Annotated in this window: 55 protein-coding genes (2 of these 55 cut by a window edge); 25 read left to right on the forward strand and 30 right to left on the reverse strand. The window is 65.5% G+C overall.

The window, feature by feature from the left end:
- Both ACNKW1_RS05260 and ACNKW1_RS05265 read right to left on the reverse strand, forming a co-directional pair.
- A protein-coding gene (locus tag ACNKW1_RS05260; RefSeq protein ID WP_418363544.1) for a hypothetical protein crosses the window boundary here: on the reverse strand, nt 1-528 show its 5' portion. It extends 51 nt beyond the left edge of the window; the window shows 528 of its 579 coding nt (coding positions 1-528); it begins with the start codon at nt 526-528; the stop codon falls past the left edge of the window.
- A 74-nt stretch (nt 529-602) separates the two neighbouring features.
- Nucleotides 603-1,064, reverse strand: coding sequence for an NUDIX hydrolase (locus ACNKW1_RS05265; protein ID WP_418363545.1), 462 nt, complete (start codon nt 1,062-1,064; stop codon nt 603-605).
- A gap of 217 nt (nt 1,065-1,281) precedes the next feature.
- Between ACNKW1_RS05265 and ACNKW1_RS05270 the strand changes: the two genes are divergently transcribed.
- The 3 genes from ACNKW1_RS05270 (at nt 1,282) to ACNKW1_RS05280 (ending at nt 2,956) form a co-directional block, all read left to right on the forward strand.
- Nucleotides 1,282-2,202: a branched-chain amino acid transaminase gene (locus ACNKW1_RS05270; RefSeq protein ID WP_418363546.1), complete on the forward strand. Its 921-nt coding sequence runs from the start codon at nt 1,282-1,284 to the stop codon at nt 2,200-2,202.
- 24 nt (nt 2,203-2,226) lie between these two features.
- On the forward strand, nt 2,227-2,427 hold the full coding sequence (locus ACNKW1_RS05275; protein WP_418363547.1) for a zinc-finger domain-containing protein: 201 nt from the start codon (nt 2,227-2,229) through the stop codon (nt 2,425-2,427).
- A gap of 91 nt (nt 2,428-2,518) precedes the next feature.
- Nucleotides 2,519-2,956: a YybH family protein gene (locus tag ACNKW1_RS05280; RefSeq protein ID WP_418363548.1), complete on the forward strand. Its 438-nt coding sequence runs from the start codon at nt 2,519-2,521 to the stop codon at nt 2,954-2,956.
- 62 nt (nt 2,957-3,018) lie between these two features.
- Here the strand turns inward: ACNKW1_RS05280 and rfbC are convergent, their stop codons facing one another.
- Together rfbC and rfbA are read right to left on the reverse strand one after the other, a co-directional pair.
- Nucleotides 3,019-3,567, reverse strand: a complete 549-nt coding sequence (gene rfbC, locus ACNKW1_RS05285) for a dTDP-4-dehydrorhamnose 3,5-epimerase (RefSeq protein ID WP_418363549.1) — start codon at nt 3,565-3,567, stop codon at nt 3,019-3,021.
- Nucleotides 3,567-4,451: a glucose-1-phosphate thymidylyltransferase RfbA gene (gene rfbA / locus ACNKW1_RS05290; protein WP_418363550.1), complete on the reverse strand. Its 885-nt coding sequence runs from the start codon at nt 4,449-4,451 to the stop codon at nt 3,567-3,569. Before rfbA ends, rfbC begins: the two co-directional genes overlap by 1 nt.
- 215 nt (nt 4,452-4,666) lie before the next feature.
- On the opposite strand from rfbA, the gene ACNKW1_RS05295 reads away from it, so the two are divergent.
- Nucleotides 4,667-6,064: a phosphomannomutase/phosphoglucomutase gene (locus ACNKW1_RS05295; protein ID WP_418363551.1), complete on the forward strand. Its 1,398-nt coding sequence runs from the start codon at nt 4,667-4,669 to the stop codon at nt 6,062-6,064.
- Nucleotides 6,065-6,251: 187 nt separating this feature from the next.
- Here the strand turns inward: ACNKW1_RS05295 and ACNKW1_RS05300 are convergent, their stop codons facing one another.
- The gene (locus ACNKW1_RS05300; RefSeq protein WP_418363552.1) at nt 6,252-8,477 is read right to left on the reverse strand and encodes a 3'-5' exonuclease; all 2,226 of its coding nucleotides are present in this window, start codon (nt 8,475-8,477) and stop codon (nt 6,252-6,254) included.
- 338 nt (nt 8,478-8,815) lie between these two features.
- Here ACNKW1_RS05300 and ACNKW1_RS05305 point away from each other — a divergent pair, with 338 nt between their 5' ends.
- The 5 genes from ACNKW1_RS05305 to ACNKW1_RS05325 all read left to right on the forward strand — a co-directional run bounded on the left by ACNKW1_RS05305 (nt 8,816) and on the right by ACNKW1_RS05325 (nt 13,991).
- Nucleotides 8,816-9,142, forward strand: coding sequence for a hypothetical protein (locus ACNKW1_RS05305; RefSeq protein ID WP_418363778.1), 327 nt, complete (start codon nt 8,816-8,818; stop codon nt 9,140-9,142).
- Between the two features lie 222 nt (nt 9,143-9,364).
- A complete protein-coding gene (locus ACNKW1_RS05310) occupies nt 9,365-11,161 on the forward strand; it encodes an asparagine synthetase B family protein (RefSeq protein WP_418363553.1) in 1,797 nt (598 codons plus the stop codon).
- Between the two features lie 121 nt (nt 11,162-11,282).
- On the forward strand, nt 11,283-11,603 hold the full coding sequence (locus tag ACNKW1_RS05315) for a metal-sulfur cluster assembly factor (protein WP_418363554.1): 321 nt from the start codon (nt 11,283-11,285) through the stop codon (nt 11,601-11,603).
- Entirely contained in the window at nt 11,600-12,709 is a 1,110-nt protein-coding gene (locus ACNKW1_RS05320; protein ID WP_418363555.1) for a hypothetical protein, read from the forward strand. Before ACNKW1_RS05315 ends, ACNKW1_RS05320 begins: the two co-directional genes overlap by 4 nt.
- A 40-nt stretch (nt 12,710-12,749) precedes the next feature.
- On the forward strand, nt 12,750-13,991 hold the full coding sequence (locus ACNKW1_RS05325) for a pyridoxal-dependent decarboxylase, exosortase A system-associated (RefSeq protein WP_418363556.1): 1,242 nt from the start codon (nt 12,750-12,752) through the stop codon (nt 13,989-13,991).
- Here ACNKW1_RS05325 and ACNKW1_RS05330 read toward each other — a convergent pair.
- Nucleotides 13,917-14,156: a hypothetical protein gene (locus ACNKW1_RS05330; RefSeq protein WP_418363557.1), complete on the reverse strand. Its 240-nt coding sequence runs from the start codon at nt 14,154-14,156 to the stop codon at nt 13,917-13,919. The genes ACNKW1_RS05325 and ACNKW1_RS05330 overlap by 75 nt on opposite strands.
- A 223-nt stretch (nt 14,157-14,379) precedes the next feature.
- On the opposite strand from ACNKW1_RS05330, the gene ACNKW1_RS05335 reads away from it, so the two are divergent.
- On the forward strand, nt 14,380-15,495 hold the full coding sequence (locus tag ACNKW1_RS05335; RefSeq protein ID WP_418363558.1) for a VanZ family protein: 1,116 nt from the start codon (nt 14,380-14,382) through the stop codon (nt 15,493-15,495).
- 27 nt (nt 15,496-15,522) lie between these two features.
- Here ACNKW1_RS05335 and ACNKW1_RS05340 read toward each other — a convergent pair whose 3' ends face one another.
- Genes ACNKW1_RS05340 through ACNKW1_RS05360 form a run of 5 tightly spaced genes read right to left on the reverse strand, consistent with a single transcriptional unit; the run spans nt 15,523 to nt 20,488 of the window.
- A complete protein-coding gene (locus tag ACNKW1_RS05340) occupies nt 15,523-16,005 on the reverse strand; it encodes a hydrogenase maturation protease (protein ID WP_418363559.1) in 483 nt (160 codons plus the stop codon).
- On the reverse strand, nt 16,002-17,474 hold the full coding sequence (locus ACNKW1_RS05345) for a Ni/Fe hydrogenase subunit alpha (RefSeq protein ID WP_418363560.1): 1,473 nt from the start codon (nt 17,472-17,474) through the stop codon (nt 16,002-16,004). The genes ACNKW1_RS05340 and ACNKW1_RS05345 overlap by 4 nt, the downstream gene beginning before the upstream one ends.
- A gap of 25 nt (nt 17,475-17,499) precedes the next feature.
- The gene (locus ACNKW1_RS05350) at nt 17,500-18,054 is read right to left on the reverse strand and encodes an NADP oxidoreductase (protein ID WP_418363561.1); all 555 of its coding nucleotides are present in this window, start codon (nt 18,052-18,054) and stop codon (nt 17,500-17,502) included.
- Nucleotides 18,051-18,764 carry a 2Fe-2S iron-sulfur cluster-binding protein gene (locus tag ACNKW1_RS05355; RefSeq protein WP_418363562.1) on the reverse strand — a complete coding sequence of 238 codons (714 nt, stop codon included), beginning with the start codon at nt 18,762-18,764 and terminating at the stop codon, nt 18,051-18,053. Before ACNKW1_RS05355 ends, ACNKW1_RS05350 begins: the two co-directional genes overlap by 4 nt.
- Entirely contained in the window at nt 18,761-20,488 is a 1,728-nt protein-coding gene (locus ACNKW1_RS05360; RefSeq protein WP_418363563.1) for an NAD(P)H-dependent oxidoreductase subunit E, read from the reverse strand. The genes ACNKW1_RS05355 and ACNKW1_RS05360 overlap by 4 nt, the downstream gene beginning before the upstream one ends.
- Here ACNKW1_RS05360 and ACNKW1_RS05365 point away from each other — a divergent pair.
- The 9 genes from ACNKW1_RS05365 to ACNKW1_RS05405 all read left to right on the forward strand — a co-directional run bounded on the left by ACNKW1_RS05365 (nt 20,375) and on the right by ACNKW1_RS05405 (nt 27,496).
- Nucleotides 20,375-21,313 (forward strand): DUF4351 domain-containing protein, encoded by a 939-nt coding sequence (locus tag ACNKW1_RS05365; RefSeq protein WP_418363564.1) that lies wholly within the window; start codon nt 20,375-20,377, stop codon nt 21,311-21,313. The two genes, ACNKW1_RS05360 and ACNKW1_RS05365, sit on opposite strands and share 114 nt — an antisense overlap.
- A 121-nt stretch (nt 21,314-21,434) precedes the next feature.
- On the forward strand, nt 21,435-21,713 hold the full coding sequence (locus ACNKW1_RS05370; RefSeq protein ID WP_418363565.1) for a type II toxin-antitoxin system RelE/ParE family toxin: 279 nt from the start codon (nt 21,435-21,437) through the stop codon (nt 21,711-21,713).
- Nucleotides 21,647-22,006, forward strand: a complete 360-nt coding sequence (locus tag ACNKW1_RS05375; protein ID WP_418363779.1) for a HigA family addiction module antitoxin — start codon at nt 21,647-21,649, stop codon at nt 22,004-22,006. The genes ACNKW1_RS05370 and ACNKW1_RS05375 overlap by 67 nt, the downstream gene beginning before the upstream one ends.
- A gap of 149 nt (nt 22,007-22,155) precedes the next feature.
- Nucleotides 22,156-23,550, forward strand: a complete 1,395-nt coding sequence (locus ACNKW1_RS05380) for a UDP-glucose dehydrogenase family protein (RefSeq protein WP_418363566.1) — start codon at nt 22,156-22,158, stop codon at nt 23,548-23,550.
- 99 nt (nt 23,551-23,649) lie between these two features.
- Entirely contained in the window at nt 23,650-23,877 is a 228-nt protein-coding gene (locus ACNKW1_RS05385) for a DUF433 domain-containing protein (RefSeq protein WP_418363567.1), read from the forward strand.
- Nucleotides 23,878-24,133: 256 nt separating this feature from the next.
- Nucleotides 24,134-24,370 (forward strand): type II toxin-antitoxin system CcdA family antitoxin, encoded by a 237-nt coding sequence (locus tag ACNKW1_RS05390; protein WP_418363568.1) that lies wholly within the window; start codon nt 24,134-24,136, stop codon nt 24,368-24,370.
- Complete coding sequence (locus tag ACNKW1_RS05395) at nt 24,370-24,669, forward strand: CcdB family protein (RefSeq protein WP_418363569.1); 300 nt, start codon at nt 24,370-24,372, stop codon at nt 24,667-24,669. The genes ACNKW1_RS05390 and ACNKW1_RS05395 overlap by 1 nt, the downstream gene beginning before the upstream one ends.
- Nucleotides 24,670-24,702: 33 nt before the next feature.
- Nucleotides 24,703-26,355 carry an MBOAT family O-acyltransferase gene (locus tag ACNKW1_RS05400; protein WP_418363570.1) on the forward strand — a complete coding sequence of 551 codons (1,653 nt, stop codon included), beginning with the start codon at nt 24,703-24,705 and terminating at the stop codon, nt 26,353-26,355.
- 7 nt (nt 26,356-26,362) lie between these two features.
- The gene (locus ACNKW1_RS05405; RefSeq protein ID WP_418363571.1) at nt 26,363-27,496 is read left to right on the forward strand and encodes a hypothetical protein; all 1,134 of its coding nucleotides are present in this window, start codon (nt 26,363-26,365) and stop codon (nt 27,494-27,496) included.
- Nucleotides 27,497-27,537: 41 nt separating this feature from the next.
- Here the strand turns inward: ACNKW1_RS05405 and ACNKW1_RS05410 are convergent, their stop codons facing one another.
- From ACNKW1_RS05410 to ACNKW1_RS05425, 4 genes are read right to left on the reverse strand one after another with little or no spacing between them, the layout of a single operon-like run.
- Complete coding sequence (locus ACNKW1_RS05410; RefSeq protein ID WP_418363572.1) at nt 27,538-28,173, reverse strand: tetratricopeptide repeat protein; 636 nt, start codon at nt 28,171-28,173, stop codon at nt 27,538-27,540.
- A gap of 28 nt (nt 28,174-28,201) precedes the next feature.
- The gene (locus ACNKW1_RS05415) at nt 28,202-29,056 is read right to left on the reverse strand and encodes a hydrolase 1, exosortase A system-associated (RefSeq protein ID WP_418363573.1); all 855 of its coding nucleotides are present in this window, start codon (nt 29,054-29,056) and stop codon (nt 28,202-28,204) included.
- The gene (locus ACNKW1_RS05420; protein WP_418363574.1) at nt 29,053-29,883 is read right to left on the reverse strand and encodes a hydrolase 2, exosortase A system-associated; all 831 of its coding nucleotides are present in this window, start codon (nt 29,881-29,883) and stop codon (nt 29,053-29,055) included. Before ACNKW1_RS05420 ends, ACNKW1_RS05415 begins: the two co-directional genes overlap by 4 nt.
- The gene (locus tag ACNKW1_RS05425) at nt 29,883-30,131 is read right to left on the reverse strand and encodes an acyl carrier protein (protein WP_418363575.1); all 249 of its coding nucleotides are present in this window, start codon (nt 30,129-30,131) and stop codon (nt 29,883-29,885) included. Before ACNKW1_RS05425 ends, ACNKW1_RS05420 begins: the two co-directional genes overlap by 1 nt.
- 155 nt (nt 30,132-30,286) lie before the next feature.
- Between ACNKW1_RS05425 and ACNKW1_RS05430 the strand changes: the two genes are divergently transcribed.
- The 6 genes from ACNKW1_RS05430 to ACNKW1_RS05455 all read left to right on the forward strand — a co-directional run bounded on the left by ACNKW1_RS05430 (nt 30,287) and on the right by ACNKW1_RS05455 (nt 38,509).
- Entirely contained in the window at nt 30,287-31,516 is a 1,230-nt protein-coding gene (locus ACNKW1_RS05430) for a glycosyltransferase (protein ID WP_418363576.1), read from the forward strand.
- Nucleotides 31,513-32,715: a DegT/DnrJ/EryC1/StrS family aminotransferase gene (locus ACNKW1_RS05435; protein WP_418363577.1), complete on the forward strand. Its 1,203-nt coding sequence runs from the start codon at nt 31,513-31,515 to the stop codon at nt 32,713-32,715. The genes ACNKW1_RS05430 and ACNKW1_RS05435 overlap by 4 nt, the downstream gene beginning before the upstream one ends.
- 1 nt (nt 32,716) lies before the next feature.
- A complete protein-coding gene (locus tag ACNKW1_RS05440; protein WP_418363578.1) occupies nt 32,717-33,754 on the forward strand; it encodes a GNAT family N-acetyltransferase in 1,038 nt (345 codons plus the stop codon).
- A gap of 19 nt (nt 33,755-33,773) precedes the next feature.
- Nucleotides 33,774-36,011: a heparinase II/III domain-containing protein gene (locus tag ACNKW1_RS05445; protein ID WP_418363579.1), complete on the forward strand. Its 2,238-nt coding sequence runs from the start codon at nt 33,774-33,776 to the stop codon at nt 36,009-36,011.
- Between the two features lie 80 nt (nt 36,012-36,091).
- Complete coding sequence (locus ACNKW1_RS05450) at nt 36,092-36,982, forward strand: glycosyltransferase family 2 protein (RefSeq protein WP_418363580.1); 891 nt, start codon at nt 36,092-36,094, stop codon at nt 36,980-36,982.
- Between the two features lie 39 nt (nt 36,983-37,021).
- The gene (locus tag ACNKW1_RS05455; protein ID WP_418363581.1) at nt 37,022-38,509 is read left to right on the forward strand and encodes a lipopolysaccharide biosynthesis protein; all 1,488 of its coding nucleotides are present in this window, start codon (nt 37,022-37,024) and stop codon (nt 38,507-38,509) included.
- 28 nt (nt 38,510-38,537) lie between these two features.
- Here ACNKW1_RS05455 and ACNKW1_RS05460 read toward each other — a convergent pair whose 3' ends face one another.
- From ACNKW1_RS05460 to ACNKW1_RS05530, 15 genes are all read right to left on the reverse strand, one after another.
- Entirely contained in the window at nt 38,538-39,488 is a 951-nt protein-coding gene (locus tag ACNKW1_RS05460; RefSeq protein ID WP_418363582.1) for a polysaccharide deacetylase family protein, read from the reverse strand.
- Nucleotides 39,489-39,494: 6 nt separating this feature from the next.
- On the reverse strand, nt 39,495-40,841 hold the full coding sequence (locus ACNKW1_RS05465; protein WP_418363583.1) for a putative O-glycosylation ligase, exosortase A system-associated: 1,347 nt from the start codon (nt 40,839-40,841) through the stop codon (nt 39,495-39,497).
- Nucleotides 40,842-40,854: 13 nt separating this feature from the next.
- Nucleotides 40,855-42,213: a phenylacetate--CoA ligase family protein gene (locus ACNKW1_RS05470; protein ID WP_418363584.1), complete on the reverse strand. Its 1,359-nt coding sequence runs from the start codon at nt 42,211-42,213 to the stop codon at nt 40,855-40,857.
- 10 nt (nt 42,214-42,223) lie between these two features.
- The gene (locus ACNKW1_RS05475; RefSeq protein WP_418363585.1) at nt 42,224-43,336 is read right to left on the reverse strand and encodes a glycosyltransferase family 4 protein; all 1,113 of its coding nucleotides are present in this window, start codon (nt 43,334-43,336) and stop codon (nt 42,224-42,226) included.
- Nucleotides 43,337-43,368: 32 nt separating this feature from the next.
- Nucleotides 43,369-44,277: an acyltransferase family protein gene (locus ACNKW1_RS05480; RefSeq protein WP_418363586.1), complete on the reverse strand. Its 909-nt coding sequence runs from the start codon at nt 44,275-44,277 to the stop codon at nt 43,369-43,371.
- A gap of 70 nt (nt 44,278-44,347) precedes the next feature.
- The gene (locus ACNKW1_RS05485; protein ID WP_418363587.1) at nt 44,348-45,553 is read right to left on the reverse strand and encodes a TIGR04063 family PEP-CTERM/XrtA system glycosyltransferase; all 1,206 of its coding nucleotides are present in this window, start codon (nt 45,551-45,553) and stop codon (nt 44,348-44,350) included.
- Between the two features lie 16 nt (nt 45,554-45,569).
- Entirely contained in the window at nt 45,570-47,513 is a 1,944-nt protein-coding gene (locus tag ACNKW1_RS05490; protein ID WP_418363588.1) for an XrtA/PEP-CTERM system amidotransferase, read from the reverse strand.
- Between the two features lie 15 nt (nt 47,514-47,528).
- Nucleotides 47,529-48,704, reverse strand: coding sequence for a TIGR03088 family PEP-CTERM/XrtA system glycosyltransferase (locus ACNKW1_RS05495; protein WP_418363589.1), 1,176 nt, complete (start codon nt 48,702-48,704; stop codon nt 47,529-47,531).
- On the reverse strand, nt 48,701-50,221 hold the full coding sequence (gene xrtA, locus ACNKW1_RS05500) for an exosortase A (protein WP_418363590.1): 1,521 nt from the start codon (nt 50,219-50,221) through the stop codon (nt 48,701-48,703). Before xrtA ends, ACNKW1_RS05495 begins: the two co-directional genes overlap by 4 nt.
- A 6-nt stretch (nt 50,222-50,227) precedes the next feature.
- Nucleotides 50,228-51,469: a TIGR03087 family PEP-CTERM/XrtA system glycosyltransferase gene (locus ACNKW1_RS05505; protein WP_418363591.1), complete on the reverse strand. Its 1,242-nt coding sequence runs from the start codon at nt 51,467-51,469 to the stop codon at nt 50,228-50,230.
- 4 nt (nt 51,470-51,473) lie between these two features.
- The gene (locus tag ACNKW1_RS05510; protein ID WP_418363592.1) at nt 51,474-52,523 is read right to left on the reverse strand and encodes a FemAB family XrtA/PEP-CTERM system-associated protein; all 1,050 of its coding nucleotides are present in this window, start codon (nt 52,521-52,523) and stop codon (nt 51,474-51,476) included.
- Between the two features lie 24 nt (nt 52,524-52,547).
- Nucleotides 52,548-53,387, reverse strand: coding sequence for an XrtA system polysaccharide deacetylase (locus ACNKW1_RS05515; RefSeq protein ID WP_418363593.1), 840 nt, complete (start codon nt 53,385-53,387; stop codon nt 52,548-52,550).
- Nucleotide 53,388: 1 nt separating this feature from the next.
- Nucleotides 53,389-54,558, reverse strand: coding sequence for a non-hydrolyzing UDP-N-acetylglucosamine 2-epimerase (wecB, locus tag ACNKW1_RS05520; protein WP_418363594.1), 1,170 nt, complete (start codon nt 54,556-54,558; stop codon nt 53,389-53,391).
- Complete coding sequence (locus tag ACNKW1_RS05525; RefSeq protein WP_418363595.1) at nt 54,555-55,658, reverse strand: XrtA/PEP-CTERM system-associated ATPase; 1,104 nt, start codon at nt 55,656-55,658, stop codon at nt 54,555-54,557. The genes wecB and ACNKW1_RS05525 overlap by 4 nt, the downstream gene beginning before the upstream one ends.
- Before the next feature lie 11 nt (nt 55,659-55,669).
- A protein-coding gene (locus tag ACNKW1_RS05530) for a TIGR03016 family PEP-CTERM system-associated outer membrane protein (RefSeq protein ID WP_418363596.1) crosses the window boundary here: on the reverse strand, nt 55,670-56,058 show its final stretch. Its footprint extends 1,132 nt past the window's final position; only the last 389 of its 1,521 coding nucleotides appear in the window; the start codon falls outside the window, past its right edge — the gene reads right to left on this strand; its stop codon occupies nt 55,670-55,672.

The raw sequence follows: 56,058 nt of genomic DNA on the forward strand, positions 1-56,058 counted from the left end.
CACCGCCGGCTCGCCATTGTCGCCGAACCAGCTGTCGACGACATACGCGTTGGCGGGCGGCGCGCCATCCGCACCGCCCGGATTCGGACCGGCCTTCTCCACCGACCGCTCCTCGATCACTGCGCTGAAATGCTGGAAGATGAAGCGCGTACGCCGCGCCGGCTCCGCCACGCGGTGGAAGCGCAGCCAGCCTCTCGCCTCCAGCAGCCTCAGCAGGCGCGTGGTGGAGGTCGCATGGTCGATGCAGTCCATGCGCCCCTCCACGCCGCCATCCAGGTAGTTCCCCGCCCGGTCCGCGGCGACCGGGCTCTGCGTCGCAGCAATCCGGTACAGCATGCCGATCTCCCCGGCGAGGCGGGCGCGCTCTTCCTCAGCGTTCGCGGCCTGTCCCAGCCGCGCACCCAGGCGCAGCAGCCGGGCGCGGTGAATCCGTACCTCGGTTTCGCGACTGCAGCCGTAGTTGTAGCAGATGCTCACCTGTGCGTGCTCCCCGGCCCGCGCGCTGACTGCCCCTCCCATCCCTTCCATCGCTTCCGTCCCCTCCGGCCAGGCCGCGGCCGCGCATGCCGGCACAAGGACGAACAGCAATGCCGCGACGCGCATCAGGCCGACGCGCAGTGATGCACCAGTGACACCGGATGGCGCTGCCCGGCACGCCAGTCCTCGATGCACTGCAGGATCAGCGGACTGCGATGCCGGTCCGCGGTCGCGCGCACCTCGTCCAGCGTCATCCACACTGCACGCACAATCCCCTCGTCGAGCGCGCGGCCGTCCTCCACCCCCTCGACCCGCCCACCGTAGGCGAAACGCAGGTAGGTGATATCGCCCTGCGGCCGGGTCCACTGGTAGACCCCGACCAGATACTCCGGGACGAAGCGGTGCGCGGTTTCCTCCAGCGCCTCGCGTACTGCAGCATCGAGCAGCGACTCCCCCTCCTCGAGGTGACCGGCGGGCTGATTGAAGCGCAGGCCCTCTGGGGTTTCCTCCTCGACGAGCAGGAAACGGCCATCACGCTCGATCACCGCCGCGACGGTGACGTTGGGTTTCCAGGGTCGTTCCTTCACGTTCGGCTCCAGCCACGACAAGCGCCGCATTCTACCGCGGGGCGCGCACGACGCATGCGCGAGCAGGCGCCGCAGAACGCGCCAGGCAACGAGCGGGCGCACGCGGCACGCGTCGCAGGCGGCGCTTTACGCTAGAATTTGCGGGTTCTGCGACGGCCTCACCCTCCGGCGCGACCGACACCATCCAGCGAACCTATTTCAGGCGGAGATCTTCATCATGTCCATGGCTGACCGCGACGGCTTCATCTGGCAGGACGGCAAGCTCGTCCCGTGGCGCGAGGCGACCACGCACGTCCTCACCCACTCGCTGCACTACGGCCTCGCCGTATTCGAGGGCGTCCGGGCCTACAACACCGTCAGCGGCACCGCGATCTTCCGCCTGGCCGAGCACACCCAGCGCCTGATCAACTCCGGCAAGATCTACATGATGGACATCCCCTACTCCAAGGATGAACTCATGGAGGCACAGAAGGAGGTCGTGCGCGCGAACAAGCTCGAGTCGTGCTATCTGCGCCCGATCGCCTTCTACGGCTCGGAAAAGATGGGCATCTCCACCGTCGGCGCCACCGTGCATGTGGCGATCGCCGCCTGGCCCTGGGGCGCCTACCTGGGCGAGGAAGGCCTGCAGAAGGGCATCCGCGTAAAGACCTCGTCCTACACCCGGCACCACGTCAATTCGACGATGCCGCGCGCCAAGCTGGCTGCAACCTATCCGAACTCGATCCTCGCCAACCTCGAAGTCACCCGCATGGGCTACGACGAGGCGCTGCTGCTCGACAACCAGGGCTTCGTCGCCGAAGGCGCGGGCGAGAACCTCTTCATCATCAAGGACGGCCGCATCTACGAGCCCGAGATCGCCTCGGCGCTGACCGGCATCACGCGCGACTCGATCCATGCCATCGCACGCGAACTCGGCTATGAGGTCGGCACCAAGCGCCTCACGCGTGACGACATCTACCTCGCCGACGAAGCCTTCTTCACCGGCACCGCCGCCGAGGTCACGCCGATCCGCGAACTCGACGACCGCAAGATCGGCGAAGGCAAGCGCGGTCCGATCACCGAGAAGATCCAGTCGCGCTTCTTCGACGTCGTCAATGGCCGTGCGCCCGAGTACGCGCACTGGCTCGCCCACGTCTGATCTCCACGCACCGAGGATTGCGACATGGCTGAAACCGCCAACAAGCCCCACGCCATCATGGTCACGGCCAAGGACCTGCCGCTGCACTGCCCGCCCCCGGGCGCGCCGCTGTGGGCCCGCCACCCGCGCGTGTTCCTGGACGTCCTGAAGACCGGTGAGGTCGTCTGCCCATACTGCAGCGCCCAGTACGTCTTCAACGGCGAGCGCCCCAAGGGCCACCACTGAACCCGGCGGCTCGGCCGCGGTCTGTCCTGCACACGGGGGCTTCGGCCCCCGTGCCTTTTCATCGCCCCCAGAACATCGTCGACAAAACTCCATGCCTGCAGAGAGCACAGCCCACTTCACCACGCCACTCGAAGCCGAGGCCGCGTTCTACCGCGCGCTGGCCGAAGGCAACCTCGACGCGCTGATGGCAGTGTGGTCGGAAGAGGAAGAGGTCGTCTGCGTCCACCCCGGTGGCCCGCGCATCGTCGGCCTGGCCGCCGTGCACGAAACCTGGCGGCGCATCCTTGCCGGCGGCACGCGCATCGAGATCGAGGTGAGCCATGCCGTGGGCAGCGCGAGCGCGACCATGGCCATGCATTGCGTCATCGAGCGCCTGACCGTACCGGGGCAGGGCAGCCGCAACGCCTCACTCGCGGCCACGAACGTTTTCGTGCGCGGCGCCCATGGCTGGCGCATGGTGCTGCACCACGCCTCGCCGGTGCAGGAACAGTCCGACTTCGGCGACCTTTCGCCCAGAGTGGTGCACTGACGACGGCCAGCGCGGCTCGAAGCGGGCGTTCAGTGCGCGCCCATCGCGGAGTCAGCCCTCGCTCAGCCTTCATACACCTCAGCTGCAGCCAGGCTCTGGCCCAACCGGTCCTTCGCCGACAACAGCGGCGCCCCCTCCAGCGGCCAGTCGATACCGATCTGCACGTCGTCCCAGGCGATGCAGCGCTCGTGCTCGGGGGCGTAGTAGTCGGTCGTCTTGTAGAGGAAGTCGGCCGACTCGCTCAGCACCAGGAACCCGTGCGCGAAGCCGGGCGGGATCCACAGCTGGCGGTGATCGTCCTCGCTCAGCTCGACCCCCGCCCAGCGCCCGAAGCGCGGCGAGTTGCGGCGCAGGTCGACCGCCACATCGAACACCCGGCCGCGCACCACGCGCACCAGCTTGCCCTGTGGCTGCTGCAACTGGTAATGCAGGCCGCGCAGCACACCGCGCGCCGAGCGCGAATGGTTGTCCTGCACGAAATCAAGGTCGAGCCCGGTCAACTCGCTGAAGCTGCGCGCGTTCCAGCTTTCGAGGAAGAAGCCGCGCGCATCCCCGAACACCTTCGGCTCGAACAGAAGCACCTCGGGCAACACGGTCGGTGTCGCCTTCATCAGAACACCCGATCTTCGAGCAGCCGCAGCAGATACTGGCCGTAGCCGCTCTTGGCCAGCGGCTGAGCGAGCGCGCCCAACTGCACCGCATCGATCCACCCTGCCCGCCAGGCGATCTCTTCCGGGCAGGCAATCTTCAGCCCTTGCCGTTTCTCGATGGTCTGGATGAACATTCCGGCCTCGAGCAGGCTCTCGTGCGTGCCGGTATCCAGCCAGGCATGGCCACGGCCCATCACCTGCACATCGAGCTCGCCGCGCTCCAGATAGATGCGGTTGAGGTCAGTGATCTCCAATTCACCGCGCGTGCTCGGAGCCAGATTGCGCGCAAACCCGGGCGCCTGCCCGTCGTAGAAATAGAGTCCGGTCACGGCGTAACGGCTCTTGGGGCGGGCAGGCTTCTCCTCCAGGCTGATCGCGCGCCCTTCGGCGGAGAACTCCACCACGCCATAGCGCTCGGGATCGTGCACCGGATAAGCGAATACCGTCGCCCCTTCGGTACGCACGGACGCCGCCCGCAGTTCGGAAGCGAAGTCGTGGCCGTAGAAGAGGTTGTCGCCCAGCACCAGCGCTGACGGCGACCCGTCCAGAAAGGGCTCGCCGATGACCAGCGCCTGGGCAAGTCCGTCCGGGCGGGGCTGCACCGCATACTGCAGCTTCAGCCCCCATTGGCTGCCATCCCCCAAAAGCTGCTCGAAGCGCGGCGTGTCCTGCGGCGTGGAGATCAGCAGGATTTCACGGATCCCCGCCAGCATCAGCGTGGCGAGCGGGTAATACACCATTGGTTTGTCGTAGACCGGCAGCAACTGCTTGGAAACCGCCAGCGTGGCCGGATGCAGCCGGGTGCCGGAACCCCCGGCGAGAATGATGCCCTTGCGTGTCGTCATCGGAAGAGGTCTTTCAAGAGAATGAAGTGCGTATGCCGCTGCGCGAACAGCCGGACCGCAATTGTAGACGCTGCGCATGCGCGCCGCCGCAATGCGGCATAGAATTCGCCCCGCGTCCGCCAGTCCCTTCCTGCAGGGACAGGACCGCCGGAGCCGCCAGTCCCGAATCTCGCCCGACCTCCCCAACCACAGCACCCATTACGCCCCATCCCATCATGCGCTACGCCCTGCCCGCCCCCGAAATCTTCAAGGCCTACGACATCCGCGGCATCGTCGACACCGTCCTGACCCCCGACGCCGTGCGCGCAATCGGGCACGCCCTCGGCTCGGAGGCCGCCGCGCGTGGTCAGAAGGCGATCGCGGTCGGCCGCGACGGACGGCTCTCCGGTCCGGCACTGTCTGGCGCGCTCGGCGAGGGCATCCGCGCGGCGGGCATCGACATCATCGACATCGGCTGCGTGCCCACGCCGCTCACCTACTTCGCCGCCTACCAACTCGGTTGCGACTCCTGCGTATCGGTCACCGGCAGCCACAACCCGCCCGACTACAACGGGCTGAAGATGGTGCTCGGCGGCCAGACCCTGTTCGGCGAGCTGATCCAGTCCCTGCGCCGGCGCATCGCCGAGGACGATCTGACCCACGGCGCGGGTGCCCTGCACACGGCCGATGTACGTGCGGCCTATCTGGAACGCATCGTCGGCGACGTGAAGCTCGCACGGCCGATGAAGATCGTCGTCGACTGCGGTAACGGGGTCGCGGGCGGCATCGCGCCCGAGCTCTTCCGCCGCCTGGGGTGCGAGGTCATCGAGCTGTTCTGCGAGGTGGACGGCAGCTTCCCCAACCACCACCCCGACCCCTCCAAGCCGGAGAACCTGCAGGACGTGATCCGCACCCTGCGCGAAACGGACGCCGAACTGGGGCTGGCCTTCGACGGCGACGGCGACCGCCTCGGTGTGGTGACCAAGGACGGCGAGATCATCTTCCCCGACCGCCAGCTCATGCTGTTCGCCGAAGACGTGCTCTCCCGCGTGCCCGGCGGCGAGATCATCTACGACGTCAAATGCACGCGCAACCTCGGCCCCTGGATCCGCGCGCGCGGCGGCAAGCCAACCATGTGGAACACCGGGCACGCGCTGGTCAAGGCCAAGCTCAAGGAGACCGGCGCGCCGCTCGCGGGCGAGATGAGCGGCCACATGTTCTTCAAGGAGCGCTGGTTCGGCTTCGACGACGGCCTGTACTCCGGTGCGCGCCTGCTCGAGATCCTGTCCGCCCGCCCGGACGCCAACGCCGCGCTGAAGGCACTGCCCGACGCGGTGAGCACGCCGGAACTCAACCTCAAGATGAAGGAAGGCGAGCCCTTCGAGCTCGTCCGCCGCCTGCAGCAGGCCGCGCTGGCTGCACCCTCGTGCTTTGCCGCCGCAGATGAAGTCATCACCCTCGACGGCGTGCGGGTGGAGTTCGCGCACGGGTTCGGCCTGGCGCGTGCATCCAACACCACACCGGTGGTGGTGCTGCGCTTCGAAGCCGACAACGCCGCGGCACTGGCGGAGATCCAGGCCGAATTCCGGCGTGCGATCGAGGCGGCCTGGCCGGGGCTGACACTGCCGTTCTGATCCGTATCGGGGGGGCGCATCCGGAGCGCCCCTCGCAACGACACAACTCGCAACGACACAACTCGCAGCCGCGCAACTCGCGCCGCCCCACTCGCAGCCCCACTCGCAGCCCCAACTCGCGGGCCCGCCCCGCACGCAGGCGCGCCCCTGCGGCGGGACGCCCCCAAAAAAGCCCAGCCCCCCGGTTTCAGACCGGGTCGAGCTTCGCCACCCCCAGCAGCAACCACTTCACCCCGGCCGGCCCGAAGTTGATCTGCACCTTGGCGTCGCTGCCGCTGCCCTCGGCAGCGACAATCACCCCCTGGCCGAATTTCGCGTGGCTGACCGCCTGCCCGATGCGCAAGCCATTGGGCAGGGTCGCGAAGTTCGGCCGCGGCGCGCGCTGCACCTGCGCAGGCGCTGAAGGCTTGAAGTAGCCTCCGCCCATGCCCCCCATCGCCCCGCCCGCGGCCGAACGCGGGTTCGGCGGCGTCAGCCACTTGATCAACGCCACCGGAATCTCTTCCAGGAAGCGCGAGCGCAGGTTGTAGCGCGTCTGGCCGTGCAGCATGCGGCTCTGCGCGAAGGAGAGGTACAGCCGCTCACGCGCCCGCGTCACGGCCACGTACATCAGCCGGCGCTCCTCCTCCAGCCCGTCGGTTTCGAGAATGCTGTTCTCGTGCGGGAACAGCCCCTCCTCCAGCCCGGAGAGGAACACCACGTTGAACTCCAGGCCCTTGGCCGAGTGCACCGTCATCAACTGCACCGCATCCGCGCCCTGGTCGGCCTGGTGGTCGCCCGCTTCCAGCGAGGCATGGGCGAGAAAGTCCGCCAGCAGCGCATGCGGCTGGGCGGGCGCCTCGCCACCTGACGTTGCCTGGGCCTGCGACTCGGCGAGGAAGTTCGCCGCGGCGTTGATCAGCTCATCCAGGTTCTCCAGCCGCTCGCGGCCTTCCTTGTCGGCCTTGTAGTGCGCACGCAGGCCGCTGAGGTCGAGCACATGGTCGACCAGCTCGGGCAGCGGCAGGCCGGACGTGTCGCGGCGCAGGTCCTCGATCAGGCGCACGAACTGCGCCAGCGAGGTGCCGGGCTTGCCGCTGAGGTGCGGGACTGTGGCGTACAGGCTCGTGTTCCAGGTACGCGCCGCATCCGTGAGCACCTCGAGCGAGCGCGCACCGATGCCGCGTGTGGGGAAATTCACCACACGCGCGAAGGAGGTGTCGTCGTCCGGGTTGGCGATCAGGCGCAGGTAGGCGAGCGCGTGCTTGATCTCCTGGCGCTCGAAGAAGCGCAGGCCGCCATATACGCGGTAGGGAATGCCGGCCGAGAACAACTGATGCTCGAGCACTCGGGACTGCGCGTTCGAGCGATAGAGCAGCGCGATCTCGCTCCGTAGCGCGCCGTCGCGCACCAGCGACTGGATCTCCTCAACGATCCAGCGCGCTTCGTCTCCGTCCGAGTAGGCCTCGAACACACGGATCGGCTCGCCCGCGCCCTGGTCGGTCCACAGGTTCTTGCCCAGGCGATTGCTGTTGTGGCGGATGATCGCGTTGGCGGCGTCCAGGATGTTGCTGTGCGAGCGGTAGTTCTGCTCCAGCCGGATCACGTTCTGCACCCGGAACTCACGCTCGAAGTCGCGCATGTTGCCGACCTCTGCGCCGCGGAAACGGTAAATGCTCTGGTCGTCGTCGCCGACGCAGAACATCGCCGCGCCGCCCTCGCGCCCCTCATCGGCGAAGAGCTTCAGCCAACGATATTGCAGGCGATTGGTGTCCTGGAACTCATCGACCAGGATGTGGCGGAAGCGGCGCTGGTAGTGGCGGCGCAGCGGTTCGTTGCGTTCGAGCAGCTCGTAGCTGCGTAGCAGCAACTCCGCAAAATCCACAACAGACTCGCGCTGGCACTGTGTTTCATACTCCTGAAACAGTTGTACGCGCTGGCGGGTGTAGTCGTCCCAGGCCTCCACCGCATGCGGCCGGTTGCCGGCTTCCTTCTGGCCGTTGATGAAGTGCTGCAGTTCGCGCGGCGGGAACTTCTCGTCATCGACGTTGAGCGTCTTCAGCAGACGCTTGATGGCGGCGAGCTGGTCGCCCGAGTCGAGAATCTGGAACAGTTGCGGCAGCCCGGCGTCGCGGTGGTGCGCACGCAGCAAGCGGTTGGCGAGGCCATGGAAGGTGCCGATCCACATGCCGCGGGTGCTCACCGGCAGCATCGTGGACAGGCGGGCAAGCATTTCCTTGGCTGCTTTGTTCGTGAATGTAACGCCAAGGAGACCAGCCGGATCGACCTGGCCGGACTGGATCAGCCAGGCGATGCGGGTGGTGAGCACCCGCGTCTTGCCCGAGCCGGCACCGGCGAGGATCAAGGCGTGCTGCGGCGGAAGCGTGACCGCCTGCAGTTGTTCGGTGTTGAGATTGGCGAGCAGCGTGGACATCGGGATTCCTTCTTCGACCCCGCATTGTATCGGCGCAGTGGCCCGGGGCCGAACCCATCCCGGGGCGCGCAAGGACGCGCACAACTGTTGCATCGCAACAACAGTGCGCTTGCGGTACGCCCAGAACGGGCTAAATTTGGATTGTGCAACGCACAAAAAGAGTTTGCGATTGCGGTAAACCGTCACGGACAACCCGCTCTTTTTTGTGCAGAATCAAGTGAAATTTCTGCCGCGCTCGCTACATTGCAGCACAGCATCAAAGCATGAACGAAACGCCATCTGCCCAGAAAGCCGATGGTGCGATGACGGTGCCCTACCTGGCCCGAATGGAGAACACGATGAAGACGCCGAAACTGCTCCCCTGGTATGCCCGCAAGGCGGGTGTTTCACTCGAACGCGCCGAAGCCCTGTGGCGCAAAGCCGTGCGCGAAGCCACGGCCGAGACCGGCTGGGTCGGCAACGCCGAATACTGGGGTGCGGCCATGGACCATTTCGTCCGTCTGCTCGAAGAAGAGCGCAACACCCTGTGCGCGCCGCGCGTGCTGCCCTATGTGCGCAGCCAGAACCGCATGATGCGTCTGCCCCTGCTCGCCATGGAAGACCTGTTCTCGGCCTTCCACGCAAACTGGCAGCGCCAGATCCGCGCCACCCGCCGCGTCGCCTGATTCATCGCGCTGCGCCGCAGCGTGAGCACCTGTTGATTGTCTCCCTCCCTCCTTCAATGGAGATTCGGCACTCCGCACGCGGAGTGCCATTTTTTTGTCCAGCCCGAACGCACACCCTGCACCCACGGTGCGACACGCGTCACTGACAATTCGCGCAGCATGGGGCATCATCCCCGCCGACGATGCAGAATCAGCCCGGCAAGGCGGGCCATGGAGAGACTCGTGCGTGAACGTTTCAGTGGTGTTCTCGGTACACCGGAAGCCGCAACATTCCTTCCCGGGCACATGGCACGGCTGCAGTTCCCCGCTGGCGCCCTGGCCTACCCGCCCGCTGCCAGCATCTACCAGGAAAGCGGACGGGTGTGCCTCGCGCTCGGCCGGCCGCGCTTCCACGACGAAGCGCTGCAGCAGATCAACACCCGCCAGGGCGCCGCTGCCGCCTGGGCGCAGGCCTTCGCCCGCTTCGGCGACGAGGCCGTTCGACAGGCCGCCGGCCGGTTCTGCGTGGTGATGGTCGCCAGTGATGGCCGCGAGGCGGTGCTCGCCACCGACCGCTTCGGCACCTGGCCGATCTGCTACGCCACGCACGACGGCCGCCTGCACTTCTCCGACCGTGCCGACTCGGTACCGGGCATCGATCGCAAGCTCGCGCCGCAGGCGGTGTTCGAGTATCTGTTCTTCCACATGATCCCGGCGCCGACAACGGTTTTCGACGGCATCGCGCGCCTGCCCCACGGCCACCTCATCCAATGGCAGGACGGCAAGGCCGAGCTGCGCCGCTGGTGGAACCCGCAGTTCGACGAGCACGGTTCGCCCGACCTCGAGCAGTCCAAGGCGCGTTTCCTGCAGATCATCGAGGACGGCGTGCGGCGCGAGGCCGAAGGTGCCAGCGTGGGCTGCTTCCTGTCCGGCGGCACCGACAGCTCCACCGTCACCGGCATGCTGTGCAAGGTGCTCGGCCAGCCCGCGCGCGCCTACTCGATCGGCTTCGACGCCAGCGGCTACGACGAAATGGAATACGCCCGCCTCGCCGCCAAGCGCTTCGGCGCCGACCACCGCGAGTACTACGTCACCCCCGACGACCTGGTCGACGGCATTCCCAAGGTCGCGACCCACTACGATCAGCCCTTCGGCAACTCCTCGGCACTGCCCGGCTGGATCTGCGCCACCCGCGCACGCGAGGACGGCGTCGAGCGCATCCTCGCCGGCGACGGTGGCGACGAGCTCTTCGGCGGCAACAGCCGCTACGCCAAGCAGCGCGTGTTCGGCTGGTACGACGGCGTGCCCGGCCTGCTGCGCCGCGGCCTGCTCGAGCCCGCACTGGCGCTGCCCGGCATGGACCGCATCCCCGTCGCGAAGAAAGGCGTGAGCTACGTGGAGCAGGCGCGCGTACCCATGCCCGACCGTATCCACATGTACAACATGCTGGTGCGCCTGGGCATGGAGAACGTGTTCGAGCCCGACTTCCTCGCCCGCGTCGACACCGGCCGCCCGAATATCGAGCAACGTGAGGTGTGGCGTGCGACCAATGCACGCGCACACATCAACCTGATGCTCAACTACGACTGGAAGTACACCCTCGCCGACAACGACCTGCCCAAGGTCATCGGCACCACCCAGCTCGCCGGGGTGGAGGTGGCCTTTCCGCTGCTGTCGGACGAGCTCACCGACTTCTCGACCACGCTGCCGCCCGAATGGAAGCTCAAGCGCCTGACGCTGCGCTGGTTCTTCAAGGAAGCGCTACGCGGCTTCCTGCCCGACGAGATCATCGCCAAGAAGAAGCACGGTTTCGGCCTGCCCTTCGGCGTGTGGGCCTGCCAGCACGCCGGCCTCAAGGCACTCGCCACCGACGCGCTCGGCAGCTTCCGCAAGCGCGGCATCGTCCGCCCCGCCTTCATCGACGATCTGCTCGCCATCCATCTGCCCGCTCACCCCGGCTATTATGGCGAAATGGTCTGGATCCTCACCATGATGGAGCTCTGGATGCGCGAGCACGTCGATGGGGCCGGCATCGACTGATCCGCAAACCGCTCACGACCGCGCCAACGGATCGGGTCGTAGGATCGCGCGGAAGGATGGCGCCGAATTGAACGGCGCGCCGTCCTCGCCCACAATGGCGGCTGACGACAAGGAGCCTCTCGTGAGCACCGCGCACACCCCCGACGCCGAAGCGATCCGCAGCGCCCTGCGCCTGGTCATGGATCCGGAGGTCGGCATGAACATCGTCGACCTCGGCCTCATCTACAAGATCGAGTGCGAGCCCGGCAAGGTTTACATCGAAATGACGATGACCTCGCCCGCCTGCCCGCTCGCCGACATGATCCTCGACGACGTCGATAGCGTGCTCGACCCGATGCTGCCGCCGGAGATCGACATCCGCGTCGAACTCGTCTGGGACCCGCCCTGGACACCGGAGCGCATGGCCCCCGAAGCCCGCGACCACTTCGGCTGGAATCGATGAACACCCTGCCGCCGCTCGCGCGCGTGCCGCTGCTGGTGCTCGGGCTCGCCTCTCTCGTCACCGGCGTGCTGGCCGGGCTTGCCCGGCTCGGTGTCGTGGTGCCCGATTTCGGCGCAATGCAGGCGGGCAACCACGCCGCCCTGATGATCGGCGCCTTCTTCGGCGCGGTGATCTGCCTCGAGCGCGCGGTCGCGCTCGGCGGGCTGTGGCCCTATCTGGGGCCTGCGCTCTCCGGCGGCGCCGGCGTGCTGCTGCTGGCCGGCGGGCCACTCGTGGTCGCGCAGTGCCTGCTGGTGCTCGGCTCGGGCGTGCTCGTGGCCGGCGGCATCATGGTCACCCAGCGCCAGACGGCGCTGTTCACGGTGATGCTCGCGGTGGGCGCGGCCTGCTGGCTGGCGGGCAACCTGGCCTGGATCGCTACCGGCAACGTGCACGCAGCAGTGCCGCTCTGGCTCGCCTTTCTGGTGCTCACCATTGCCGGCGAGCGGCTCGAGCTCACCCGCTTCCTGCCGGTGCGCCCGGCCGCGCCGCCCAGCTTCCTGCTCGTCACCGCAGTGATCCTCGGCGGCGCGATCTTCGCCGCCTTCGACGACGCGCTCGGGCTCTGGGTGTTCTCGGCCGGCATGCTCGCGATGGCGGTCTGGCTGCTGGTGTTCGACATCGCCCGTCACACGGCCGCGCAGCAGGGGCTCACCCGCTTCATCGGCATCTGCCTGCTCACCGGCTACGTGTGGCTGGGCGCGGGGGCGCTCACGGGCCTGGCCGGCGGCTTCAGCCCGTCCAGCCCGCTGCACGACGTCGCGATGCACGCGCTCGCGCTCGGCTTCGTCTTCGCCATGGTGTTCGGCCACGCGGCCATCATCTTCCCGGCCGTGCTCAAGGTGAAGATTCCCTACCACCCCTTCTTCTATGTGCCACTCGCGCTGCTGCATCTGTCGCTCGCGCTGCGCGTGTTCGGCGGTCTCACCGAGAGCCTCGTCCTGCGCCAGTGGGGTGCACTCGCCAACGCCGCGACGCTCCTCGTCTTCATCGCCACCATGCTCGCCAGCGTCCTGCGCGGTGCGCGCCAGCCCAAGGGCCGAAGCGGGCGCAGGCGAACAGCATAGCCGCTACAATCCCGGCCAAGCCCAACCACCCGAGCTCGCCATGACCGAGACCCGCCAGCCCCCCGCCCACACCCCGATGTCGCAATTCCGCAGCGAAGACGGCGAGCTGCTCGTCAACGGCCAACCCATCGGCCGCATCGCCGCGCGCCTGGGACGCACGCCGTTTTACGTGTACGACCGCAGCCTGCTGGACGCGCGCGTGGCGCAGCTGCGCGCGGCGCTGCCCCGGGCGGTCAAGCTGCACTACGCGATGAAGGCCAACCCCATGCCGGCGCTGGTGTGCCACATGGCGCGCCGGGTCGATGGTATCGACGTGGCCTCGGCGGGTGAGTTGCTGGTGGCGCTGGACGCGGGTGCCGACCCGCAGGAGATCAGCTTCGCCGGCCCGGGCAAGACCGAAGCCGAGCTGCACCAGGCCGTCGCCGCCGGCATCCTGATCAACGTCGAGTCCTTCCGCGAGTTGCCCGTACTGGCGGCCGCCCAAGCGGTGCTGGGCCTGCCCGCGCGCGTGGCGGTGCGCGTCAATCCGGATTTCGAGCTCAAGTCCTCGGGCATGAAGATGGGCGGCGGGCCCAAGCAGTTCGGGGTGGATGCCGAGCAGGTGCCCGAACTGCTCGCCGAGATCGGCCGCGCAGGGCTGGCCTTCGAGGGCTTCCACCTCTTCGCGGGCTCGCAGAACCTCAAGCCCGACGCCATCATCGAAGCCCAGCAAAAGAGCTTCGCGCTCGCCTGCCGGCTGGCGGAGCATGCGCCCTCGCCGGTCCGCTTCCTCAACCTCGGCGGCGGCTTCGGCATTCCCTACTTCCCGGGCGAACAGCCGCTCGACCTGACCCCGATCGGCGCCAATCTCGCCGACATCGTCGAGCAGGCGAAGACGGCGCTGCCGCAAGCCGAAATCGTCATCGAACTGGGGCGCTACTTCGTCGGCGAAGCGGGCCTGTACGTCGCCAAGGTCCTCGACAGGAAAGTGTCGCGCGGCCTCACCTACCTTGTCACCGACGGCGGCCTGCACCACCACCTGTCGGCCTCGGGCAACTTTGGCCAGGTCATCCGCAAGAACTACCCGGCGGCCATCGCCAACCGCATGGACGCCAGCGAGATGGAAACCGTGTCGGTGGTCGGTCCGCTATGCACGCCGCTGGACCTGCTCGCCGACCGCATGAGCCTGCCTGCGGCCGAGCCTGGCGATCTGGTGGCCATCTATCAGTCAGGCGCCTATGGCGCCACCGCCAGCCCGCAGCGTTTCCTGGGGCATCCGGCGGTCATCGAGGCGCTGGTGTGACACGCCCTGCTTGAATGGCATCAGCACGCGACACACCACCTCGAACGGCGCCCCCGCCGCCTCCATGGTCTGCGCCGCGCGCGACACCGACATGAAGCCGCGACGGACCGAGTCGAGGCACAACTCGATCAGGCGCCGCAGCTTCAGGCGCGTACGTTGCTCCATTTCCAGCCCCCTTCCAGAAAGTAGGTGCTCGACCTGGCGCCTCAGGCACCGGTCGGGCATTCTTGCTCGCGCAAGCAAGATTCATTCTCAGCTGCAAAGCCAAACGCTGCGAAGAATGCCGAATCAAGCACTTGTGAGCGGCCCGCCTGGCTGACACGCCCCGACAGACGCCCCGTACTCGCCCGTATGTAAAGAAAGTCGACACGCTCGAACCGGACATCCCATGCGCTTCCTCCTTCTCCTCGTCCTCGCCCTGATCGCCTACGGGTCGCTCTACCCGTTCGATTTCGTCATGCGCCCGGACGCCATGGCAGAGGTCGTGGCGCTGTTTGCCGCGCCTTCCCTGCAGATGCAGCGCGGAGATCTCGTCGGCAACCTGCTGCTCTTCGTGCCCTACGGCTTCCTCGTCGCGCTCGCGGCCAGGTCGGGCCGGCGACCTGGGCCGGCGTATCTGCTCCATGCGGCCGCGGGCATGCTGGTCGCGGTAGGTGTTCAGGTCGTGCAGATCTGGCTGCCGAGTCGTGTCCCCGCGCTGGGCGACGCCGTCATCAACGCGGGCGGCATGGCGCTCGGCTTCGTTCTCGGCCAGCTTGCGCTGCGCCTGCGCCCCTCGCTTGCTGACGCACGCCACGTGGCGGCGCTCGTGCCGCTGGGGCTCATGCTGGCGTGGCTGGCTTACCAGTGGTTTCCACTCGTCCCGACACTCGACTGGCAGAACGTCAAGAACGCGCTCAAGCCGCTCCTGCTCACCCCCCGGCTCGATCCGGTGCGGATCCTGATCACCGCCGTCGCCTGGGCCGCCTTCTTCAAGCTGTGGGATCTGCTCGCCACCGGGCAGCGCTCCGCGCTGCTGCAGGCGCTCACCGGCATTGCGATCCTGTGCGCCAAGGTGCTCATCCTCGGCGCCGGCATCTCCGCCAGCAACGTCATCGGCCTCGGGCTGGCGCTCGTGGCGTTGCCCTGGCTGCACCACGCAAGAGCCCTGCCCGCACTGGTCGTCGCGATTCTGCTCAGTGCGTTCCTCGCCGGCCTGCAGCCCTTCACCCCGAGCAGCACACCGGGCAGCTTCGCGTGGGTGCCCTTCACCGGCATGCTCGAAGGCAGCATGGCCACCAATCTCGCCAATCTGCTGGAGAAGACCTTCCTCTACGGCGCGGCAATCCTGTTCATGCAGCGCCACGGCGCGCGCGCCCTGCCTGCCGCCATCGCCGTCGCGCTATGCCTGGCGACGATCGAAGCCGCACAGCTCTTTCTGCCCGGACGCACCGCAGAATCCACCGACCCGGTGCTCGCGCTCCTGCTCGGTGTCGTGATGGCACAGTTGTCGCGGCGGCGCTGAACGCTCACCTGGCCCGCAGCCGTCGCATCAACCCCCGCGGACCCGGCTGCGCCACGCGCCCGGACTGGGATCGGAGAGCAGTTGCCGGACGATCATCCAGCCACAGCGCAGCGCCTCCTCCCCCGCCGGCGAGAGCCCCTCGCCCAGCGCGGTGGAATCCGCGCGCAGCGCGAGCACGAAGGCCGGGGGCGGCGGGCGGCCCTGGGTTCGCACAAAGACCTCGAGCAAGGCTTCGGGCGCCATCGCATGGCTGAAAGCCAGACGCGACGCCTCGGCCCGGGCCTCATGGAGCGCGCAGGGCTCCTCCAGCCCGATCGCCGCATCGCAGAACAGCACGCACGCTGCGCCGGCAAGGTCCAGCACGTGCTCGATCTGCAGCTGGAATACCTCCAGCGTCCCGACCGCCGGGTAGTGCTGCCTCACCCGCTCGAGCAGGCGCACGCCGAGCGCATCATCGCCCCGCGCCGTATTGCCGATCCCGATCACCAGCGTACGCTCGACCCCGCTCAATCGCGCACCAGCCGGTCGAGGGTCGAACCGTCGGCGTCCTTCAGCTCGAGCACCAGCGGCATCTGCCCGAGCGCATGGGTCGCGCACGACAGGCACGGGTCGAAAGCCCGTATCGCCACTTCGATATGGTTGAGCAGCCCTTCGGTGAGCGTGCGCCCGTCGAGATAGCGGCGCGCCACCGCGCGGACCGCGGTATTCATGGCCTGGTTGTTGTGCGTGGTCGACACGATCAGGTTGCACAGGCTCACCAGGTCGTCGTCATCGACCTGGTAGTGATGGATCAGCGTTCCGCGCGGCGCCTCGATGATGCCCACCCCCTCGCTCCGGCGCTCGCCAGTGGCCATGCGCTCGCCGCTCAGCAGGTCCGGGTCTTCGAGCAGTTCGCGGATCACCTCGGCCGCATGCAGCATCTCGATCATGCGCGCCCAGTGGTAGGCGAGCGTAGCCTGCACCGGCCGACCCTCGCCATGATCGAGAAACTCGCGCCGCTCCGCCTCGGCAAAGGTGCTCGGGATGAAGTCGCAGTTCTGCACCCGGGCCAGCGGCCCCACCTTGTACCAGCCCGCATCCGGCCCCAGCTCGCGCAGATAGGGGAACTTCATGTAGCTCCACGGCTTGACCTGCTCGCAGATCACCGAGCGGTAGTCCTGGTCGGGCACGCTGTCCCGCAGGATGCGCCCCTCCGCGTCACGGAAGCGCAGGTGGCCGTGGTACAGATCCATCGCCCCATCGTCGCGCACGATGCTCATGAAGCCCGAGTCGAAGCGACCAAACACGTCGTACAGGGCCGGATCGGCCCGATGCAGGCGCTTCACCAACTCGACCGCCGCGCGCGACCACTCCACCACGCGGCCAACCTCCGCCCGCAGCAGCGCGTGGTCCTCGGCGGACAGGTGGCGGTTCACACCGCCCGGCACGGCGCCGGTGCCATGGATGCGCTTGCCGGCCGTCGCGCGGATCACCTCCTGCCCGAACTTGCGCAACAGCACGCCCTGGCGCGCAATCTCGGGATGTGCCTCCGCCACCCCGACGATGTTGCGGCGGCCGGCCTCGCTCTCGAAACCGAACAGCAGGTCTGGCGAGGACAGATGGAAGAAGTGCAGCGCATGGGACTGCAGGATCTGCCCGTAATGCATCAGCCGCCGCAGCTTCTCGGCGGTGGGGGTAATCGGCACGCCGCCGACCACCCGATCCAGCGCCTTCGAAGCCGCCAGGTGGTGGCTGACCGGGCAGATGCCGCACAGCCGCTGCACCATGACCGGCACCTCCCAGTACGGCCGCCCCTTGATGAACACCTCGAAGCCACGGAACTCGACGATGTGCAGCCGCGCCTCGCGCACATGGCCCGCATCGTCCAGCAGCAGCGTGACCTTGCCATGTCCCTCCACGCGGGAGACCGGGTCGATGACCACACGGCGCAGGGTTTCGCGGTCGTTTGCGGTTTCGAGTCTGGAAAGTGCGTCGTTCATGATGGGTTTCCCGGGGAAGCGACGCTCAATCGAAACGCAGGAGTTCGCGGGACAGGCGCGGCGTGCGCCCGGCGATCAGGTCGGAGAGGAATTTCCAGATCGCCTCACCCGAAGGCGGGCAGCCGGGAATGAAGTAATCCACCCGCACGATCTCATGGATCGGGTGCACCTTGTCGAGCAGCAGGGGCAACTCGGGGTCGTTCGGCACGCCGGGGGTCTGCATCCCCTCGCGGGATGCGTACACCTCGCGCAGGCAGGCGTCCAGGTCGAGGTGGTTGCGTTGCGCCGGCAGCCCGCCATTGATCGCACAGGCCCCCACCGCCACCAGCGTCTTGCAGTGGGCACGGAACTCGCGCAGCACATGCACGTTCTCGGCGTTGCACACCCCGCCTTCGATCAGGCCGATATCACACGGGCCGCAGTGCTTGATGTCGGTGAGCGGAGAGCGGTCGAATTCGACCAGCTCGGCAAGCTCGAAGAAGTGCTCGTCGATGTCCAGAAAGGACATGTGGCAGCCGAAGCAGCCCGCGAGCGACGTGGTCGCGATGCGCAGCCGGGGCTTCATGGGCACCGTGCTCATGGCGTGTCCTCCCGCCCGCGCATCGACACCACCGAGATCGGCGCTTCGTCGTAGGTTCGGCTGCCGATCGGGACCTCGAAGCCCACACGCTTGCGCAGGATCACCCCCACCGGACAGATGCGCGCAGCCAGGTCGTCGGCCGAGAAATCGGTATCGCCGAGCCGCCCGGACTCGGCATTCACCACCAGGTGCTTGTGGATGCCGCGGTTCGTCAGCGCGAACACGCTCTTGCCATCCACGTCGCGACTCGCGCGCACGCACAGCTCGCAGAAGATGCAGCGGTTGAAGTCGAGCAGGATGTCCGGGTGCGAGGCATCGACGGGGCGCACCGGGAAGAAGTGGTCGAAGCGCGTGCTCGTCATTTCCAGCTCGTAGGCCTGCGCCTGAAGCTCGCAGTTGCCGCTCTTCTCGCAGCTGGGACAGAAGTGGTTGCCCTCGACGAACAGCATCTGCAGCAGGGCGCGGCGCTCGCCGTTCATCTCCGGCGTATTGCTCTCCACCTCCATGCCCTCCTTGGCCGCAAGCGCGCACGAAGACACGTGCCGCCCGCCCACCTTGACCATGCACAGCTTGCACGAGCCATGCGGCGGAAAGTCTGGATGCCAGCACAGGTGCGGAATGTAGTAGCCCGCCGCGCGCGCCGCCTCGAGGATGGTCTGCCCCGCCTCGAAGGGAACCGGCCGGCCGTCCAGCATGAAGTGGTGGCTCATCCCTCACTCCCGTTCTCGGTATGGTTGCCGTTGTCGAGCCGCGCCGCCGGATCGTTGCGCCCGGTGATGCGGCGGGCAGTCTCCAGCTCGGCATCCAGGTCGAAAGCCGGCTCGAAATCCAGCGTCTTCAGCCGCCGCTCGTACGCGGGCCGGAACTTGCTCAGGGTATCCACCACCGCGTTCGGCGCCGTCGAACCCAGCCCGCAGTGGCTGGCGTTGCGCAGCAGGCGGTTGATCCACTCGATGTCCGCCAGATCCTTCTTCGCCCCGTACCCCTTGGCGAGCTTGTCCATGTAGCCCTTGAGCAACGAGGTACCGACGCGACAGGGGGTGCAGAAGCCACAGCTCTCGTGGGTGAAGAACGCCACGAAGTTGCGCGCGATCTCGAATGGGTCGCGCGTGGAATCGAACACCATGAAGGCCCCCGCGCTGGGCACGTCCTCGAACGCGATCGCACGCGAGAACTCGTAGCCGGCCACCGAAACCCCCGACGCACCGCCCACCTGCACCATGTGCGCATCGCTGGCGCCGCAATCCTCGAGCACGCGGTCGATGCGCACACCGAACGGATACTCGTAGATCCCCGGAAACGCGCAGTCCCCCGACACCGACAGCAGCTTGGTCCCCGCAGACTGCGCCGTCCCGGTTGCCGCAAAGGCCGCGCCCCCGCCAAGCGCGATCAGCGTCGTCTTGGCCAGCGTCTCGACGTTGTTCACCACCGTCGGACGCCCCAGATAGCCATGCGTCGCCGGGAACGGCGGCCGTATTCGTGGCGTGCCGCGCTTGCCCTCGAGCGACTCGATCAGCGCGGTCTCCTCCCCGCACACATAGGCGCCGGCACCAAGGTGGATCTCGATGTCGAAGTCGAACCCCGCCTCGCCAAGAATGTGCGCCCCGAGCAACCCTCTGTCGCGCATGTCCTGCAGCGTGCGTTCGAGCCGCGGCCGCAGATAACGGTACTCGCCGCGCAGGTACACGAAACCCTGCTGCGCACCGATCGCCCAGGCCGCGAGCAGCATGCCCTCGAACACGCGCTCGGCGCAGCGGGCAAGCAGCACACGATCCTTGAAGGTGCCCGGTTCGCCCTCGTCGGCATTGCACACCACCACCTTGTGCTCGCCCGGCGCATCCCGGCAGGCCTCCCACTTCACGCAGGTCGTAAACCCGGCGCCGCCCCGGCCCCGCAGGCGCGAGCGCCGCATCTCCTCGATCCAGGCCGCACGCCCCATGCGCACCGCCGCCGCAATCGCGCTGCCCGCGACGAAGTCCTGCCCCAGCAGCGCATCCCGCCGCCGAATGTTGTCATCGACGTGAAAGAGCGCCTGCGGCCAGCGCGCGAGCGGCACCCGAGCACGCAGCAGTTCGGCAACCTCGATGATGCGCGCGTGGTCCAGCCGCGTCACCGGCAGACCATTGACCAGCATCGCCGGCCCCTGGTCGCACATGCCGGTACAGGACGTCACATCGACACTGACCAGGCCATCCTCCGACAGCTTGCCGCGCTGGACCCACAGCTCGCGGCACAGCGCCTCGCGCAGCGCGGGCCCGCCGAGCATGCGGTCGGTGATGTTGTCCGAGAACAGGATCCGGTACGCCCCCACCGGCTCGAGATGCAGAAAACTGTAGAAACCCGCCACGCCCTCGACCCGCGCCCGCGGCAACCCCAGCCCCGCCGCAACCGCGCTGATGCTCGCCGGTGGCAGATACCCAAGCCCGTCCTGCACGTCGATCAGCACCTGCAGCAGCCGACTCGCATCGCCCCCGCACCGGACCAAGGCCCCGCTCACCATCCGCTCGATCTCGACTCCAGGCACGGCACGCCCTCCGATGGACTCCCCACGATTCTACAGCCCCAAAACCAATGGGACGAGCGGCTGGGTTGTCGCCACAGCCTGCACTTTCCGGTCGCAAAGCTTGTCGACTACATTGCAGACGAAGGATCGCTGCTCGCCAACCCCAGCCCCTTCGCCCTGATCACCGCAGCCCACCTGTACACTCGCCGCACCCGAAAGAGCCCGGCACGACGCTTCGACGCCAAGCGCCGCCTCGTCCGCCTGCTCTACCAGCGCAACTGGTCTCGCCAACGCATCATCGATCTATTCCGGGTGCTCGACTGGATACTCAAGCTGCCCGACTCGCTAGAACGCCAGCTATGGCAAGATATTGAAAACATTGAAGGAGAACGCAACGTGACGTACGTGAGCAGCATCGAGCGCTTCGCCATCGAGCGCGGAATGAAAAAAGGCATGCAACAAGGCATGCAACAAGGCATCGAGCAAGGCATGCAACAAGGCATCCAGCAAGGCATGCAACAAGGCATCCAGCAAGGCATCGAGCAAGGCATCGAAAAAGGAATCGCGAGAGGGATCGAAAAAGGGATCCAACGAGGCCTCGCCCAAAGCCTCCAGCGTCAGCTCAACCGCCGCTTCGGCCCGCTCTCAGCCGAAGTCACCCGCCAACTGGAGAACGCCACGCCCGAGCAACTTGAAACCTGGACCGATCGGGTTCTCGACGCGCGCACGATCGAAGAGGTCTTCGCCGAAGGCTGACTGCCCCTCACAAGACCGGGAGCAAGGAAAATTGGGGTCAGACCCCATTTACTGCTCAGTGAAAGTAGCACCTGCGGCAAATTCTGATTGTTGCGTGATGCGCAACGCGATACGATCCGCCATGATCAAATCCTTTCGGCACAAAGGCCTCCGCAGACTCTTTGAGACAGGCAGCACTTCGGGCATACAGGCCAGTCACGCCAAGCGACTGCGGATGCAGCTCGCAGCGCTGGACACGGCGCAGTCGATCGACGACATGGACATCCCGAGCTTTCGCCTGCATCCACTCAAAGGCAACCACGAGGGGCGCTGGTCGATCACCGTTAACGGCAACTGGCGGATGACCTTCGAGTTTGTCGACGGCAACGCTTACGTTCTGGACTACGAGGACTACCACTGATGGCCATGCATAATCCACCCCACCCCGGCGAATTCATCACCGAGATCTATCTCGCGCCTCACGGCGTCAGCGGTCGTGAATTGGCCAGCCGCCTGGACGTCGCAGCATCGACCTTGAGCCGCGTACTCAAGGGCAGCAGCCGCGTCACGCCCGACATGGCCTTGCGGCTGTCGAAGGCGCTGGGGCGCAGCCCCGAGAGCTGGCTGGCGATGCAGGATGCACACGACCTCTGGCTTGCGCGCCAGACCACCAATCTTGCCCGGGTGAGCAAGCTGGAACTGGCCGCAGCCTGAAGTGGGAAACTGGGGTCAGACCCCATTTACTCCCCCCCCAACCGCGACACCTTCCCGTTGAAGCTGTCATCCAGACCCGCTAGCCTTGCGGCGTTGCATCAGCACCCCGTGCAGATGCCCGTCTCATTCACTGCGAGCGCGAGCCCCCCATGAAACTCACCATCTTCGGCACCGGCTACGTCGGCCTCGTCAGCGGCGCCTGCCTGGCGGAAGTCGGCCACACCGTGGTCTGCATAGACGTCGACCAGGGCAAGATCGACAAGCTCCAGGCCGGCGTCATCCCCATCTTGGAGCCCGGCCTGCAGCCCATTGTCGAGCGCAACGTGGCCGAGGGGCGACTGCGCTTTACCACCGACGTGGAAGAAGCCGTCAAGCACGCCGAGGTGCAGTTCATCGCCGTCGGCACCCCGCCCGATGAAGACGGCTCGGCCGACCTGCAGTACGTGCTCGCCGTGGCCGAGGGCATCGCCCGCCACATGCCGCGCTACCGCGTCATCGTCAATAAATCCACCGTCCCCGTCGGTACCGCCGACAAGGTGCAGGCCAAAATCGAGCAGATCCTCGCCGAGCGTGGCCAAGCGATCCCCTTCGATGTCGTCTCCAATCCCGAGTTCCTCAAGGAAGGCGCAGCGGTCGGCGACTTCCTCAAGCCCGACCGCATCATCATCGGCACCCGCTCCGCCAAGGCGAAGGAGCGCATGCGCGAGCTCTACGAGCCCTTCAACCGCAACCACGAACGCACCCTGTTCATGGACGTGAAGAGCGCGGAGCTCACCAAGTACGCGGCCAACGCGATGCTCGCCACCAAGATCAGCTTCATGAACGAGCTCGCCAACATGGCCGAGCTACTGGGCGCAGACATCGAGGAAGTGCGCAAGGGCATCGGCGCCGACCCGCGTATCGGCTACCACTTCATCTACCCCGGCTGCGGCTACGGCGGGTCTTGCTTTCCCAAAGACGTGCAGGCCCTGGGCCGCAGCGCCGACCAGATCGGCTACGACGCCCCGCTGCTCAAGGCCGTCGAGGCGGTCAACAACCGCCAGAAAACCACCCTCTTCGCCAAGCTCGCCCGCCACTTCGGTGGCGCCGAAGCCCTGCGTGACAAGACCATCGCCGTCTGGGGCCTGGCCTTCAAGCCCAACACCGACGACATGCGCGAAGCCCCTAGCCGTACGCTCATCGAGGCACTCTGGGAAGCGGGCGCAAAGGTGCGAGCGTATGACCCGGTAGCAATGGACGAAACGCGGCGCATCTACGGCGAACGGCTCGACCTGGCGCTGTGCGGCAACAAGTACAGCGCGCTGGAAGGCGCCGATGCGCTAGCCATCTGCACCGAGTGGCAGCAGTTCCGCGCGCCCGATTTCGAGGAGATGCAGGCGCTGCTCCGCGCCAAGCTCATCATCGACGGCCGCAACCTCTACAACCCGGACCGCCTCACCGACGACGGCTGGCACTACTACAGCGTCGGCCGCAGTCAACCACACACCAGCTCCCCCACGGAACCGAACGCGAGCATGCCCAAGCCCGAAGCGCTCGGCTGCTGAAAGATCAACGGAAAATTGAGGTCAGCCCCATTTGTCAGGCTCCATAATAAACGGGGTCAGCCCCCATTTACTCAGGAAACCCCCAGGGAGCACGACACCATGAATACCGAACTAGACCAGCGCATCACCTTCAATCCACGTCAGTGCGGCGGGCAGGCGTGCATTCGAGGGCTTCGGATCCGGGTGACTGACATCCTGGAAATGCTTGCCCAAGGAGTGGACCAGTCCGAAATCCTGGCCGACTTTCCCGACCTCGAAGCCGCAGACATCCTGGCCTGCCTGCATTTCGCCGCCAAGCGTGCGGGCATCGCGCGACTCGCCGCATGATCTTCTGGCTGGACGCGCAGTTGCCGCCAAGCCGTAAGCGCCCACCCGCCGATGCTCTTCAACGCCTACGAACTCCTCTTCCTACCGCTCACGGAAAATTGGGATCAGACCCCATTGATTCACAATTCATGAAGCGCACCATTCATGAAGCGACGGCTGGCAGCACTAAATCGTTGGCCGCGCCCAGTAGATCAATGTTGGCAACAATGCGCAGCTCTGCCAACATCTGGAGCACACATCGTTCGAGGCCCAAACCATGGCACACGCACAAGTCCCCAAGCGGGCAACCAACGTCTCGCTGGCCGAGCCCCTTCTGGCCGAGGCCAAGCAACTGCGCATCAACATCTCTCAGGCTGCAGAAGCGGGCGTGGCGCGCGCTGTCGCCGAGAAGCGCGCCGAGCTCTGGGTAGCGGAAAACCAGAAGGCGTTCGATTGCTGGAATGCGTACGTCGAGAAGAACGGCCTCCCACTTGGCAAGTACAGGAGCTTCTGATGACCCGGCTGACCGTCTACAAGAACCCTGACGGCCCTGGCTACCTCGTGGACCTGCAGGCCGACATCAACAGCCATTTCGCAACCCGCGTCGTGGCGCCGCTACTGCCGGTTGAAGCGGTACCGTTCTACGCCTCCGCGCTCAACCCCGTTTTCGAGATCGAAGGCGCGCGCTTCGTGATGGCAACGCAAGGCATGGCGGCGGTTCCACTGGCGATCTTGAAGCACCCGGTGTCTTCGCTCGAACATCGGCGAACAGAAGTCGTCGCGGCAGTCGACCTCTTGTTCCAAGGTTTTTGAGCCCCCTTTCCTCAAGAAGAAGTCGAAGCCCGCATGGGCACGACCAAGAGCGCCATATCACGGCTCGAGTTCTCGCTGCGCACCGACAAGCACCCGCCGATGCTCTTCAACGCCTACGAATTCCTCTTCCTCTTCCTGCCCCTCACCCTCGCCGGCTACTTCTGGATAGCCCGGCGCGGGCATGAGCCGGCGATCGTCTGGCTGGTGCTGGCCTCGCTGTTCTTCTACGCGTGGTGGCGGCCGGTTTATCTGGTGTTGCTGCTCGTGTCGATGCTCGCCAACTTCGGCCTCGGCAGCCTGCTCGACCAGGCGCACCGCCAAGGCCGCAAGCACGCCGGCAAAGCCTGGCTGATCGCCGGCGTCGTCTTCAACCTCGGCCTGCTCGGCTACTTCAAGTACGCCAACTTCACCGTCAGCAGCCTCAACGCCCTCGCCGGCACCGACTTCCACCTCGACACCATCATCCTGCCGCTGGCGATCTCCTTTTTCACCTTCCAGCAGATCGCCTACCTGGTCGACGCGTACCAAGGCCAGGCGCGCGAATACCGCTTCACCCACTACGCGCTCTTCGTCACCTTTTTCCCGCAGCTCATCGCCGGCCCCATCGTCCATCACCGCGACATGCTGCCGCAGTTCATGCAGCCCGGCGCGCTCACCCCGCGCGCGCAGAACATGGCCATCGGCCTCAGCATCTTCGCCCTCGGCCTGTTCAAGAAAACCGTCCTCGCCGACGGCGTCGCCCAGTACGCCACCCCCGTCTTCGACGCCGCCGCCGCGGGCGACACGCTCAGCTTTTTCCAGGCCTGGGGCGGCGCGCTCGCCTACACGCTGCAGCTCTACTTCGACTTCTCGGGCTATTCCGACATGGCCATCGGCGCCGCGCGCATGTTCGGCATCGTCCTGCCGGTCAACTTCCACTCGCCCTACAAAGCCACCAACATCATCGAATTCTGGCGGCGCTGGCACATGACGCTGTCGGCCTTCCTGCGCGACTATCTCTACATCGCGCTCGGCGGCAACCGCGCCGGGCGGCTCATGCGCTACCGCAACCTCATGCTCACCATGCTGCTCGGCGGCCTGTGGCACGGCGCGGGCTGGACCTTCGTCGCCTGGGGCGCGCTGCACGGCCTGTATCTGTGCATCAACCACGCCTGGCGGCACACCACCACGCGCCTCTTCCCGCAGGGGCTGCTCCCCGTCGCGCTCGCCAAGGCGCTGTCGTGGCTCGTCACCTTCGTCGCCGTCGTCATCGGCTGGGTGTTCTTCCGCGCGGGCAGTTTCGATGCCGCCGTCAGCGTGCTGCAGGGCATGGCCGGCCTCAACGGCATCGCGCTGCCCAACGCCATCGCGGCGCGGCTCGATGCGGTGTGGCCCGTGCTCGCCAGTCTCGGCTTCGGCACCTACCTCGGTGGCGGCGCGCAGTTCGTCTTCACCTGGCTTTGGATCGCCGCCCTGCTCCCGGTCGCGCTCATCCTGCCCAATACGCAGCAGATCATGCGCCACACCCAGCCCGGCCTGCACCTGCACACCGGGCGCGCCAAAGACGAACTCCAGCCCGCCCCGCGGCTCGCGGACAAACTCGCCTGGCGCAGCACAACGGGCTGGGCCATCGCCATCGGCCTGCTCGCCGCCATTGCCGTGCTCGCCATGACGCGCATCTCCGAATTCCTCTACTTCCAGTTCTGAGCCCGCCATGGACAGCCCCACCGCCTCGCGTCGCTTCCTGCTCTGGCTGGCGCTCAGCTTTGCCCTGGTGTGCACCGCAGCCGCCGGCTTCAACTACGTCGTCGACCCCTACGGCCTGTTCGGCACACCCCGCATCCAGGGCTTCAACGCCATCAAGCCCACCGCCGCCGAACGCGTGCGCGTCACCAAGCCCTACATGGCCAGCGCCGCCCGCCCGGCCACCGTCATCGCCGGCAACTCGCGCCCCGAACTCGGCCTCGACCCGCAAAGCCCCTGCTGGCCCGACGACCACAAGCCCGTCTTCAACACCGGCATCCCCGGCGCCAGCTTCTACATGCAGACCCAGTACGCCAAGCACGCCCTCATGGCCGGCGGCGGCAAGCGCGTGCTGCTCGCGGTCGACTTCCTCGACTTCCTCACCAACACCGCCACCCCCGCCACCCCCGCCACCCCGCCCGACTGGCCGGCGCTGGCCCGCAGCTACGCCGGCCGCCTCCACATCCCCGGCGAAGACGCCCCCGCCTGGCAGCGCATCCACTTGCAGGCGCAGGACCAGCTCGGCGCCCTGTTCTCGCTCACCACCCTGGCCGACGCACTCGGCACCGTCGCCCGCCAGCGCGCCGCCTTCACCGCCGACCGCCGCGCCGATGGCTTCAACCCCGGGCGCGACTACCAGGCCATCATCCGCAGCGAAGGCCAGCACGTGCTCTTCGCGCAGAAAAACGCCGAGCTACGCGAGCGCCTGGCAAACCCGAAGCTCGGCCTCTTCCCCGCAGGTCAGCACAGCAACGAGAGCTTCGAGGCGCTCAAGGGTTTTCTGGGATGGGCGAAGCAGCACGGCATCGCCGTCACCGTCTTCATCAACCCCTACCATGCCGACTACCACCGCATCATCGCGGAGTCGGGGCTGGGCGAGACGTACGCGCAGTGGGCGCAGAGGGTTGCGGAGATCGCCACGACGGCAGCGGTGCCGTTCCGGGACTTCAACACGCAAGGGTTCGAGCTGGACGAGACGCCACCGGGGCCTGGGGTGCGCGGGGAGCACATCCGGTGGTTCTGGGAGCCGGCGCATTACACGGCGGAGCTGGGGACTTTCATGCTGACTCAGATGCTTGGGAACGACGGCTGCGTTACCAAGTGAGACCACCAGGATCGATGATCAGTCGGCAGCGCCAAAGACTTCTAAGGCGCGCGCCACTTCCCCGCGCGCTTCAACTTTTCCCTCAACCCAGGAAGTGGAAAGCCCGCCCCATAAGCGCGATGCGCACTCTTCAGGGCCTTTTCGTACTGACCGACATCAAAATAGGCCAGGCCGAGGTTGTACTGGATGTTCGCATCGCGCTCATCCAGCGCTGCTCCCTCCTCGAGCTTTGCAACCGCCTCGGCCTTCTTCCCGCTCCGAAGCAAGAAGATCCCATGCAGCACCTTGACCATCGCATCGTCGGGCCGGTAGACCTCGCCCCGCATGAACCAGCACGACACCGAATAACGTGCCCCATTCGGCGGGTCCCTCTTTTCTTTCCGCGCCAGATCCATCATCGCTTTCAAGGCGCGATGGTGATTCGGCGACGCCCTAAGGGTGTAGTCGATATCGCTACCCGCAGTCGTATTTGTCTTACCGCGCTCCAAGCGCTCGACCTCTGGCGTGAAGTGCGCGCCCTCCACGATTTTCAGTTCATGTTTATGCGTACGGTAGTCGAAAGGCCCGTATCCATCCCCAATCTGCCCGCATCCGGGAGGCAGACTCTGCGCTGTAGACACCAGCGGATACGCCGCAAACAAGGCAAACGCCAAGCGCAGGATCAAGGTCGGTTTCATTGCGGCTACCCTCCTGTTCATCAAGCGACTAAATCTGGCCGCGCACAGTCTGACACCAGTTCACCGACAGCGTGGCCAACTCGTCACGGTGTCGGGCACCAGAAAACGTGTGGTCGGCCTCCGGCAGGTGCTGCACCCCATTAGCCGCCAGAAACTGCTGCCAGCCGGGATGGTCCCGACAAACCTGCTCGAACTCGCGTGCCACATAGTCGCGGCCACTTAGCACTATCAAGGCCGGCTTTGCCGCACGTTGCAGGTCGAACAGCATGCGCTCGGGCAGCGTGCCCCCAGCACTTGGCTGGGTCCGGGACGCGCCGCCACGGGCGCGCTGCACTGCGGCCGACAGTCCCGCCACCGACTGGCCCAGGCGCACGCCCCCGCGCAACAACTTCAGCCAGAACGAACGCGACAGCAAACGCTGCAGATAGTAATGCTTGAGATACGTCTGCGCCTCACCCTGGGCAGTACGCACCCATGGATTAAGCAGAATCAGCCCGCGGACCCGCGCATCGGTGGGCGCATAGAAGCACGCTGCACTCGCCCCGTCACACAAACCCCACAGCACCACCCCGCGCAGCTCGGGCACCTGGCGAAAAAACGCATCGACTGCCGCGCGCACGTCGTCATTCACCGACTCGAAGCTGCAAATGTCGCCCGCCGAATCGCCCATGCCGCGGTAATCGAAGCGCATGCACGGCATGCCCTGTGACGCAAGGCTGCGCGCCAACAGCACGAACTGGCGGTGACTACCGACCCGATACTGCGGCCCGCCGACGATCACCAACACCCCAATCGGCCCAGCCTCGTCCTCGGGTCTGCTCAACACGCCCACAAGCTCGGCCGTGCCGCAGTTAAAAAGCATGGCCTCGTCACGCACGTTCACTGCATCTTCTCCAGCGCAGCCAAAGATTGTTCGATCAGCGCCGGCACCACCTCGATCTCCTGCGTCTGCCAGAACGCGCTGCCCGCCACCGGAATCGCAGACACAGCAACACCTTCCTGCTGCCAGGCAGCAACGAGCCTGGCCAAGGCGGGAGACACCTCCGTCGCCTCGCCAGATGCAATCTCGAACATCGTCACCGCCGCAGCGCGCCCCGGTGGCAAGCGCAGCGTTGCCTGCTCCAGCCCCGACACGAGGCCTGCGCTCAAGGCGTAACCGGCCACCTCCACGGTCTCGCCGCGCTGCATGGCCTCGCGCAAAGCGCTCATTGCGGCGCGGGCATCGGCGTCTGCCAGCATTTCGCTGGCGGCCTTGAGGCGCAGGAACTGGTTCAGGTGCTGCTTGCCATTGGTCACCGGCTGCCAAGCCAACCAAGGCACATCGACCTTCGCCGCCGCCAACCAGTCGCAGGCAAGCAGCCCACCCGCGCGCAGACTCCACAAGCCCGGGGCTTTGCCCACACGCGCTGCCAACCAGCCGTAGCCCTGTTCCACATCGTCGAGCCAGCCCTGCCATGTGGCATCGCCGAAATCGCCGGCGCTGTCGCCACAGCCCTGCAAATCCATTTGCAGCACTGCCCAGCCGCGCGCAGCAAACGCCCGCGCAGCCAGCGCAATCATTCGGCGCGACTTGTTGAGCTCTTCAGCAAAAGGGGGCACGAACAACAGTGCCCCCCTCACCTGCCCGGGCGGCAGCGTCAGCAGACAAAACCGACCACCCCCAGCCCCCGCCAGAAAAAACGCCTCGCGCCGCAACACCGCGGCTTCCATCAGCCCAGCTTGCTCTCGACAAAGCCCACCAGCGTGCCCACGGTCGCAAACGAAGACCCGTCGATCTCGTCATCCTCGATCACGAAGCCGAAACGTTCCTCGAGCATGTTGATGACCCCGACCACGGCCATCGAATCGAGCTCGGGTACGGCACCAAGCAGGGGCGTGTCACGGTCGAACGCCAGCGCCCGGCCGCCGAGGCTCAGGACTTCATCGATGATTGCCAAAACCTCTTTGCAGATATCCAAAACACTCTCCTGCCCTATGCTTTCTGTCACGCGCTGGTGACGCAATCGATGCCGGCACCCTGTGATGGGTTGCTATCATAGCCGCCGAACCTTTTCCGCTGTGGGCCGAAGTCTAAGCCACTTCCGGCCTATTAGCCCATCCCGGACGCCATACGATGAAGCGCTTGCTGATGATCGCCTTTCACTTCCCCCCACTCGCGGGAAGCAGCGGCATCCAGCGCACCCTGCGCTTTGCGCGATACCTCCCCGACAACGACTGGGAGCCTGTCGTACTCACCGCGCATCCCCGTGCCTACGAACGCACCAGCGCCGACCAGATGCAGGACGTGGCCCCCACGCTCAGGGTGGTGCGTGCCCAGGCATGGGACACCGCCCGCCACTTCTCCATCGGCGGGCGCTACATCGGCGCGCTGGCCCGCCCCGACCGCTGGCTGAGCTGGAAGTACGACGCCATCCGCCAGGGCATGCGCATCATCCGCGAGCTGCGCCCCGCGGCCATCTGGTCCACCTACCCGATCGCCACCGCGCACCTCATCGGCCTCGCCCTGCACCAGCGCAGCGGGCTGCCGTGGATTGCAGACTTTCGCGACCCGATGGCACAGGACGGTTACCCAGCCGATCCGGTCACCTGGCAGCAGTTCAAGTCCATCGAGACGCAGGCCGCCCAGCACGCCGCCGCCATGGTCTTCACCACGCCCGGCGCTTGCGACGACTACCGCCAGCGCTACCCGCAAGCCGCCAGCCGCATCCACCTTATCGAAAACGGCTACGACGAAGCCCCCTTCCGCGAGATCGCCCCCAGCGCGCAGCCGCTCGTGCCGGGCCGCGTCACCTTGCTGCACTCGGGCATCGTCTACCCGTCCGAACGCGACCCCCGCCCACTCTTCGACGCCCTTGCCGAACTCAAGGCCACCGCCCCCGAGCTGGCCGCCCGCCTGCATGTGCGTCTGCGCGCCTGCGCGCACGAAGCCTTCGTCAACGAAGAGCTCGCCCGCCGCAACATCACCGACCTCGTCGAGACCCAGCCCCCCATTCCCTACCGCGAGGCGCTGGAAGAAATGTGCCGCGCCGATGCGCTGCTCGTCATGCAGGCAGCCAACTGCAATGCGCAGATCCCCGCCAAGCTGTACGAGTACTTTCGCGCCGGCCGCCCGCTCATCGGCCTGACCGATCCGGCGGGCGACACCGCCCGCAGCCTCCAGGCAGCAGGCGTCTCGGCCATCGCCCCGCTGGACAACGCTGCCGCCATCGGCGAGTTGCTGCTGCGCTACCTGAAGAATGGTGCAGCACAAGGATTCACCCCCACGGCCAGCTATGTGCAAGCCTGCTCGCGCCAGGCGCGCACTGCCGCCTTCACCGGCTTGCTCGAACAGGTTGTGACGTGACCCCCGTGCAGCGCCCCCTGCCCAAGCGTCCCGTACTCGACTGGGCAGACTTCGTCGGCGCCCGGCAGGCCTGCCTGCCTAGCATCGCCGACCTGGCCCACCGCCAGCTCACCACGAGCGGTCGCGCGGCCATCTACCACGCCCTGAAGCTGGCAAACCCCACGCCGGGCAGTGCGGTGCTGGTGCCCACCTACCATTGCCCAACGATGATCGCGCCCGTCGTGCTGCTGGGGCTCGAGCCGATTTTCTACCCCATCAACGCCCAAGGCCTGCCCGCGCTGGAACTGATATCGGATGCGGATGCCCGCCGTGCCAACTGCCTGCTCGCACCGCATTACTTCGGGATCACCCAGTCCTTTGCCCACCTGCGCCAATGGTGCGACGCAACCGACACGCTGCTGATCGAAGACTGCGCCCATACCTTTTACGGCATGGCCGGCGAGCGCCCGGTTGGCGCCTGGGGCGACTACGCCATCACCAGCCTGACCAAGTTCTTCCCCATCCTGGAGGGCGGGCTGCTCGCCTCGGCAAGTCGCCCGATCCCCGCGCTTTCGCTTACCCCACAAACATTGAAAGCAGAGATGAAGGGCGTTTTTGACATCTCGCACATGGCCACCGCGCATGGGCGCTTGAAAGGCCTGGGTCTGTTCGTCGACATCCTTCGGGGCGGCCGTGGGCGCAGCGGACCAAATACTGCAGAAGAAGCCCCTGCCGCCGCCACACCGCCTGACCCAGCACCCTCCACAAGCGCATCCATGCACGACAGCGACATGGCCCGGGTCGGCAGCGCGCCCCTTCGCTCTACCCGCTGGCTCACCGCACACCTGCCGCAACAGCAAGCCTGCACCCATCGGCAACGGCTCTTTGCTCGCTACGCCGATGCGCTCTCGGGCCTGCCCGGCGCACGAGCGCTGCATGCCGAGCTGCCAGCCAACACCGCCCCCTACGCCTTCCCGCTATGGGTGGACGACGCCGAGCGCGTCTATCACACGCTGCGCATTGCCGGCGTGCCGGTCTATCGCTGGGACAGGCGCTGGCCCGGCACGCCTCACCTCGCCGGCGACCAGGGCCCACTGTGGAGCACGCACGTGCTGCAACTGCTCTGCCACCAAAGCCTGACCGTGGACGAGGCAGACTGGACAATCGCCACTATCCGCCACACCTTGCTAAACCACGACACCCCGCACAATGGCCGCTGACATGCCTGACCGACTCACCTGGACCCACCACCCCGCGCACGAGCTCGCCAGCAACGCAAAACTGCGTGACGGCTGGAACCAGCTCAACGCCAGCACAACCCGCCAGGTGTTCATGGACGCCGAGGCGATCGTTTGCGCACTCAAGCACTTCGGCACAGGCAAGGAGCGCCTCTTCGTCGGCACCGCCCAGGGCCAGATCGTATGCATGGCCGTCCTGTCGCGAATCGACGCCCTGCGCTGGTCCACCTTCCAGCCCTCGCAGATCCCGCTCGGCGCATTCCTCATCGCGCCGCACGTGGGCCTCGACACCGCGTCGGCCGCGCTGCTCCGCGCCCTGCCCGCAACCACGCTCGTACTCTCGATCACCCAACTCGATCCGCTATACGTTCCCCGGCCAGCCGACACCGCCACCCTACGCCTGGATGACTACATCGAAACCGGCTGGATCGAGCTGAATGGCACTTTCGAGGAATACTGGGCTGCCCGCGGAAAGAACCTGCGCCAGAACATGCGCAAACAACTCAACAAACTCGCAGCCGAAGGCACTGCTGTGGAATTCCGCACCATCAGCGAAGCCAGCGACATGCCCGCAGCCGTTGCCCGCTACGGCGAAGTCGAAAGCGCCGGGTGGAAAGCCGAATCTGGCACCGCCATCCACCCGGATAACGAGCAGGGGCGCTTTTACACCGAGTTACTTACCACCGAAGCCGCACGTGGCCGCGCCCTGGTACATGAGTACTGGCTGGATGGCGGTCTGGCGGCATCGAACCTGTGCCTGCTTCACGACAAGACACTCGTCGTACTCAAGACGACCTACGACGAGAAGTACACCCAAATCTCCCCCGCATTTCTGCTTCGTTTAGCGCAGACGCAATCGGCGTACGAAACAGGCGAGGTCGACCGGATTGAGTTTTATGGCCGCAAGCGTGACTGGCATACGCGCTGGACTGAAGCCTTCCGAACCATCTACCACGCAACAGCTTACCGACACGGCTTCATAAAGCGGGTTTCAGAGCGGAACCGTAATACACAAGAGTGACGTATTCAGGCCAAAGTCCATGCAAAAACAGACCTTCGTTGCTCGGATCGCGGGCTACCGCGCCACAAGGCCCCTTTTGCGCCTCCTCTCGATCCTCCTTGTCCTTGCAACCATCTTTGGCCCCGAGCTACTCCACCATTACGTACCTCAACCAAAGCTTTCAACGGCGCTTGTGGCGACACTCGCAACCGAACCATCCAAGGAAATACTTGATGCGGTCGCTGTGCGAGGCGCCTCGCTACCACTGCTGACAGAAGAATACGATCCGCAGGACATTGCCCAGAGAATACTCGGGGGCACATTCACAGTGCCCCAGTTCCACACCGAACCCATTCGGCTCCTGGACTATCCGCTGCACCTCATGCAAGGGCCACCAACCTTGCGGCTTGTCATGGCAAGCCTTGAACTCGAGCGTCTCTTGCTCGAAGCGTATGAGAAGAACGCCGATGAAAATCTATTGGAGGTCGTGCTTCAGCGAATCGAGCAGTTGGATCGCCATGAAAGCTCACGCTGGGTCCCCGATCAGTTTCTTTGGAACGACCACGCAATGGCGGCACGTGCAGGCGTACTCGCGCTGGCATGGAAGCATGCTCGCACGCGGAAAGACACCACGGACGACCTCAAGCTTGCCATTGTCAGGCAAGCCGCACGGACAGGAATGCTACTTGCCAGTGACGCCCATTTCACGGCAAGAACCAATCACGGCGTCATGCAGAACCTGGCTTTGCTTCAACTGGCAACCGCGTTTCCCGCCTTACCAGAGTCGAATACTTGGGCCCGGCTAGCAAAGGATCGCCTCGATCTGCAACTGGCGCACTACGTCTCGGACGAGGGCATGGTGCTCGAGCACTCGGCAACCTATCAGCAGGTGGGAGCGGAACTTCTCGCACGCTTCACCGACATCCTCGCCCTGCGTGGCGAAGTCCCCTCGCCCGCCCTCGAGGCAAAAACCAGCAGCGCCAGACAGGTGCTAGAGCAGTTCTGGCGACCGGACGGGTCCCTTCCAGTGGTAGGCAATACCCCCATGGGCACGGTTTTCTCCCCCGTGTTAGCTGGACCATCACTAGTCCAGCCACCCATGGATAGGGATGGGCGATACGAACTCGCGAAACTGATGCCCATTGCCGGATACGCAGTCTGGCACGCGGGCGCCCGCGGCGAACTCTCACAGACCGTAATCGCATGGGGCAAGCACGATGGGCATGGGCACAAGCATGCCGATGAGTTGAGCGTGCATTTTTGGCGCGACGGCATCAACTGGTTGACGGCCACCGGCTACTGGCCGTACGGCCGACCAGGCGCCGAGGCCGCGTACGGCTGGCGGGGTGCAAATGCCCCCCATCAGATCAACGAAGCTTTCGGTAGCCCTCGGAGCACATCACTCCTAGGCCACGCAGCCAATGAACACATCAAGGCGATCGACCTCGAACGAAAAGGCCCCGGCAATTACACGGTGCGTCGCCAGGTCGTCCAGATCGAGAACACCACGCTCCTCGTGCTCGACTTCACGACGGCAGACAAACCCCACCAGACGGTGTGGACATTCGATCCGCGCCTCACGCTGTCCGACCCCGTCCAAGCGGGCCAAGATCACATCCGACTGCGCGCTGTCGGCAATGAGACTGGCCTCACTCTTAATTTACTCGGCTGGGGGCCGGCGGCCCGCTTCGAGAAGATCAAGGGCAAGCTCGACCCCTTCGCTGGTTGGGTTGTAGTAGATCGCGAACCCGTTGCAGCCGACGCCCTCGTGGTTGATGCCCCGGCATCCACTACGATGCTCGCCCACCTATTCCACCTCACGGACGGAAAAACGGTTGGAGGCACGGAGAAGATTGATATTGCTCTGGCAGAGGGCGCCACGCCCGATAGTTGGACTGCCCGACTGACCGCAGGCGCGAGGGAACTCACGATCGGCAGGCGTGCGCAAATGGTCGAAGTTACCGACAGCGCCCTCGATGGCGCCTTCCGGTTGGCGCTGGCAGCACCCGACGACACACTTTCTACAAGCGCAGCTCAACTGACGGATGCCTATGCCCAAGCAGTCGAGGCCTATCCTCAATGGCGCGATCTAATGCACTACCGCAACCGCGTGGCAGTCCTCTTGCTGTGCCTTTGGGTTGCCATAGAGTTCCTTGCACTTGCGATCGTGTCATCTGCCACTCAAGTCAGCAGCCGCGCAGTGCGCCACCTCAACATCTACTATGCCCTCGCATGCCTCGGTTTCGCTTATTTCCTACATTTCCACTATTTCAGATAAGCGCATGCCCTTAATCGCGGGCACGGCCAGAGCCGGACGGACCGCTCGTGGCCAAAGACACGCACTACCGAAGAGTTCTCATGTACAAAGCTGATCAAGTCAGCGTGATCATCCCGACCGTTGCCGAACAGAGACGGTTCGAAGCGCTACAGCGCTGCGTAGCGTCTATCCGCGGCTCCAGCAATAGTCGCTGTTTGATCATCGCAGTCGTGAATGGCTCACGCTCCACGCCTGAAGTGGTCGAATGGCTTCGCAAACAGCGTGACGTAAAGCTGATCATGGAAAAGACTCCTTCTGCACCAAACGCTGTAAGGATTGGCCGCGAGGCCGTTGAAACGCCATACTTTTCCACTCTAGACGACGACGACGAGTATCTCGCAGGTAGCACGGACCGCAAGATGCAAACCCTGCTTGCGAACCCTGACGCTGATCTGGTCGTCACAAACGGTCTTAACAACTGGGGCGGCAAAGAGGCGCTTCACTACTCGCAGCTTTTCCGCGTCCCGGAGGACCCGCTTGGCACTCTTTTTGATTCGAACTGGCTGGCAAGCTGCAATGCACTCTATCGGAGTGACCGCGTAACACCAGTCTACTTCCAAAACTTTCACCCCTTCGCTGAATGGACATGGCTTGCCTTCCGCCTTGGACTGGACGGAAAAAAAATAGCAGTCCTGGATGAGCCCTGCTTCCGCTATAACCAAACACCTCAATCGCTATCGCAATCAACTTCATACCAAGAGGCTTATCCATCCCTTTTTGCACGGATGCTAGCCTCCCAACCGCCGCTCCGCATCCGTAAACTTATCCAACGCCGTCTTTCGGCTGCGCTGCATGACCGCTCCGTGGCGTTACTCCAGAAAGGTGACCGGGCAGCGGCGCTGACCGCGCATCTGCGCAGCCTGTTGCTTCCAGGGGGCTCGCGCTACCTGACCTACACCCGCCGACTGATTCCTGGCTGGCCTCAGTCCTGAATCGAGCAACGACACTCAAACGGCAGACTCCATCAGTAAATGCTCCGACTCCCCAACCAGACCACTGTTTTTAAGGGGGCATTGTTGTCCATCGCGATGCGCTGGACCGATCGCCTGATAGGTCTGATCAGCACGCTGATCCTGGCACGCCTGCTCGCACCAGAAGACTTCGGGATCATTGCGATGGCCTCGCTAGTGATCGGACTTGTGGGTGTATTGCTAGACCTCGGGGTTAACGTCGCACTCATTCAGAATCCGAACGTCACACAGGCGCACTACGACACCGCGTGGTCGTTGCGGCTGCTGCAGTCTGCAGTCACTGGCGCCCTCATTTTTCTCGGTGCGCCCCTGGCGGGTGATTACTTCGGCGACCCGCGGGTGATTCCCGTGATGCAGGTGCTGTCAGCCAGCATTCTTGTGGCCGGTCTCGAAAATATCGGGGTCGTTGAGTTCCAGAAGAAAATGCAGTTCGGCCTGGATTTCCGGTTCATGTTCCTGAAGCGGATCTCGGGCTTCTTGATAACGATGCTTGCCGCGTGGCTCATGCAGTCGTACTGGGCGCTCGTGGTCGGCACATTCGCTGGGCGAATCGTTGGCACCCTGATCAGCTACCGAATGCACCCGATGCGACCAAGACCGAGTCTGGAAAAGATCCGCGAGATCTTTGCAGTGTCGCAATGGATGCTGGTTCGAAGTGCCGGTCAATACCTAGACGGCAGTCTCCACAAGATGATCGTTGGGCGCAGAGCTGACAGTGCGGTGCTTGGCGGATACACGCTGGCGGACGAGATCTCGGCAATGCCCTCGACGGAGCTACTCGCCCCGATAAACCGTGCGTTATTTCCCGCTTTTGTCGCAGCCCGCGAAAACCTGAGTGAGCTAAAACGTCTCTTCCTTCTAGCACAAGGCGTGCAAACCTTGGTCGGAATACCTGCTGGCATCGGGCTTGCCATGGTGGCCTCAGAGACCGTCGCCCTGCTACTAGGCGAGAAATGGTTGCCGGCCGTGCCTTTTGTCCAGATCCTGGCTATCGTCGGGGCCATCCAGGCAATCACGACCAGCGGGGGCTACGTGCTGATCACGCTGGGCCGAATAGGCGTGGTTGCAATCATTGCTTGGGTGCAGATTGGCCTTTTTGTTCTCGGGGCGTTCGTTTTGGTGCCGCGAGCAGACCCGGAAGCGCTCGCCATGATTCGGCTGGCAACGGTTGGCATCGGGCTCGCTGTAGTGTTCTGGCTATTGATGCGGAGTCTGACGAACCTTACCGTTCGTGACATTGCGCGGACGATCGCACGACCACTGCTCGCCGCGGCCGCCATGGCTGGGGTCCTGCATTATTTGGATCAAGCGCTTGCGATCGGGTTGTTGCCACTGCTGATCACAAAAGTCGTGCTGGGCGCTACCACTTATGCAGTGGTTATTTCTACGCTTTGGGCTGCACTCGGTCGGCCCGAGGGCGCCGAAACTTATGTAATCGGAAAGCTCAAGGCCTTGATAGCAGCCAAGCGAAAAGGCCAGGGCGAATAAGCCCGAAAAGACACCTTCAGCCGCGAGATCACAAGCCCGCGGTGAGGTTGCGTGCGAGCCTGAAGGCGAACCTGCTCCTCGACTGATCCCATGGCGTGAAACGCCTTAACTGAAACTCGTCTGCTGCGGTATTGCTAGCGCCCCAGTTCGTCGAAACCGCCGCATCAAAGCCGATCGAACGGACCATCTCGACATGCGCTGGCAGGTAATCCTGCCCCAGCTTTCCGTTCGGATAAGCAAAAAGCCCGCACCGTTCTCCCAGCAACTCCTCGAGCCGTTCGCGACTCTCGGCAATTTCGCGATGAGCCGACGCGGCGTCGATGCGTGCAAGAATGGGGTGGCTGACCGTGTGCGCCCCCACTCCCATGCCAGCCGCTCGAAGCGCACGCAACTGCTCTGTCGTGAGCATCAGGTCATCGGGCAAGACCGCCGCACAAGACTCAGCCATCCTTGCAACCGCTACGTCTCGCTCTACAGCAGGCATGTGCTTGATCGCGGGAATCAGCACATCAAGCGCGGTGCGCTTTGCTGCAATCGAGTCCAGCGCCAACGTTGGCTTTCCAAGCCACGACAGGTCGATCTGCGATGCACGGGTGTTGCGAACGGACTCGATCAGCGTGTCGTTCCACATGCGACCACCGTCTAGAAAGCCGGTAGCAATGAAAAAGGTGGCGTGCAGGCCATGCTTCTGCAAAATCGGCACCGCATTGAGCCAGTTGTCCGCATAGCCATCATCGAAGGTGATAGCCGCGGCACGCGCCGGCAGATCACCTTGCTTGAGGCGCTTGACGGCTTCGTCCAATGGCAAAACGTTGAACCAGCCGGCAACCCAACCCAATATCTCGTCGAATCGGCGGCGGTCAACCTCACCGGGAAACAGCGGGTCCGGTTCGTCGAGCACGCGATGAAATATCAGGATGGACAGGCGAGCTCTCGGCCCGGAAGGCGACAGAAGGGATAGTGCGGTGCGGATGAGCATGGATATTCACTGCGTCCCGTTGCGAACGGGATAAGCGCCGGGGTCACTCGTCGGCGATGCATTTTTCGGCGGTTTCCGAAGGCCGATGTACTCGAGCCAAGATACTTGGGGATCTCGCTCCCAGCCGCGCGTTCGGACCCAGACCTGCGCAGCCACAACGAGGATCATCATGTTGTAGGGCAGGTCAAAGTACGACAGGCTGAGAAACGCGCCGCCGACGGCGTAACCAACCAGACTCACCTGCACCATCGCTCCAAGGTCTGCGGCCCACTTGGTCTCATCCTGCTTGCGGCCGTTCTTGCCCAGCCAGCCTGCTGCACGATAGGTCGAAAACCAGATCCCCAGGAAGAGGAAGAGGCCAACGAACCCATGGTTTCCCAGAACCTGAAAATAGATGCTATGCGCGGCACGGGAGACAGTTTCATAAGTGCCGTATAAAAGGAAGAAGACCTGATGCTGGTAGCTCATACCACCGCCAAAGAAGTGGTGCTTAGCAACTTCAAAAGCGACACCCCACGCGTTGATCCGGCCCATTGCGGAGCCGTCCTCCTTGTATTCGGTGATGGTGTTCATCCGCTCCCACCACTCCTCGGGCATCATCGGCAGGGCCACCAGCACGGCAAAAAGCAGCAAGCCTCCGATTAGTCCCTTTCGTCTGCTGCGCCACCAGAACATCGCCGACATCGCGGCGATCGCAAGAAAGCCCCCGCGCGAATGGGTGCCAATCGCAGCAGCCGCGCAAAGCAGCATCGCTGCTGTAAGACCATGCTTCATCCATACAGACTTGACTTGCAACTGCAGGAAATGCAACAGCGGAATGGTGATGATCAGCGACAGGGCAAATTCGTTGTTGTCTTGGATGAATGAACCAGGTGGCCCCCAAACCCGATGGTTACCTCCGGTAAGAATGGTGAATAGGCCACCTTTCGCGCCAAGGATGGCCATCGACCCCGCCGCAACCCAGGCAAAGGCCATGATCTGCATCTTGTTGATGATGAGCATCCCAGCCACGAAGGTCATGAGATAGATTTTCATGACCTTGTTCCATTGCTCATAGTCGCCGGCCGGATCCATGCCGAACAGCCACGACAGGGTGATCCAGCAAGCAAACAGGAAGAACCACACAATCGGTGGTCCTTGAAAAGGTTGCTGCCGGTCTTTGGTCATCATCAGACCAAGGAGTGTCACGCCAGCAGCGATGGCTGCAAGAGGAGCCGAATAGGCCAACCCCCAGGCGTAGCGGTGGGGGTTCATCAGGCTGAGCCAAGTCCACAACATCACCCCAATCCACGGTCGCTTGAGCGCGAAGATGGCCGCAACCCCAACGATGGAAAGAATCAACAAGTCACGCATTGGCCCGCCCTGTTCACCGCACCGCCACGTGGCTTACCACGTAGCGGAACTTCCCCGACTTCTCGGCCGGGATGGATTCAACAAATTCCACCGACACCTCCACCCCCGCCCCCAGCCTGCGGCGGAAGCCTTCGATCACGGTCGCATCCAGCCCCTCGGTGTTCGCCCCCGCCTCGAGCACGATCAGCGCCCGGGTATGGCTGCGCGTCTCCTGCACGATCTTGAAGGCGCGCACCGCCGGGATGTCGCGCAGGATGTAGATGAGCGACAGCCCATGCAGCACGGTGCCATCTTCCGCCACCACAAAGTCGGTGCTGCGTCCCTGGATGTCCTTGAGAATCGGCAGCCCGCGCCCGCAGGGGCAGGCGTCATCGCCCAGCGTGGCGATGTCCCCGGTGCGGTAGCGGATGAAAGGGTAGTCGCGCGTGGCGAGGTGGGTGACGACGATCTCGCCCGACTGGCCCGGCGGCAGCACCCTGCCCGCCTCGTCGATGATCTCGACGACGATGTCCTCGGCGGTGATGTGCATGTTGCCGCTGGGGCATTCGTGGGCGATGAAGCCGGCGTCGCGCCCGCCGTAGCCGTTGGCCACCGGGCAGGCGAAGAGCCGGCTGATGGTCTCGCGCTGGTGGTCGTAGAGCCGCTCGGAGGTGCAGAAGACCACCTTGATGCCCAGGTCGTCGAGCCGCACGCCGCGCTGTTCGGCGCGCAGGGCGATGTGGCTGATGGCCGAGGGGTAGCCGAAGAGCATCTTCGGCCGGCGCTCGCGAATGCGGGCGATGAAGCCGTCGACCTTGTCGTCGGACATTTCGAAGGCGGGCAGCAGCTCGGTACGCATCAGCGCGTCGCGCACCAGGCGCACGCGGTCCTGGGTGCCGAGCTCGATCGGCGAGCCCCAGACCACGATCTCGCGGTCGCCGATGTCCACGTCCCACCAGCGCGTCGCGCGCCACTTGGCGGCGACGTCGTGGGTGACGCGCTCGGTGCCGATGAAGAAGATCAGCGGCTCGCCGCTGCTGCCGCCGGTGTTGAAGCGGGCCAGGCCTGCGGCGTTGTCGGCGCGCAGGGCGTCGGCGTGGGCGCGAATCTCGGCCTTGGTGAGGAAGGGCAGCGCCTGCAGGTCGGCCACGCTGCGCACGGCGGCGGGGTCGAAGCCGCTGCGGGCGAAGAGCTCACGGTAGTACGGCACGTGCGCGGCCACGTCCTGTAGCAGCGCCTGCAGGCGCTTGAGCTGCAGGTCGAGGATGCGCTGGCGCGGCCACCACTGCGAGGCTTCCATGTCGCGGTGAACGCGCACGGTGTCGTGCTTCTTCAGCTTTTCCTGCAGTGGGAAGAGCGCGCCGGAGACGAAGCGGGTATAGAGGTCGCTCATGATCTTTCTCTCAGGCCACCGGCCGCATGGATTCGGCGGGGGCGTGCAGGGCGTCGCGGTAGGCGGCGAGCAGGGTGTCGCGCACGGCCTCCCAGCGGTAGTGCTGCACGGCCTGCAGGCCGGCGGTACGCAGCATGGTTGCGCAAGCCGAGTCGGTCAGGATCTGCAGGGCAGCGGCGCCCATGGCTTGGGCATCGTTGGCTGGCACCAACAGCGCGGTACGGCCGTGGTCGACGATGAAGGGCACGCCGCCGACATCGGTGCTGACCACCGGCACGCCACTGGCGAGCGATTCGAGCACCGAGTTGGGCATGTTGTCCACATGGCTGGGGTTGAGGCTGAGGTCCGCCTCGCGGTACAGCGCGGCCATCTGGTCGCGGTCGAGCCGGCCGGTAAAGCGGACTCGGTCTGCCACGCCGAGCGTGGCGGCGAGTCGTTCGAACTCTTCGCGCAGCGGCCCGCTGCCCGCAACCGACAGGCGCGCCGCCGGCAGCGTTGCGGCTACGACGGCAAAGGCACGCAGCGCAACGTCGATGCCGTAGATGGGCTCCAGGTTGCGCGCCACCATGATGTGCGGTGCCTGCGGGTTGGGCGGGTATTGCTCCGCTGGATGGAAGCGGACCAGGTCGATGATGTTCGGCACCACCCTGCCCTGCATGCCGTGGCGCGCAAACACTTCGAGCAAAAATCCCGAGGGCAGCAGCAGCCCGGCGCTGTGGCGCAGCGTGGCGCGCACGGATGCTGCAGCCTTGTCCAGAAAAGGCCCCGCCTCGCCGCCGCGGTAGTTGACCACGACCGGCGTGCCGCGCAGTGCCGCGATACGGATAGCCGGCATGGCGAAGAGGTGCCAAGACCAGCCGGAGTTGGCCATCACGTGCACGATGTCCGCCCGGCCGCAGGCTTGCCACAGGTGCGCCAGATAAGGCAACAGACGGAACACCGCGCGCACACCCTTGATTCGGCCCGCCCAGGCGGGTTTGTAGGGCGCATTCACCTGCACCAGCTCGACGCTCGCGCCTTCGCCGCGCAGCAGCTCGGCGAGCTGGCGCGTCTGGTTGGCCATGCCGCCGGCGGGCGGGGGCAAGGGGCCGATGAGGGCGATGCGCAACTGCGAGTAATTCAAGACGCCAATCCTTTTGCCAAGTTGCCGGACGGTCAAACGCCAATCAGGTTTCGGCTATATCGACCAAGCAATCTGCGCGCGCCCTGAACCGCGGCGATGCTGAGGAAGACCGCAACGACAACGCTTGCCAAATAGAGCAGCAGATTGCCCGCCGGCTGGGCACCCACGAAACGCTCTACGACAAGCTTCCCGGCCGAGATTACGTAGGAGTGCACGAAGAACAAACCAAAACTCAGCGTGCCTGCAAGCGCAAACCATCTTGCACTGCCATCACCCCAACGCCGGAAAGCCTCGAACAGGAACAGGGTCAGGATGATCTTGCCAATACTGCTATACCAGCTATGCGTGCCGACGGAATAAACAAACTCGAGCGCAAAGAAGAAAATGAAGGCCACCAGCAACCACCAGAACCCCACGCTCAGCCAACGCGTTGCCGTTTCGCGATGGCGGCTACACGCCATGCCGAGCATCCAGACCGGAAGAAAATGAACGAACGATTTTGCTGGGTTGTAGCTCCCTCTGGAGACAAACACAGGGATGAACCAGAATGGCGCTAGGTGACTACCGGTAAGCAAGAAACTTGTGACCTGCCTCCACGTCGGCAGATCGTAGAAACCCGGCGGGACTTCGGTGCGCTGCATCACCACCGTAAAGAGAAGCAACGCAGGGACTGATACGAAAAGGTAAGGCAAAACGACAAACCGCGTCTTCTTCCACAGGTAGTCGCGCACCTCGTATTTGTCCGAAAGGTGCTGGAACAGAAATCCGGCAATGAAGAGGAACAAGATCGTGCCGTTCGCGACAAGACGCTTGAGCAGCAATTCGAGCGTAGGTGTCGAGGACCAGTCAAAAATGCTCAGGCAATGCGTAGCGATGATCAGCGTGATCGCAAACCCGCGAAAGTTGTGAACGTGCGGGAGGTAAGTGCGCGAAGTGCTCATGAGAGCGACTCCGGATGAGTGCAGCCGGAGCATCGTGAAAGCAGCACCAGCCCCCGCATGGTCCGCTGCTTCATGCGGCCTTCCTCTGCGTGAGCCGGCCGTACACCGGAATGTAATTCGCCACGCTGTTCTTCCAGTTGCGAACGTCTTCAACAAAATGCCGCCCCGCCTCGCGCATCGCCGGCCAGCGCTCGCGATGATCGAGCATGTCGTCGATGGCGGCGGCGAGCGCCTCGGGGCTGCCGGCCTTGAACAACTTGCCGGTCTCGCCGTCGCGGATCAGTTCCTTGTGGCCACCGACATCGGACGCGACGAACAGCCGCCCCTGCGCCATGGCCTCGAGCGGCTTGAGCGGGGTGACGAGTTCGGTGAGGCGCATGGAGTGGCGCGGGTAAGCGAGCAGGTCGATCTGGTCGTAGTAGCGGCTGACCTCGCTGTGCGGCACGCGGCCGGTAAAGACCACCTTGTCGGCCACCCCCAGGCGCTGGGCCTGGGCCTTGAGGTTGGCGTCCTGCGGGCCACCGCCCACCAGCAGCAGGCGCAGGTCGGGGCGGTTTTGCAGCAGCGCGGGGAAGGCGTCGAGCAGCAGGTCGAGACCTTCGTAGGCGTAGAACGAGCCGACGAAGCCGACGGTAGTGCAGTCTGCCAGGCCAAGCTGGCGGCGCAGTTCGGGGTCCGGATCGCCGGAGAGCTGGAAGCCTTCGATATCCACCGCATTGGGGATGACAGTGACCTTGGCCGCGGGGATGCCGCGCGCCACGATGTCGGCGCGTAGCCCCTCGCAGATGGTGAAGGCGTGATCGACGCGCTTGAGCGCCCAGGTTTCCATGGCGCGCGTGGCGCGGTAGCGGATGCTGCCTTCGGCGGTGGTGCCGTGGTCGACGGCGGCGTCTTCCCAGAAGGCGCGGATCTCATAGACGACAGGAATGCCCAGGCGCTTGCCGACGCGGATGGCGGGGATGGCGTTGAGCACCGGCGAGTGGGCGTGCAGCACATCGGGCTTTAGTTCGCGGGCAAGCTGTTCCAGGCGGGCTTCGGTGGCGCGCATCAGGCGCAGCTCGTTGATCCCGGCCGGGCCGGCCTCGGGCACCGGGCAGCGGTAGAAGCGCAGGCCGTCGACGTCTTCGACTTCGGCCGCGGTGTTGCCCTGCTTGGGCGAGGTCAGGTGAAACGTCTCCCAGCCGAGCGCCCGCTGCTCGCGCAGGATGGCCGCGGTGCGGAAGGTGTAGCCGCTGTGCAGCGGGATGGAGTGGTCGAGGATGTGGAGGATGCGCATGGTTAGCGGAGGATCGTCATAACGGCACCGCCTCGGAGAGTACGCGCCGATCAATCGAGTCTGACCCCATTGATCCGTTGTTGCGGACGAAGGCCTCGAACATCAGCAGGGTCCACAGCGGCGCGCTGTAGTCGCGCGCACCCGACTGATGGGCGTCGACCAGGTGCTGCAGGTAGTCCGGGTTGAAGATACCGGTGGCGGCGAGCGTCTCGCCCAGCACTGCATCACGCACGCGCTGTTTGAGCGGGCCGCGGAACCAGCGCGCCAGCGGGACGGCGAAGCCCATCTTCGGGCGGTAGAGCACCTCGTTGGGCAGGAAGGGTTCCATGGCCTTCTTGAACAGGTACTTGCCTTCGTTGCCCTGGATCTTGAGGCCGGAGGGCAGCGTGGCGAGCCATTCGACCAGCTTGTGGTCCATCAGCGGTTCGCGCACTTCCAGCGAGTGGGCCATGCTGGCGCGGTCGACCTTGGTGTTGATGTCGCCGACCAGGTAGGTCTTGAGGTCGAGGTACTGGATGAGCGCCAACCCATCGTCCGTGTTGGCCTGGGCAGCATGGCGGCGGAAGACGTCGAGCGCGTCGTAGCCGCCGAGCTTTTTGCGGAAGTCGGCGCTGAACAGCTTTTCGCGCATGTCGCCGCGCAGGATGGACACGCTGTGGAAGTAGGCCTCGGTGGCGTCGCGCGCCATGGCCTGGAAGGTGGTCTTGGCGCGGAACATACGCGGCGCCCAGTCGGCCTTGGGGTAGAAGCGGCCGAGCAGGCCGAAGACGGACCGGCGCACGCCCATGGGCAGCGCCGCGCGCATCTTCTCTTCCATCAGGTGCATGCGGTAGCGGCGGTAGCCGCCGAAGCTCTCGTCGCCGCCGTCGCCCGACAAGGCCACGGTGACGTGCTTGCGCGCGAGCTGGCACACGCGGTAGGTGGGGATGGCGGAGCTGTCGGCGTAGGGCTCGTCGTAGAGGGCGGCCAGGGTGTCGATGAGGTCGAAGTCGTCGGACTTGACCGTTTCGACGAAGTGGCGGGTTTTGTAGCGGTCGGCGACCTTCTGCGCGAATTCGGATTCGTTGAACTTGGGGTCGTCGAAGGCGATGGAGCAGGTGTTGACCGGCTCCGCGCTGATGCCGGCCATGGTGGCGACGACGGCGCTGGAGTCGACTCCACCGGACAGGAAGGCGCCCAGCGGCACCTCGGCGATCATGCGCAGGCGCACGGATTCGCGCAGGCGCTCGGTGAGTTCGGCGGTGGCTTCTTCGAGGCTGATGTCGTTGTCGAGGGTGAAGCGTACGTCCCAGTACTGCTTGGGCCCGGGGATGGGCTGGCCGCGGCGGATGCAGAGTGATTCGCCCGGGCCGAGCTTTTTGGCGCCGAGGAAGATGGTGCGCGGCTCGGCGACGTAGCCGAGCGCGAAGTACTCCTCCACGGCTAGCGGGTCGATGCGGCGGTCGAGCGCCGGGTGCTGCATCAACACCTTGAGTTCGGAACCGAACGCGAGCGTGCCATCGGGCAGCAGCGCGTAGAACATCGGCTTGACCGCCAGGCGGTCGCGCGCCATGAAGAAGGTGTCGCGGTTACGGTCGTGCAGCGCAAAGGCGAACATGCCACGGAAGCGCTGCACGCAGTCCTCGCCCCAGGCCTCCCAGGCGTGCACGATGACCTCGGTGTCGCTGCGGGTATGGAAGACGTGGCCCAGCGCCTCGAGCTCGGGCACCAGCTCCTGGAAGTTGTAGATCTCGCCGTTGAACACCACCGCCACCGAGCCGTCCTCGTTGAACAGCGGCTGCTGGCCGGTGGCGAGGTCGATGATGGACAGCCGGCGGTGCGCGAGCGCGACGCCGGGCTCGAAGTGGTAGCCCCCTTCGTCCGGGCCGCGATGGTGCTGCACGTCGTTCATGCGCTGCATGAGGGCACGATCGAAATCGCGCTTGCCGCGGGTGTCGAAGAGGCCGGCGATGCCGCACATGATCGGGAGTCCTCTTTATCGGGCGCCGTTTGGGCGCAGCAGCTGTTCGTAGAGACGGGTGTAACGCGCCACCATGTTGTCGATGCTGAAGTTGCGCTCAACCCGCCGGCGGCCGGCGGCGCCATGACTTTGCCGCAACGCAGCATCTGCAGTGTAGCGCAGGAATGCCTGCGCCATGGCGTGCGGATCCTGGGCGGGAACGAGCGCGCCGGTCTCGCCCGCAGCGACCAGCTCGGCGTTGCCGCCGACGTCGGTGGCGACCACCGGCAGGCCGCTGGCCATGGCCTCGAGGATGGTGTTGGAGATGCCTTCGGCCTGCGAAGGCAGCGCAAAGAGGTCGAGCGCGCGCATGACTTCGGGTACGTCGCTGCGCGCGCCCGCGAGCCAGGTGATGTCGCCGATGCCGGTGGCGGCGATCTCGGCCTCGATCTCGGCGCGCTGCGGCCCGTCGCCGGCGATGACGAGGCGCAGCCGGGCGCCTGCCTCGCCCTGCGCGCGCGCGATGGCCATGGCGCGTACCAGGTTGAGCTGATCCTTGACCGTCTGCAGCCGGCCGACGGTGCCGACGATGACCGCGTCCGGGTCGTCGAAGGGGCTGCCCGCCACCGCCTGCCGCGCCGACGCGGGCCGGAATCGCAAGGTGTCCACGCCGTTGCAGATGCGTTCGATCCGACTCGCGGCGATGCCGACGCGCTCGGTGAGATAGGACTCGATCTGCCCCGACAGCGCCACGTAGCGATGGACGAAGGGACTGTAGCCGCGGCGCAGCAGCTGGTATTTGCGCTGCGTGCCGCCGGGGTCGGAGCTGTCCCAGCCGTGCTCGCCATGCACGCGCGCCGGCACACCGGCCAGCGCGGCCGGCACGGCGAACTCCAGCGCGGCCAGGTTGCGCGTGTGTACGATGGCCGGGCGCAACTGGCGGCACAGGCGGTAAAAGCGCGGATAGAGCCTGATGCCGTGGCCGGGCGGCTTGTGCAGCGAGATGAATTCCACGTCGCTGCGCTGCACGCGCTGGCAGAAGTCCGGCGCGCACTGGGCCAGGGCCACGACGACGTGGCGGAAGCGCTCGGGCGGCATGTGGTTGATGAGATTGACCACGCCGTTCTCCAGCCCGCCGACGTCGAAGCTGTAGAGCACGTGCATGACCAGCGGGCGCGGCGCTGCAGCGTGCGCAGGCACGGCAAGCGTCATTCCGGGATGCTCCGCACCGGCGCATCGACCGCCGCTTCGATGGCGGCCCGATGGCTGAGCAGATAGTTCCGCAGGCGCGCGCGCGCGGCCTCCTCGTCTTCGAGGCCCTCGGGGGTCATCAGCACAACGACCGCCGACTCGTCGTACATACCTTGCAGGCGATCCATCGCCAGACGCAGCTTCACCTCGGCATCGCGCGTGAGGTTGCGGCCGTTAACGCGGTACCAGTGCCAGAGCAGCATTCGGCCTCGCGGCGTGGAGATGAGGTTTTCGCGAACGCTTAGCCCATCCACCTCGAGGGTCTGCGCACTACGCACGACACTGATCTCACCCTGTCGCGGCGAAGTTGCGCCGTTTTCCCAAGCGATCATCTCGCTGCCTTCGCGCTGACCGACATACCACGCCGCAAAAAGACCGACCGGCAGCCGGTCTCCATCGGCCGCATAGGCCTGGAAGACCTCGGCGCGCGCGCCGAGGTAGGTCGGGCGGTAGTCGATACCGGGTACAGCAGGCGCAACCCAACCCGCAGCAGGCCCCGGAGCAGCGAGCTGGACCGGAAAATCCGGTACCGGGGCGTCGAGTTGCTTGAGCACGGGCGGAAAAGCGGCTATCGCAATCGCCAGCGGAACCATGCCGAGCCACGAAGTACGTTGCTGTGCACCCGCCGCAGACGGGTCGACCTGTACCGTGGGTGTGCGAGGCTCGTGCCAGCGTGCTCCAAGCCAGAACATCAACAGGATGACGAGGCCGAAGAGGATCCAGCCATAAAACACATGATCGTCACCAGTACCGATACGATTGTCGGAGAGGTAACCCATCATCACGATCATGTAGGCACGCAGCCAGTTGGCCAGGATGGGCGCCACCAGCGCGACCAGCATGAACATCAGGCGACGCTTTCGGCTGGTGTAGTTGAGGTAGGCGTAGAGCGCACCCACCATTAGCGACGCTGTCAGGTATCGGATGCCGCTGCAAGCTTCAACCACAGACCAACGGCCGTTGGGCACAACGAAGTGCAGCCCGTCCTGATACACCGGCACGCCCGACAGGCGCAGCGCCCAGACGGTGACCTCGGCCGTGTAGTGCATCAAGGTCGGCACCATGAACTCGCCGATCGGAAGACCGAAGAACAGGAACAAGAGCGGAAACAGCAGCACCCGGCTCAGTTGCCAGCCCAACACACCAACAAGGCCCGACACGGCCATGACGAACAACGCAAGGTGCTGGGCTGCGGCCACGCCGACCATGCCTCCGAGCAGCCAGAGCAGTCCGGCGGAAAGGATCGGCAGCGCAAGCCAGCCGACGGGCTGGGGTTGCAGCGCGCCCACCCGGTCACGCGCATCCCAAACGAGCCAGGCAAAAGCGGGGAGCACGATGATCCCGTGGGCGAAGGTATCGGACCGCAACCAGATGTCGGCGACCTCCTGCGCGGTGCCCCAGTACCACCCCACCACCCACAGCAGGGTGAGCACAAGCGCGAGGGCGACGGCGGAAAAGGCGCGGGGGTTATGGCTCATGGCGGCTCATGGGATTGGTGGAGGCGGACGCAACAGTGCGTCCAGTTGGGCGAGATGCGCCTGCCAGCTGTAGTGATCCACCACGCAGGTGCGCGCGGCAGCCCCCATCGTGCTGCCGCGGGCGGGATCGGCGAGCAGCGCGAGGACGTGGCGGACGGTGTCGTCGCCGTCGCGGGCAATCTCGAAATCGTGCCCGGGGCGGGCGGCGAGACCCGTGGCAGAGTCGGCGGACACGACCACCGGGCGCGCCATGGCCATGGCCTCGAGCACCTTGTTCTGGATGCCGCGCGCGATGCGCAGGGGGGCGACGACCACATCCGCATGGGCGATGTAGGGGCGCACGTCGGGCACGGTGCCGGTGACGGCGACCCCCTCGCCCGCAAGCGCCTGCACCGCCGGTGCCGGGTTCATGCCGACGATCCAGAAGCGGGCGTCGGGCACGGTCTGGCGGATGCGCGGCAGCAACTCGGTGGCAAACCAGGTGACGGCATCCACATTGGGCCAGTAATCCATGGCGCCGCTGAACACGATGACCGGGCCACCGGGCGGATACGGCGACTTTCCGGCGTTGGCGGGAGAGAAGAAGTCCGCATCGACACCGTTCTGCATCACCCCCACACAGCTCGCGGCCTCGGGCGCGGCGTGGCGGAAGAGCTCGGCTTCGGCCTCGGTGACGAAGAGGCTGGCGTCGACCTGCGCGGCGGCCTGGCGCTCGAACGCGAGCAGGCGCTCGCCCTCACGACGGTACAGCCAGGACATGGGCCAGCGGTGCTCGGGGGCGTACTGCGTCCACTTTGCGGAGTCGACGTCGCAGAAGTCGATGACGCGACGCTGGAGCCCCGGCATGTCGAGGTACTGCGCCATGGGCCCCGAAAACGCAACCGCCGCACGGATGTCGTGTTCACCGATGGTGCGCGCCACCCACTCGGCCAGACGCGGGCTGCTGTAGTACGGCAGGCTCAGCGCCTCGCCCCGCAGCAGGCCGCGCAGGCTGGCGATGCGGCGGATGCGCGGCTCGATGGGGATGGCGCAGACCTGCTCGCACCACTGCTTGAGCGTGGCCACATGCTGCAGGTCGTCGCGGTGGTCGACGAAAGTGCCGAGCCAGACGCGGTGCGTGCGCGAGAGCTGGCGCAGGATGTTGAAGGAACGCACCTTGTCGCCCTTGTTGGGCGGATAGGGGATGCGGTGCGTGAGGTAGAGCAGCGGCGGGCGGCCCGGCTGGTCGTGCTGGGAGTCCTGCGTCACCGCACTACCCCAGGTTGCGCACGATATGCGGCCCCAGGCGATTGGCCACGCCGATGGGCAGGCGCTTCCAGAGCGCGATGAAGGCGCGGTACTTGGGGTTCATGGGGTTGTTCTGCGGCACGCTGTCGCGCTTGTACAGGCGGTATTCGTAGGACAGGGCTTGCGGTTCGAAGCCCCAGTTCTTCTTGAAGCTGTAAGGCCCGGTGCCGACCTTGCTGCGGCCGTAGTCGAACACCTTGCAGCCGCGCTCGCAGGCGCGGCGCATGAGCTCCCAGTACTTGAAGTCGTTGGCGGCGAGGTCGCGCGCCGCCAGGTCATCGCCGGCGTAATACGGCAGCACCTCGTCGCGGAAGTAGAAGCTGAACACGCTGGAGAGCGGCTTGCCTTCGGGGCTGACCACGGTGAGCACCTCGCAGGCCTCGCCGAAGACGTCCCTGAGGCGCTGGAAGAACGCCCTGGGCAGCGCAGGGGTGCCGTGGCGCAGCACGTTGTCGGCGTAGAGCGCGAAGAAGCGCTCGACCCCCGCGTCGATCTCGCTCACCAGGCCGTTCTTGATGCCCTTGCGCACCATGGCGCGCTGCTTGCGCGGGATGGCGAGCAGGTTGGCTTCGACCTCGGGGAGGATCTCCTTGCGGAAGGTGACGTAGAGGTCCTGCCGCGGCCAGTCCGCGTGGCGGGCCTTGAGGTTGCGGTATTCGAGGTGCTGCACACCCAGCGCGCGCGCGAGCGTCTCTGCTTTGGACTCGAGCTCGAACAGCACTTCGGGGCCGGCATCCGGGGCAAGCGCCGCGCCGCCATAGACGCAGAACGGCAGGGAGACGAGCGCATGTCCGAACAGCCGGCTGCGCACCTCGGCGAGCGGCAGCACACCGACGATCTCGCCGGCACGCTCGGCATACAGGTAAAAGCTGCGGTGCCGCAGCACCTCATCGAGGATCTCGCGCCAGCCGGACAGATGGAAGAAGGTGCCCTGCGGGCAGGCGCGCACGAAGGCGTCCCACGCGGGGACTTTCTCATCGGTGAGCAGGCTGACGACAACGGGCAGTCGGTCCATCTTTTCCCTTCGGTTCCAGGCAGGTCAGGCGGCGTTGCAGAACACCTCGTCCGCACGCCCCCAGGCAAAATCCGACAGCAGACGGTCGAGCCGTGCTTCGGTATGTCTGAGGTTAATGTAATGCCTGAAGCGGGTCTTGACCGTGGCATCGGTCACGCGGGGTTGCTCGGGGTCGATTTCCCACGGGTGGAAGTAGAAGATCGCAGGGCGTTGGTCGCCTGCGTTGACGCGCGCGATCTGCCAGCGCGAAATGGGGTACGGCAGCAGCCGGAAGAAACCGCCGCCGCCCGCTGGCCAGTTGCGCCCGAGCAGGTTCAGTGTGGTGACCGGCACCTCGAGCAGACCGTTGTCGAGCCGCCAGGGAAAGCGCGGTGCATCGGGGATGCCGTAGTGGTCGTGCTTGACCGGGTACACGCTGGAGCTGTAGCGATAGCCGGCTTCGGCGATGCAGTCGTGCGCCCAGAGATTGGATTCGCCGATGGAGAAGCTGGGGGCGCGGTAGCCGGTGACTTCCCTTCCGGTGATGTCCTCGAGGATGGCTTTCGCGAGACGGATGTCGGCGCCGAACTCGTGCGGGCTCAGGTCGCTGGCGCGCTGGTGGGCGTAGCCATGGCTCGCGACCTCGTGCCCGGCATCGGAGATGCGCCGCACCATGGCCGGATAGCGCTCCGCAAGCCAGCCCAGGGTGAAGAAGGTGCCGCGCGCGCCGTGGCCATCCAGCAGCTCCAGGATGCGGTCGACGTTGCGCTCCACCCTGCAGGGCACGCTGTCCCAACCACTGCGCGGAAAGTGCGGAGCGAGCGCGGAGACCTGGAAGTAGTCCTCGACGTCGCAAGTGAAGGCGTTGGTGATGCGTGCGTCCATGTCACACCTGTACGGCAGGCGGGCCGGCCGCCTCATGCGCGGCGAGCCAGTCGTGAAGATGGGCGGCGATGCGCTCTGCACAGCGACCATCCCAGTATTCGGGCGTGCGTCCAGCCTTGCCGCCGTTGACGAGGATCTCGTCGGCGGCGGCGATGATGGCTTCGCCGCGCACCCCCACCAGGGTGTTGGTGCCCTGCTCCACGGTGATCGGGCGCTCGGTGTTCTCGCGGATCGTGATGCAGGGTACGCCGAGCGCGGTGGTTTCCTCCTGGATGCCGCCCGAGTCGGTGAGCACCATGCGCGCGCCCGACATGAGGCCGAGCATTTCCAGATAACCCTGTGGCGGCAGCACGAGGAAGCCCGGTGCGGCGAGCCGGTCGAGCATGCCGAAGCGTTCCAGGTTGTTGCGCGTGCGCGGATGCAGTGCGAACACCAGCGGCAGGCGCTGGCTGACGTGGTGCAGCGCGTCGATGACCGGGCCGAGGGTCTCGGCGGCGTCGACGTTGGACGGTCGATGCAGCGTGACCACGCCATAGCCGCCCGCGATGCGCTGCGGGTCGAGCCCGGACTGGGCGAGCAGCACATCGGCAGGCACGGCCTTGGGCAGGCTGGCGCGCAGACTGTCGATCATGACGTTGCCGACGAAGACCGCGCGCTCTGCGGGGATGCCTTCGCGCGCAAGGTTGTCGTGGGCGGAGCGCTCGGTGGTGTAGAGCACATCGGAAATCTGGTCGGTGAGGATGCGGTTGATCTCTTCGGGCATGCGGCGGTCGTTGCTGCGCAGGCCGGACTCCACGTGTACCACCGGAATGTGACGCTTGCAGGCGACCAGCGCGCAGGCGAGCGTGGAGTTTACGTCCCCCACCACCAGCACCGCACGCGCGCCGTGCGCATCGAGGACGGGCTCGAAGCGCTTCATGACCTCGGCGGTCTGCACCGCGTGCGAGCCCGAGCCCACGGCGAGGTTGACATCGGGTTCGGGCAATTCGAGATCGGCGAACAGCCGGTCCTTCATCGCCGGATCGTAGTGCTGGCCGGTGTGTACCAGCAGCGTGCGGATCGGCGGGTTGTGGGCGGCGAAGGCGCGGATGATGGGCGCGACCTTCATGTAGTTGGGGCGCGCGCCGACGACGCAGATGACCGGCGCCTGCATGGTGACGGTGGAGCTCATCGCGATTCTTCCTGGCCGGGGTCGTCGCGGCGCACGGCCTGGACGAGTTGATTGAGCAGCATCACCGCTGCAGACACCGACTGCTCCAGGCTCGCCAGGCGCGCCTCGATGCGCTGCAGGTCGTAGCTGCCAGCGAGCGCTGCGGTCTGCTCGGCCAGCTCGGGCGAGGCATGCAGCCGGTCCAGCGCGAGGTTGCCCAGCGTTTCCGGCATCGCCACGCGCTCGGTCGCGCTGGCGCGCGGCTGGGCGCGCATGGCTGCGCTGTGCACCGGGCGCGCCCGCGCCGACGCGAACTCCTCCTTGAGCTCGTCGATCACCTCGCGCACGTGCGCTTCGGTGATGGCATGGCTTTCGCCCAGATACGCGGAAAGCAGCAGCCGGTCGCACAGGGTGTTGATGTTGCGCGGGATGCCGCCGGTGTAGCCGTAGATGGCGGTGAAGGCGCCGGGTTCGAAGCGGGGATCGTCGGCCCAGCCGACATGCTTGAGGCGGTGCTCGATGTAGCCGCGGGTTTCCTGCGCGTCGAGCGGGCCGAGGTGGTAGGAGGCGATCACGCGCTGGCGCAGTTGCTGCATCTCGACGCGCTGCATCATGTCGCGGAACTCCGGCTGTCCGACCAGGAAGCTTTGCAGCAGGGCATGGTCTTCGAGTTGGAAGTTGGACAGCATGCGCAGTTCCTCCACCGCCGCCGCGGAGAGATTCTGCGCCTCGTCCACGATCAGCAGCGCGCGCTTGCCCGCGGCCGTGACCGACACGAGGTAGGTTTCGATGGCGAGCAGCAGCCCGGCCTTGTCCAGGTTGCGGCTGGGCACGCCGAAGGCCGCAGCCACCATGCGCAGCACGTCGGCGGCGTCGATCTGGGTACTGACGATGTTGGCCGCGACCACCCGCTCGGGGTCGAGGTGCTCGAGCAGGCTGCGCACGATCGTGGTCTTGCCCGCACCGATCTCGCCGGTGATGACGATGAAGCCCTCGCTCTGGTGCAGGCCGTATTCGAGATAGGCCATGGCCCGCCGGTGCCCGCGACTGCCATAGAAAAAGGCCGGATCGGGGTTGAGCTGGAAGGGTTTGCCGCGGAGCTTGAAGAAGGATTCGTACATCGATGCGTGACTCAGAACCGCATGCCGAAGGTGGCGGTGACTGCGTTCTCGGTGTAGGCGTCGCGCCCCTCGGACTTGATGTGCGAGTAGGTGACGCCGCCATTGGCCTGGGCGCCAAGGCGCCGGGTGAGGCCCAGGGTGTAGGACGAGCGCGTGGTGGTGTCGTCAGTCACGCCTTCGCCTTCCGAGCGCGAACGCAGGTAGCCCGCTGAGAGCGTCGCCAGCCCGGACAACTGGTGGTTGAAGGACAGGGACGCCGAGCGCGTGCGGATCTTGTCGTAGTCGGCCAGATCATCGTTGAGGACGAAGCCGGACAGCGTGCTCAGGCGCTGGCGCTCGCTTTGCTGAAGCGAGATCGAGACGGTGTTGCGCACACCGCTGATCGAATACCCCGCCCCGA

Source organism: Thauera sp. WH-2, from assembly GCF_048321015.1.
Taxonomy (GTDB): Bacteria; Pseudomonadota; Gammaproteobacteria; order Burkholderiales; family Rhodocyclaceae; genus Thauera.

Excerpts from the sequence above, each read along its gene's own strand:
- ACNKW1_RS05270 (WP_418363546.1), top strand. The coding sequence starts at position 1,282 with ATGTCCATGGCTGACCGCGACGGCTTCATCTGGCAGGACGGCAAGCTC.
- ACNKW1_RS05275 (WP_418363547.1), top strand. The coding sequence starts at position 2,227 with ATGGCTGAAACCGCCAACAAGCCCCACGCCATCATGGTCACGGCCAAG.
- ACNKW1_RS05280 (WP_418363548.1), top strand. The coding sequence starts at position 2,519 with ATGCCTGCAGAGAGCACAGCCCACTTCACCACGCCACTCGAAGCCGAG.
- rfbC (WP_418363549.1), bottom strand. The coding sequence starts at position 3,567 with ATGAAGGCGACACCGACCGTGTTGCCCGAGGTGCTTCTGTTCGAGCCG.
- rfbA (WP_418363550.1), bottom strand. The coding sequence starts at position 4,451 with ATGACGACACGCAAGGGCATCATTCTCGCCGGGGGTTCCGGCACCCGG.
- ACNKW1_RS05295 (WP_418363551.1), top strand. The coding sequence starts at position 4,667 with ATGCGCTACGCCCTGCCCGCCCCCGAAATCTTCAAGGCCTACGACATC.
- ACNKW1_RS05300 (WP_418363552.1), bottom strand. The coding sequence starts at position 8,477 with ATGTCCACGCTGCTCGCCAATCTCAACACCGAACAACTGCAGGCGGTC.
- ACNKW1_RS05305 (WP_418363778.1), top strand. The coding sequence starts at position 8,816 with ATGAAGACGCCGAAACTGCTCCCCTGGTATGCCCGCAAGGCGGGTGTT.
- ACNKW1_RS05320 (WP_418363555.1), top strand. The coding sequence starts at position 11,600 with ATGAACACCCTGCCGCCGCTCGCGCGCGTGCCGCTGCTGGTGCTCGGG.
- ACNKW1_RS05325 (WP_418363556.1), top strand. The coding sequence starts at position 12,750 with ATGACCGAGACCCGCCAGCCCCCCGCCCACACCCCGATGTCGCAATTC.
- ACNKW1_RS05330 (WP_418363557.1), bottom strand. The coding sequence starts at position 14,156 with ATGGAGCAACGTACGCGCCTGAAGCTGCGGCGCCTGATCGAGTTGTGC.
- ACNKW1_RS05335 (WP_418363558.1), top strand. The coding sequence starts at position 14,380 with ATGCGCTTCCTCCTTCTCCTCGTCCTCGCCCTGATCGCCTACGGGTCG.
- ACNKW1_RS05345 (WP_418363560.1), bottom strand. The coding sequence starts at position 17,474 with ATGAACGACGCACTTTCCAGACTCGAAACCGCAAACGACCGCGAAACC.
- ACNKW1_RS05350 (WP_418363561.1), bottom strand. The coding sequence starts at position 18,054 with ATGAGCACGGTGCCCATGAAGCCCCGGCTGCGCATCGCGACCACGTCG.
- ACNKW1_RS05355 (WP_418363562.1), bottom strand. The coding sequence starts at position 18,764 with ATGAGCCACCACTTCATGCTGGACGGCCGGCCGGTTCCCTTCGAGGCG.
- ACNKW1_RS05365 (WP_418363564.1), top strand. The coding sequence starts at position 20,375 with ATGCAGAAAACTGTAGAAACCCGCCACGCCCTCGACCCGCGCCCGCGG.
- ACNKW1_RS05370 (WP_418363565.1), top strand. The coding sequence starts at position 21,435 with ATGATCAAATCCTTTCGGCACAAAGGCCTCCGCAGACTCTTTGAGACA.
- ACNKW1_RS05380 (WP_418363566.1), top strand. The coding sequence starts at position 22,156 with ATGAAACTCACCATCTTCGGCACCGGCTACGTCGGCCTCGTCAGCGGC.
- ACNKW1_RS05385 (WP_418363567.1), top strand. The coding sequence starts at position 23,650 with ATGAATACCGAACTAGACCAGCGCATCACCTTCAATCCACGTCAGTGC.
- ACNKW1_RS05390 (WP_418363568.1), top strand. The coding sequence starts at position 24,134 with ATGGCACACGCACAAGTCCCCAAGCGGGCAACCAACGTCTCGCTGGCC.
- ACNKW1_RS05395 (WP_418363569.1), top strand. The coding sequence starts at position 24,370 with ATGACCCGGCTGACCGTCTACAAGAACCCTGACGGCCCTGGCTACCTC.
- ACNKW1_RS05400 (WP_418363570.1), top strand. The coding sequence starts at position 24,703 with ATGGGCACGACCAAGAGCGCCATATCACGGCTCGAGTTCTCGCTGCGC.
- ACNKW1_RS05405 (WP_418363571.1), top strand. The coding sequence starts at position 26,363 with ATGGACAGCCCCACCGCCTCGCGTCGCTTCCTGCTCTGGCTGGCGCTC.
- ACNKW1_RS05410 (WP_418363572.1), bottom strand. The coding sequence starts at position 28,173 with ATGAAACCGACCTTGATCCTGCGCTTGGCGTTTGCCTTGTTTGCGGCG.
- ACNKW1_RS05420 (WP_418363574.1), bottom strand. The coding sequence starts at position 29,883 with ATGGAAGCCGCGGTGTTGCGGCGCGAGGCGTTTTTTCTGGCGGGGGCT.
- ACNKW1_RS05430 (WP_418363576.1), top strand. The coding sequence starts at position 30,287 with ATGAAGCGCTTGCTGATGATCGCCTTTCACTTCCCCCCACTCGCGGGA.
- ACNKW1_RS05440 (WP_418363578.1), top strand. The coding sequence starts at position 32,717 with ATGCCTGACCGACTCACCTGGACCCACCACCCCGCGCACGAGCTCGCC.
- ACNKW1_RS05445 (WP_418363579.1), top strand. The coding sequence starts at position 33,774 with ATGCAAAAACAGACCTTCGTTGCTCGGATCGCGGGCTACCGCGCCACA.
- ACNKW1_RS05450 (WP_418363580.1), top strand. The coding sequence starts at position 36,092 with ATGTACAAAGCTGATCAAGTCAGCGTGATCATCCCGACCGTTGCCGAA.
- ACNKW1_RS05455 (WP_418363581.1), top strand. The coding sequence starts at position 37,022 with ATGCTCCGACTCCCCAACCAGACCACTGTTTTTAAGGGGGCATTGTTG.
- ACNKW1_RS05460 (WP_418363582.1), bottom strand. The coding sequence starts at position 39,488 with ATGCTCATCCGCACCGCACTATCCCTTCTGTCGCCTTCCGGGCCGAGA.
- ACNKW1_RS05465 (WP_418363583.1), bottom strand. The coding sequence starts at position 40,841 with ATGCGTGACTTGTTGATTCTTTCCATCGTTGGGGTTGCGGCCATCTTC.
- ACNKW1_RS05470 (WP_418363584.1), bottom strand. The coding sequence starts at position 42,213 with ATGAGCGACCTCTATACCCGCTTCGTCTCCGGCGCGCTCTTCCCACTG.
- ACNKW1_RS05480 (WP_418363586.1), bottom strand. The coding sequence starts at position 44,277 with ATGAGCACTTCGCGCACTTACCTCCCGCACGTTCACAACTTTCGCGGG.
- ACNKW1_RS05485 (WP_418363587.1), bottom strand. The coding sequence starts at position 45,553 with ATGCGCATCCTCCACATCCTCGACCACTCCATCCCGCTGCACAGCGGC.
- ACNKW1_RS05490 (WP_418363588.1), bottom strand. The coding sequence starts at position 47,513 with ATGTGCGGCATCGCCGGCCTCTTCGACACCCGCGGCAAGCGCGATTTC.
- ACNKW1_RS05495 (WP_418363589.1), bottom strand. The coding sequence starts at position 48,704 with ATGACGCTTGCCGTGCCTGCGCACGCTGCAGCGCCGCGCCCGCTGGTC.
- xrtA (WP_418363590.1), bottom strand. The coding sequence starts at position 50,221 with ATGAGCCATAACCCCCGCGCCTTTTCCGCCGTCGCCCTCGCGCTTGTG.
- ACNKW1_RS05510 (WP_418363592.1), bottom strand. The coding sequence starts at position 52,523 with ATGGACCGACTGCCCGTTGTCGTCAGCCTGCTCACCGATGAGAAAGTC.
- ACNKW1_RS05515 (WP_418363593.1), bottom strand. The coding sequence starts at position 53,387 with ATGGACGCACGCATCACCAACGCCTTCACTTGCGACGTCGAGGACTAC.
- wecB (WP_418363594.1), bottom strand. The coding sequence starts at position 54,558 with ATGAGCTCCACCGTCACCATGCAGGCGCCGGTCATCTGCGTCGTCGGC.
- ACNKW1_RS05525 (WP_418363595.1), bottom strand. The coding sequence starts at position 55,658 with ATGTACGAATCCTTCTTCAAGCTCCGCGGCAAACCCTTCCAGCTCAAC.